The sequence below is a fragment of the Lysinibacillus sp. NPDC096418 genome (assembly GCF_044762775.1).
Classification (GTDB): Bacteria; Bacillota; Bacilli; order Bacillales_A; family Planococcaceae; genus Lysinibacillus.
Window position 1 is genome coordinate 1 of record NZ_JBIWEY010000016.1, and the last position, 57,671, is coordinate 57,671.

At 38.6% G+C, this 57,671-nt stretch carries 49 protein-coding genes (1 of these 49 running past the window's edge); 39 read left to right on the forward strand and 10 right to left on the reverse strand.

Annotated elements, in window-relative coordinates; all coding sequences use genetic code 11:
* Positions 1 to 1,093: 1,093 nt before the first annotated feature.
* Positions 1,094 to 1,231 (forward strand): hypothetical protein, encoded by a 138-nt coding sequence (locus tag ACIQZG_RS13180; RefSeq protein WP_402755677.1) that lies wholly within the window; start codon positions 1,094 to 1,096, stop codon positions 1,229 to 1,231.
* A gap of 266 nt (positions 1,232 to 1,497) precedes the next feature.
* On the opposite strand, the gene ACIQZG_RS13185 is transcribed toward ACIQZG_RS13180, so the two are convergent.
* From ACIQZG_RS13185 to ACIQZG_RS13195, 3 genes are read right to left on the reverse strand one after another with little or no spacing between them, the layout of a single operon-like run.
* Positions 1,498 to 2,328 carry a DUF4097 family beta strand repeat-containing protein gene (locus ACIQZG_RS13185; RefSeq protein WP_402755678.1) on the reverse strand — a complete coding sequence of 277 codons (831 nt, stop codon included), beginning with the start codon at positions 2,326 to 2,328 and terminating at the stop codon, positions 1,498 to 1,500.
* A complete protein-coding gene (locus ACIQZG_RS13190) occupies positions 2,328 to 2,927 on the reverse strand; it encodes a DUF1700 domain-containing protein (protein WP_402755679.1) in 600 nt (199 codons plus the stop codon). Before ACIQZG_RS13190 ends, ACIQZG_RS13185 begins: the two co-directional genes overlap by 1 nt.
* Entirely contained in the window at positions 2,920 to 3,213 is a 294-nt protein-coding gene (locus ACIQZG_RS13195) for a PadR family transcriptional regulator (RefSeq protein WP_483869787.1), read from the reverse strand. Before ACIQZG_RS13195 ends, ACIQZG_RS13190 begins: the two co-directional genes overlap by 8 nt.
* A 400-nt stretch (positions 3,214 to 3,613) precedes the next feature.
* On the opposite strand from ACIQZG_RS13195, the gene panB reads away from it, so the two are divergent.
* The 9 genes from panB to speB all read left to right on the forward strand — a co-directional run bounded on the left by panB (position 3,614) and on the right by speB (position 14,790).
* Entirely contained in the window at positions 3,614 to 4,450 is an 837-nt protein-coding gene (panB, locus tag ACIQZG_RS13200) for a 3-methyl-2-oxobutanoate hydroxymethyltransferase (RefSeq protein ID WP_402755681.1), read from the forward strand.
* Positions 4,451 to 5,305: a pantoate--beta-alanine ligase gene (panC, locus tag ACIQZG_RS13205; RefSeq protein ID WP_402755682.1), complete on the forward strand. Its 855-nt coding sequence runs from the start codon at positions 4,451 to 4,453 to the stop codon at positions 5,303 to 5,305.
* Between the two features lies 1 nt (position 5,306).
* On the forward strand, positions 5,307 to 5,690 hold the full coding sequence (gene panD / locus ACIQZG_RS13210) for an aspartate 1-decarboxylase (protein WP_402755683.1): 384 nt from the start codon (positions 5,307 to 5,309) through the stop codon (positions 5,688 to 5,690).
* A gap of 614 nt (positions 5,691 to 6,304) precedes the next feature.
* On the forward strand, positions 6,305 to 9,079 hold the full coding sequence (gene dinG, locus ACIQZG_RS13215) for an ATP-dependent DNA helicase DinG (RefSeq protein WP_402755684.1): 2,775 nt from the start codon (positions 6,305 to 6,307) through the stop codon (positions 9,077 to 9,079).
* A 904-nt stretch (positions 9,080 to 9,983) separates the two neighbouring features.
* Entirely contained in the window at positions 9,984 to 11,159 is a 1,176-nt protein-coding gene (gene metK, locus ACIQZG_RS13220; protein WP_402755685.1) for a methionine adenosyltransferase, read from the forward strand.
* Complete coding sequence (locus ACIQZG_RS13225; RefSeq protein ID WP_402755686.1) at positions 11,159 to 12,655, forward strand: aminotransferase class I/II-fold pyridoxal phosphate-dependent enzyme; 1,497 nt, start codon at positions 11,159 to 11,161, stop codon at positions 12,653 to 12,655. The genes metK and ACIQZG_RS13225 overlap by 1 nt, the downstream gene beginning before the upstream one ends.
* Entirely contained in the window at positions 12,652 to 13,086 is a 435-nt protein-coding gene (gene speD / locus ACIQZG_RS13230) for an adenosylmethionine decarboxylase (protein ID WP_387082914.1), read from the forward strand. The genes ACIQZG_RS13225 and speD overlap by 4 nt, the downstream gene beginning before the upstream one ends.
* Positions 13,086 to 13,940 (forward strand): polyamine aminopropyltransferase, encoded by an 855-nt coding sequence (gene speE, locus ACIQZG_RS13235; protein ID WP_402755689.1) that lies wholly within the window; start codon positions 13,086 to 13,088, stop codon positions 13,938 to 13,940. Before speD ends, speE begins: the two co-directional genes overlap by 1 nt.
* The gene (speB, locus tag ACIQZG_RS13240) at positions 13,933 to 14,790 is read left to right on the forward strand and encodes an agmatinase (protein WP_402755817.1); all 858 of its coding nucleotides are present in this window, start codon (positions 13,933 to 13,935) and stop codon (positions 14,788 to 14,790) included. Before speE ends, speB begins: the two co-directional genes overlap by 8 nt.
* Positions 14,791 to 15,012: 222 nt before the next feature.
* On the opposite strand, the gene ACIQZG_RS13245 is transcribed toward speB, so the two are convergent.
* Positions 15,013 to 15,339 carry a BRCT domain-containing protein gene (locus tag ACIQZG_RS13245; RefSeq protein WP_402755690.1) on the reverse strand — a complete coding sequence of 109 codons (327 nt, stop codon included), beginning with the start codon at positions 15,337 to 15,339 and terminating at the stop codon, positions 15,013 to 15,015.
* Between the two features lie 203 nt (positions 15,340 to 15,542).
* On the opposite strand from ACIQZG_RS13245, the gene ACIQZG_RS13250 reads away from it, so the two are divergent.
* The 3 genes from ACIQZG_RS13250 (at position 15,543) to ACIQZG_RS13260 (ending at position 17,383) form a co-directional block, all read left to right on the forward strand.
* The gene (locus tag ACIQZG_RS13250) at positions 15,543 to 15,950 is read left to right on the forward strand and encodes a DUF5412 domain-containing protein (RefSeq protein ID WP_402755692.1); all 408 of its coding nucleotides are present in this window, start codon (positions 15,543 to 15,545) and stop codon (positions 15,948 to 15,950) included.
* A 289-nt stretch (positions 15,951 to 16,239) separates the two neighbouring features.
* Complete coding sequence (locus tag ACIQZG_RS13255) at positions 16,240 to 16,833, forward strand: YdeI/OmpD-associated family protein (protein WP_402755694.1); 594 nt, start codon at positions 16,240 to 16,242, stop codon at positions 16,831 to 16,833.
* Between the two features lie 394 nt (positions 16,834 to 17,227).
* Complete coding sequence (locus tag ACIQZG_RS13260) at positions 17,228 to 17,383, forward strand: hypothetical protein (protein WP_402755696.1); 156 nt, start codon at positions 17,228 to 17,230, stop codon at positions 17,381 to 17,383.
* A 141-nt stretch (positions 17,384 to 17,524) separates the two neighbouring features.
* On the opposite strand, the gene ACIQZG_RS13265 is transcribed toward ACIQZG_RS13260, so the two are convergent.
* The 4 genes from ACIQZG_RS13265 to ACIQZG_RS13280 all read right to left on the reverse strand — a co-directional run bounded on the left by ACIQZG_RS13265 (position 17,525) and on the right by ACIQZG_RS13280 (position 23,426).
* Positions 17,525 to 19,045, reverse strand: coding sequence for a CoA-acylating methylmalonate-semialdehyde dehydrogenase (locus ACIQZG_RS13265; RefSeq protein WP_402755697.1), 1,521 nt, complete (start codon positions 19,043 to 19,045; stop codon positions 17,525 to 17,527).
* 32 nt (positions 19,046 to 19,077) lie between these two features.
* Positions 19,078 to 20,439 (reverse strand): aspartate aminotransferase family protein, encoded by a 1,362-nt coding sequence (locus ACIQZG_RS13270; protein ID WP_402755699.1) that lies wholly within the window; start codon positions 20,437 to 20,439, stop codon positions 19,078 to 19,080.
* Between the two features lie 106 nt (positions 20,440 to 20,545).
* Entirely contained in the window at positions 20,546 to 22,105 is a 1,560-nt protein-coding gene (locus tag ACIQZG_RS13275; RefSeq protein ID WP_402755701.1) for a PucR family transcriptional regulator, read from the reverse strand.
* Between the two features lie 151 nt (positions 22,106 to 22,256).
* Positions 22,257 to 23,426 (reverse strand): PucR family transcriptional regulator, encoded by a 1,170-nt coding sequence (locus tag ACIQZG_RS13280; RefSeq protein ID WP_402755703.1) that lies wholly within the window; start codon positions 23,424 to 23,426, stop codon positions 22,257 to 22,259.
* A 154-nt stretch (positions 23,427 to 23,580) separates the two neighbouring features.
* Here ACIQZG_RS13280 and ACIQZG_RS13285 point away from each other — a divergent pair, with 154 nt between their 5' ends.
* From ACIQZG_RS13285 to ACIQZG_RS13390, 22 genes are all read left to right on the forward strand, one after another.
* Positions 23,581 to 24,825, forward strand: a complete 1,245-nt coding sequence (locus ACIQZG_RS13285) for a Zn-dependent hydrolase (protein WP_402755705.1) — start codon at positions 23,581 to 23,583, stop codon at positions 24,823 to 24,825.
* Positions 24,826 to 24,907: 82 nt separating this feature from the next.
* Entirely contained in the window at positions 24,908 to 26,311 is a 1,404-nt protein-coding gene (hydA, locus tag ACIQZG_RS13290; protein ID WP_402755707.1) for a dihydropyrimidinase, read from the forward strand.
* 43 nt (positions 26,312 to 26,354) lie between these two features.
* On the forward strand, positions 26,355 to 27,722 hold the full coding sequence (locus ACIQZG_RS13295; RefSeq protein WP_402755708.1) for an NAD(P)-dependent oxidoreductase: 1,368 nt from the start codon (positions 26,355 to 26,357) through the stop codon (positions 27,720 to 27,722).
* Positions 27,723 to 27,870: 148 nt separating this feature from the next.
* Positions 27,871 to 29,133 carry an NAD-dependent dihydropyrimidine dehydrogenase subunit PreA gene (preA, locus tag ACIQZG_RS13300; protein WP_402755710.1) on the forward strand — a complete coding sequence of 421 codons (1,263 nt, stop codon included), beginning with the start codon at positions 27,871 to 27,873 and terminating at the stop codon, positions 29,131 to 29,133.
* 51 nt (positions 29,134 to 29,184) lie between these two features.
* Positions 29,185 to 30,648, forward strand: a complete 1,464-nt coding sequence (locus ACIQZG_RS13305) for an NCS1 family transporter (RefSeq protein WP_402755712.1) — start codon at positions 29,185 to 29,187, stop codon at positions 30,646 to 30,648.
* A gap of 51 nt (positions 30,649 to 30,699) precedes the next feature.
* A complete protein-coding gene (locus ACIQZG_RS13310; RefSeq protein ID WP_402755714.1) occupies positions 30,700 to 30,909 on the forward strand; it encodes a hypothetical protein in 210 nt (69 codons plus the stop codon).
* A 291-nt stretch (positions 30,910 to 31,200) separates the two neighbouring features.
* Positions 31,201 to 32,850 (forward strand): S-layer homology domain-containing protein, encoded by a 1,650-nt coding sequence (locus ACIQZG_RS13315; RefSeq protein WP_402755716.1) that lies wholly within the window; start codon positions 31,201 to 31,203, stop codon positions 32,848 to 32,850.
* Between the two features lie 191 nt (positions 32,851 to 33,041).
* A complete protein-coding gene (locus tag ACIQZG_RS13320; protein WP_402755718.1) occupies positions 33,042 to 33,677 on the forward strand; it encodes a hypothetical protein in 636 nt (211 codons plus the stop codon).
* Positions 33,678 to 34,453: 776 nt separating this feature from the next.
* Positions 34,454 to 35,827: an amino acid permease gene (locus tag ACIQZG_RS13325; RefSeq protein ID WP_402755720.1), complete on the forward strand. Its 1,374-nt coding sequence runs from the start codon at positions 34,454 to 34,456 to the stop codon at positions 35,825 to 35,827.
* Between the two features lie 427 nt (positions 35,828 to 36,254).
* Positions 36,255 to 36,449 (forward strand): DUF5071 domain-containing protein, encoded by a 195-nt coding sequence (locus ACIQZG_RS13330; RefSeq protein WP_402755722.1) that lies wholly within the window; start codon positions 36,255 to 36,257, stop codon positions 36,447 to 36,449.
* Positions 36,450 to 36,685: 236 nt separating this feature from the next.
* A complete protein-coding gene (locus ACIQZG_RS13335) occupies positions 36,686 to 37,213 on the forward strand; it encodes a thioredoxin domain-containing protein (protein WP_402755724.1) in 528 nt (175 codons plus the stop codon).
* A 230-nt stretch (positions 37,214 to 37,443) separates the two neighbouring features.
* Positions 37,444 to 38,196 carry an amino acid ABC transporter ATP-binding protein gene (locus ACIQZG_RS13340; protein ID WP_402755726.1) on the forward strand — a complete coding sequence of 251 codons (753 nt, stop codon included), beginning with the start codon at positions 37,444 to 37,446 and terminating at the stop codon, positions 38,194 to 38,196.
* Between the two features lie 22 nt (positions 38,197 to 38,218).
* Complete coding sequence (locus ACIQZG_RS13345; RefSeq protein WP_402755728.1) at positions 38,219 to 39,049, forward strand: transporter substrate-binding domain-containing protein; 831 nt, start codon at positions 38,219 to 38,221, stop codon at positions 39,047 to 39,049.
* 39 nt (positions 39,050 to 39,088) lie between these two features.
* The gene (locus tag ACIQZG_RS13350) at positions 39,089 to 39,850 is read left to right on the forward strand and encodes an amino acid ABC transporter permease (RefSeq protein ID WP_402755730.1); all 762 of its coding nucleotides are present in this window, start codon (positions 39,089 to 39,091) and stop codon (positions 39,848 to 39,850) included.
* Between the two features lie 14 nt (positions 39,851 to 39,864).
* A complete protein-coding gene (locus ACIQZG_RS13355) occupies positions 39,865 to 40,560 on the forward strand; it encodes an amino acid ABC transporter permease (RefSeq protein WP_402755732.1) in 696 nt (231 codons plus the stop codon).
* 50 nt (positions 40,561 to 40,610) lie between these two features.
* Positions 40,611 to 41,774: an acyl-CoA dehydrogenase family protein gene (locus tag ACIQZG_RS13360; protein ID WP_402755734.1), complete on the forward strand. Its 1,164-nt coding sequence runs from the start codon at positions 40,611 to 40,613 to the stop codon at positions 41,772 to 41,774.
* A gap of 526 nt (positions 41,775 to 42,300) precedes the next feature.
* On the forward strand, positions 42,301 to 42,801 hold the full coding sequence (locus ACIQZG_RS13365) for a DUF4358 domain-containing protein (protein ID WP_402755736.1): 501 nt from the start codon (positions 42,301 to 42,303) through the stop codon (positions 42,799 to 42,801).
* 6 nt (positions 42,802 to 42,807) lie between these two features.
* On the forward strand, positions 42,808 to 44,193 hold the full coding sequence (locus tag ACIQZG_RS13370) for an MBOAT family O-acyltransferase (protein WP_402755738.1): 1,386 nt from the start codon (positions 42,808 to 42,810) through the stop codon (positions 44,191 to 44,193).
* A gap of 14 nt (positions 44,194 to 44,207) precedes the next feature.
* Complete coding sequence (locus ACIQZG_RS13375; protein ID WP_402755740.1) at positions 44,208 to 45,350, forward strand: DHHW family protein; 1,143 nt, start codon at positions 44,208 to 44,210, stop codon at positions 45,348 to 45,350.
* Between the two features lie 272 nt (positions 45,351 to 45,622).
* Complete coding sequence (locus ACIQZG_RS13380; RefSeq protein ID WP_402755742.1) at positions 45,623 to 47,941, forward strand: YDG domain-containing protein; 2,319 nt, start codon at positions 45,623 to 45,625, stop codon at positions 47,939 to 47,941.
* A 1,068-nt stretch (positions 47,942 to 49,009) separates the two neighbouring features.
* Entirely contained in the window at positions 49,010 to 49,210 is a 201-nt protein-coding gene (locus tag ACIQZG_RS13385) for a hypothetical protein (protein WP_402755744.1), read from the forward strand.
* A 60-nt stretch (positions 49,211 to 49,270) separates the two neighbouring features.
* A complete protein-coding gene (locus ACIQZG_RS13390; RefSeq protein ID WP_402755746.1) occupies positions 49,271 to 50,113 on the forward strand; it encodes a hypothetical protein in 843 nt (280 codons plus the stop codon).
* 775 nt (positions 50,114 to 50,888) lie between these two features.
* Here ACIQZG_RS13390 and pgeF read toward each other — a convergent pair.
* Entirely contained in the window at positions 50,889 to 51,653 is a 765-nt protein-coding gene (gene pgeF, locus ACIQZG_RS13395; protein ID WP_402755748.1) for a peptidoglycan editing factor PgeF, read from the reverse strand.
* A gap of 133 nt (positions 51,654 to 51,786) precedes the next feature.
* Between pgeF and ACIQZG_RS13400 the strand changes: the two genes are divergently transcribed.
* Together ACIQZG_RS13400 and safA are read left to right on the forward strand one after the other, a co-directional pair.
* A complete protein-coding gene (locus ACIQZG_RS13400) occupies positions 51,787 to 52,422 on the forward strand; it encodes a transmembrane-type terpene cyclase (RefSeq protein ID WP_402755750.1) in 636 nt (211 codons plus the stop codon).
* A 234-nt stretch (positions 52,423 to 52,656) separates the two neighbouring features.
* Complete coding sequence (gene safA / locus ACIQZG_RS13405) at positions 52,657 to 53,265, forward strand: SafA/ExsA family spore coat assembly protein (protein WP_402755752.1); 609 nt, start codon at positions 52,657 to 52,659, stop codon at positions 53,263 to 53,265.
* On the opposite strand, the gene ACIQZG_RS13410 is transcribed toward safA, so the two are convergent.
* A complete protein-coding gene (locus ACIQZG_RS13410; RefSeq protein WP_402755818.1) occupies positions 53,252 to 53,482 on the reverse strand; it encodes a LuxR C-terminal-related transcriptional regulator in 231 nt (76 codons plus the stop codon). The genes safA and ACIQZG_RS13410 overlap by 14 nt on opposite strands.
* 94 nt (positions 53,483 to 53,576) lie before the next feature.
* Between ACIQZG_RS13410 and ACIQZG_RS13415 the strand changes: the two genes are divergently transcribed.
* Both ACIQZG_RS13415 and ACIQZG_RS13420 read left to right on the forward strand, forming a co-directional pair.
* Complete coding sequence (locus tag ACIQZG_RS13415; RefSeq protein WP_402755819.1) at positions 53,577 to 53,741, forward strand: S-layer homology domain-containing protein; 165 nt, start codon at positions 53,577 to 53,579, stop codon at positions 53,739 to 53,741.
* A gap of 502 nt (positions 53,742 to 54,243) precedes the next feature.
* On the forward strand, positions 54,244 to 57,671 hold the 5' portion of the coding sequence (locus tag ACIQZG_RS13420) for an S-layer homology domain-containing protein (RefSeq protein ID WP_402755754.1). 7 nt of this gene lie beyond the right edge of the window; the window shows 3,428 of its 3,435 coding nt (coding positions 1–3,428); the start codon lies at positions 54,244 to 54,246; the stop codon falls past the right edge of the window.

Genomic DNA, 57,671 nt, shown 5'->3' on the forward strand with positions numbered 1-57,671 from the left:
TCGCATTAATGGCTGTAAACTTAAGAAAATATGCGGTCCGAGGATAATCCTCCACCGCATATTTTCAAAAACAAACGCAAAAAACGAGATTGCATTATGCAATCTCGTTTTTTCATATGAACTGAAACCTTTTTGTCCCAGCCTCTTTTCATTCTGTTAGAAATTATCTTGACCATAGAAATTACGTGAATTGTTCTCTAGTGATTCTTTATTAATGAGAAGAGGTTGGTCCACAACCCCTAGTGGGAACGTAACAATAGAGAAGCGGCTTTTATTAGCTAACTGTAAGCAAAAAAAGCACTCGTTTTAAGAGTGCTTTCACATAAAGTGTTCGATTAATTAGAATACAAATAATTTTATCATACAGCTTTTTTAATATATCTAATTTACTTATCCTTAAAATACAATTTTATTCCCAAAATAAACATGAACAAACTAAACGTTACCCAACGTAAAGCATTAACTATACCTTCAGTCAAACGAACGTAAACATCGAAGTTATCATACGGATAGATTATATTAGGTAATCCAATTAATATAATCAGACCAACAATAATACATAATACTCCATACATTTGATTTTTCATAACTGTCCCTGTTTCACCACCATAAATTAACTGATTTCTTAAGCAAAAGTCTTTTATACAAAGTAATGTACAAGGTTTTGATCAAAATGCAACTGTTCAAGTTGAAAATGCTCATGGTACAAAAGCAAAAACATTTACTCCATCACCTAAAGTCGTGCTTGACATTTGCTGAAAGAATATATTGATATATAATGTTTGTTACTCTTCTTTCAGCTGATTATCATGTTTCCCACGATATAGTTACCTAAAGTAACATTCCTTTTAGTAAGAACAAAGTTTCGTGTTAATCCGAATAAAGATATTTTCCTATTATCTTAACTACAGTTTGCTATAGCACACTTACCATCGAGTTAATTTAATCCTATCATTCCATTAATCTACATTTCAACCGACAATATTCCTGTCGGTTGAGTGGGGGCTTAATTTATAAAAAAATGTTTACACATCTCCTGTCTTCCGTATTTAGCTAAATTGTAAGCTAGTTTTACTTCATGGATGTATTATAGATGAACAGACATAGCCCGGTTAATTCACTAGAATTAAGATTACGAGAACTACAAGCAGATTTATTACTGCATCAACAAATTAAAGAATCAATTTTTAAAAAATACGGTGCGGAAATAAAAGGAATCCAGAATCGATAATGGATTTTGGAAGGCTATTTTATTTCACCGTCCAAATTGAACAAAACTATAATTTTTATATTTATTTTGGCGTAATAAATTGATTCAACAATTCTATATACTTTTGCAGGTTATAATAAAAAATAAACAAAGGAACCAAATATTCCTTTGTTTCTTTTTATTGGTGCATTCGATTTGCATATGAACTAGAAGGAGCGTCTTAGTTGAACCGCCGTATATGGACGGTGGTATGAGAAGTTGGGCGTTAATCTCTCCCTCCTATTTTCTTATTTAAGTGATAAGTCGAGGTCTCCGTGTGAAAGGGAGACTTGTAGCTGATTATCCCCATTGTGTGATTGAGAAAAATCACCCTCTATTGATTGATCATTAAATGAGATTTCTCCAAAATTCATATTTAAGTCTAAACCGAGTTCACTTTCTTTGTTTAGTAACTGAAGGTCAATATCGCCAAAACTTGAATCGAATGTCGATTTTCCGTTTAATTCACCGTCGATATCGATATCACCATGCTCACTTTCAGCAGTGAAACTCGTACTAGAAAATTGTCGTAACGACACGTCTCCAAAGGATTGCGTAATTTCAGTATGCCCTGCCACAATATCCTTCATTGAAAGATCTCCATGTCTTACAATTAGATTGAGTTGTTGGAAATTTAAGTGCTCCAGGTTTACATCGCCAAAACTTGAGTCTAATGCAATGTTTGAGAGCTTCGTATCTTTTGGTACATAAATTTTAATGCTAGGTGTTTTAAATGATGTAAAACCTAATAGGATCGCATTATTCTTCGTGTATTTAGTAGCTACTGTAAGCGTCCTTCCTTTTACTTCATACGAAACATCTGTAGTTTCAAAAGAGCTTACTTCTATCGAATAGCTATCCGATGGCAGTATTTCTACATCTACATGTTCATTGTCAATGTTAATGCTTGTAAATGCGTCTAGTTCATATGAATTCGTTACAAGAGACTGTTCATTAGGAACGTAAATACCAGTATTATTTACTGCGATAGACCATTTCCCACCAGAGACATAACCGATAATGGCTAATATAATGCCTATCACGATCATACTGCCTGCAATTTGTTTAAGCGAAGTCACTAGATACGCCCCTTTCGTTTACGTGTAATTCTTTGAAATAACCGTGCTAAGCCTTCTACACAAGCAAGACCAATTCTTTTAATTAGACGAATAGTAGGAGAGAAGATTAATACTCCGAATCCTGTAATTGTAAGTCCAACCCCTATAAAGAGTAGCGCAGTCGGCCAATGATCTGTAAGGATAAGAAAACCTGAGACAAGGGCAACGAGTCCACCAAATAAAATACCACCCACAGTGGCAACAATTGCGATAACAAAGCTAAATACGACGGCACCTGCTGAAAAGATGAGTGCGATTGCTGTAGCAAGAAGTGGTAGCGAAAGTGGTGCCGACAGTATCGCAAGAATGATGAGCCAGAAAGCTGACATATTTTTTTTCGTAGATTTTGGTGTCGCGTCTAAATCTTTAATGGCTAAGTCAGCCAGAATCTGTGCAGCTACCTGGGAAGGGGGGCCAAGTTGCTGAATGACTTGTTGTTCGTTTTCTTCTCCGGCCTCATCGAAATATTCTTCATAATAAATAAGCGCAGCGTCGATCTCATGCTCTGGAAGTCGGTGTAATCTGCTTCTTAGACTGTTTAAATAGCCCGCTTTATCCATCTAAATTCCCTCCTATTAGTACACTATCTACTTTCTTTTTATAAATTTGCCATTCGGTAAGAAGCTCTAGTAATCTTAGGCGACCATCTTGAGTAATACGATAGTACCGTCTATTTCTTCCTTGAAATGGCTGGTCATAGGTTGTTAAAAAATCGACCTTTTGCAAACGCCGTAATACAGGATAAAGCGTCGATTCCGAAATATCCATCACAGATTGTACTTGCTGGGTCAATGAATAGCCGTAAGCGTCTTCTTTCTCCAATATCGCAAGTACGCAGGCATCCAACAAAGCCGAGCCAAGTTGAAACGTCAATTTATCCACCTCACATTCATATCCCTATACAAGGTTTTATATTATATGCTGTATAGTATAAGGATAGTATATGGCGTATAACATGGTTTGTCAAATAATGTGAAAATAGTAATTAGAAAATTATTATTATAGAAAATATTGTTTGGATATGAGACAGGGAATCTGTTATAGTATGTGCTGAAGGGCAGTATCCTTTTGTGAACGGCACCTTCAAAACCGTAAGACAACTACAATAAATATCTGCCTTGATCTTCATAGACAGGGACGGAAGAAAACGAAGCGTTCTGATTGAACGAACACACTACCCTTCTGCCCATTTTTAGGTACGGAAGGGTTTTTATTGTTTTCTTCTCTTAAAAAAGGAGGAGTTCAATTGAAAACTACAACAGATTTTTTAAGGATGAAAGCAGTTGGTGAAAAAATCGTAATGCTTACAGCTTATGATCATCCATCAGCAAGGTCTGCAGAGGAAGCTGGCGTCGATATGATTTTAGTAGGAGATTCATTGGGTATGGTCGTACTTGGGTATGATTCGACGATGCCAGTGACGGTTGCAGACATGGTGCATCATGCAAAAGCGGTACGACGCGGTGCGAAGGATACGTTTGTAGTCGTTGATATGCCATTTGGTTCGTATCATGGCGATGTCAACGACACTTTAAAAACTGCCATAGCCATGATGCAAGAAACAGGTGCAGATGCACTAAAGGTAGAAGGTGCGGATGATGTTTTACCTGTTATTGCGAAGTTGACATCTGCAGGGATTCCTGTAGTGGCGCATTTAGGCTTGCTCCCACAATCTGCGGGGGTTTTAGGTGGCTATAAAGTCCAAGGTAAAACAGCAGAACAAGCGAAAAAATTGATAGAAGATGCAAAAAAATGTGAAGCGGCAGGTGCATGTGCAGTTGTGCTAGAATGCATTCCACATCAAGTAGCTGAAATCGTATCTGCGAACTTAATCATTCCAACGATTGGAATCGGGGCCGGAGTGGAAGTAGATGGTCAAGTACTTGTCTACCACGACATGCTTGGCTATGGATCACATCATGTACCGAAATTTGTTGAACAGTTTGGGGATATGGGGACAGTGGCAAGTAAGGGGATTACTGGCTATGTAGAATCAGTGAAGGCTGGGACTTTCCCAGCTCCAAAGCACTTCTTCACGATGAAAGACGAAGCACTGGATCAACTTTATGGGGGCGTAAAGTAGATGAAAGTCGTTACAACTATCGCAGCATTAAAAGTAGAAATTCAAGCAGCAAAAATAAGTGAAAAAACAATCGGCCTTGTACCAACAATGGGCTATTTACATGAAGGACATCTAACACTGGCAAAGGTGGCACGAGCAGAAAATGACCTCGTTGTCATGAGTATTTTTGTCAATCCTACACAATTTGGTCCGAACGAAGATTTTGAAAGCTATCCGCGTGATTTACCACGTGATACAGCGTTAGCTGAATCGGCGGGTGTGGATATTGTTTTCGCACCGAGCGTCGAGGAGATGTATCCACATGACGGAGGTATTCGTATTCACGCGGGCAAGCAAGCTACCGTATTGTGCGGAGCAAGTCGACCTGGACATTTTGATGGTGTCTTACAGGTCGTAGCGAAATTATTCCATTTAACACAGCCAACCCGTGCATACTTTGGTCAAAAGGATGCCCAGCAGGTGGCGATTATTGCCACGATGGTCCGTGACTATAACTTCCCATTAGATATGCGAGTTGTGCCAATTGTACGTGAGGAGGATGGCTTAGCAAAATCTTCACGCAATGTCTATTTAAGTGAAGTAGACCGTCAACAAGCACCAGCGATCAACGAAGCGTTGGAGGTAGCACGCGACAGCTTTTTAGAGAATGGTGATGCGGCGGAGGCACTTGAGAAGGCGAAAGTCCATATTGTGACGCGTACAAACGGCAAGATTGATTATATTGAACTTTTGGCTTATCCGGATTTAGTGCCAGTTACAGAAGATACAGAACAGGTACTACTAGCGGCAGCCGTTTATATTGGCAATACCCGTTTAATTGATAACCGTATTTTTAATGTGAAAGAGGGACTGTAATATGCTACGAATGATGATGAACGGTAAAATTCACCGTGCGACAGTAACAGAAGCGGATTTGAATTATGTGGGATCTATAACAATCGATGAAGATATTTTAGATGCAGTCGGTATGCTACCGAACGAAAAGGTGCATATAGTTAATAACAACAACGGTGCTCGTTTTGAAACATACATTATCGCTGGTGCACGTGGTTCAGGCGTGATTTGCGTCAACGGTGCCGCAGCACGGCTTGTGCAACGTGGGGACATTGTGATTATCATCTCTTACGTATATGTAGATAATGCCGAGGCCAAGGATCATAAGCCTACTGTAGCGATTATGGGTGAAGGTAATACTATTAAAGAAATGATAGCGTATGAGCCGGAAGCAACGGTGCTGTAATTATTGTGAGAAGTGTGTACATTTGTGTATGCTTCTTTTTTTATGAGGTCGCTTAAGTTAGGTTATAAGTCGCTCAGTATGAAGAGGGGTTCGCTCGGGTAAGGCAGAGGTTCGCTCAACATGAGGAGTAGTTCGCTCGGGTAAGGCTGTGGATCGCTCAACATGAGGAGGGATTCACTCAGGTTAGGCAGAGGTTCGCTCAGCATGAAGAGGAGTTAGCTCGGGTAAGGCAGAGGTTCGCTCAACGTGAGGAGGGATGCGCTCAGGTTAGGCAGAGGTTCGCTCAACATTAGGAGTAGTTCGCTCGGGTAAGGCTGTGGATCGCTCAACATGGAGAGGAAGTCGCTCAAGTTAGGCGGAGAGTCGCTCAACATGGAGAGGAAGTCGCTCAAGTTAGGTAGAGGTTCGCTCAATATGGAGGGGAAGTTGCTCAAGTTAGGTAGAAAGTCGCTCAACATGATGTGGAGTCCGCTTGGGTTTGGCAAATTTTTACTCTCTCCGGCCGCGAAACACTCTTCTGATGTAGAAACCTTCGTAAAATGGCAGAAGCATGACCGCTGAGCCTTATTTATGATAAAATTTATCTATACAAAAGTGAACTGTGAGTTGAGATGATGATGGAAAGTCAAAAGTATGCAATTGTTGATTTGGAGACTACCGGTCATTCGCCTGCAAATGGTGACCGGATGATTCAAATTGCGATTGTTATTATGAAGGATTGGGAAATTGAACGTACTTATACGAAATTTATTCATCCGGGGAAAGCGATTCCTTCCTTTATTCAAGATTTAACGCATATTACAGATGAGGACGTCAAGGATGCTTTGCCGTTTGAGGCACATGCGGATTACATATATGAACTAATTGCCGATTGTATTTTCGTCGCGCATAATACGGATTTTGACTTATCCTTTTTACAAGCAGAGTTCAAACGAGCAGGTTTACCGAAGTGGCAGGGCAAAAGCATGGATACAGTCGAGCTTGCGAAAATATTGTATCCGATTTCACTCAGCTTCAAGTTAGGCGATTTAGCTGCTGACCTAAACATCAAGCTAACAAATGCACACCGTGCGGACGAGGATGCACGCGCAACTGCTGAGCTTTTCAAACGTTGCTGGAAGGAATTATTGAACTTACCGCAATTAACACTCGAGCAAATGCATAAACGATCGTTTCGTTTGAAATCCAATTTGTCACAACTCTTTTTCGAGGCACTGCAAATTAAACGCCAACATGTTACTACACATGAAAATGTTTCGTACCACCGAAATTTTGCCATAGGTGATGGCCGAAAAAATCATACAGACAATCATGACTTAGTGCCTTACCCGCAAGCAGCAGCTGACAAGGAAGCTCTCATGGCAAAATCGATGAAAAATTATGAGCAACGCCCGGCGCAATTTGCGATGATGGATGCCATTTGGCAAGCACTAAACAAAAAAGAAGAATGTGTAATCGAGGCATCAACAGGTATCGGAAAAACCGTTGGCTATTTACTGCCAGCCATTATGTATGCACGAGCACATAACAAGAAAATTGCCATTAGCACATACACAGCGCATTTACAGGAGCAACTTGTCGATGATGAGCTACCAAAAGTTGAAAAAATTCTAGGTACAAAGGTCAATATAGCTGTGTTAAAAGGCATGCATCATTACATCGACTTATCACGCTTTGAGCAATGCATCGCATATGGAGAAGAATCTTATGATGAAACGTTTACCATTTTACAGCTACTCGTATGGCTTACAAAAACCGAAACCGGTGTATTAAGTGAACTCAATGTTTCTGGTGGTGGACAGTTATTTTTAGATAAAATCAGAAAAATGCCTGATGAAAAACCAGCAAGAGGTTTTGATTTCTATGAACAAGCATTAAAAAAGAGCGAAACCGCCGACTGCATCGTAACGAATCATTCGATGGTGCTTAGTGATTTAGTGCGTCAAACGCCGATCTTTACACAAATTGATGGCTGGATCATAGATGAAGCCCATCAATTTATCCAAGCAGCTATGCAACAGGACGAAACAGTATTCTCATATACGCAGTGGAAATATGTATTCGGCCAGATTGGTACTATGGAAGAAAGTGCACTGTACCAACAGTTTAGCCAAGCTGCCAAAAAGAAACAACGCGTCTCGATGCAAAACTTACAGCGCTTCGACGAACAATTTATGCGCCTACAACGAATTTTTGATGAAACGGTTCAGCATGTCGTACAAAAAATGCAACAATACTTCAAAGGAAAGCAAACAGTTGGGAGTAAACGTACACTCTTCTTAGAAGAATTACAACTCGCAAAAGAGCCTTTTATCCGTGTCAGCAAACTGTTCCAACAGTGGGTTGACCTTGCAGAAGAAGTGGGACGCTCCTTTGAAAACGACATCGAGCAACTCGATAAAAATGAGAAATTCCTATTATCTGAATGGTACTATTGGGTTCGTGAAATGAAGTTGAAAATTACAGACTGGGAAGAAATATTCCTATCGCCGCAAGAAGACAACTCCGTTTGGCTTGAAATCGATCGACGCAGTGTGCCAGGGAGTTTACATGTCTTTAAAAAGCCAATTAATGTTACGCCGATCATTGAGAAAGTACTCGACCCTCTGCGTATACAAGCAAGCATCGTGTGGACGTCAGGTACGATGACTGTACCAGGCAATGAACGCTTTATCACGCGTCAACTTGGCATTCAAGACAACGTAAATGTCCTGCAACTTCAGGCACCACCAGCGTACTATGCAGGGGCAAAGGCGTATATTGTCACAGATATGCCTGACATCCAGCAAGTGTCACAAGCCGAGTACATCGAAGCGGTCGCGCTCGCTATTACGCGTACCGTACGGATGACAGAAGGGCGTTGCTTTGTGCTCTTTACCGCACAGGATATGCTGCGAAAAACGGTTGAGCTCATTCAAGATAGTGAACTACTTGATGACTATATGCTATTTGCACAAGGAGTCACAGGCGGAAGTCGCATGCGCATTCTAAAATCATTCCAAAAATTTAGCAATGCTGTTCTCTTTGGTACAAATAGTTTCTGGGAGGGGGTAGACGTACCTGGCGATGCACTAGCATCTGTTATTGTCGTACGCTTACCATTCTCGTCACCAGAAGAACCTGTATTTAAGGCACGTGCCAAGCATTTATCCGAGCAAGGCCGCAACTCGTTCAATGAGCTATCGCTTCCAGAAGCCATCATGCGCTTTAAGCAAGGTTTTGGTCGATTGATCCGTTCATCCCAGGACAAAGGCGCCTTTATTGTATTGGATCGCCGCATTTCAACGAAATCGTATGGTAAGGAATTTATCAAAGCATTGCCACCGATTGACGTAAAAAAACTACAACTGCCAGAATTACTGAAAGAATTGAGTAATTGGCAGAAATAAATGAGATCCTCCTAGGTTGGAATTTGCGACTTAGGGGGATTTTTTTTTGAAAAATATATGTGTTTTTGGAGCGGACATGCTGGTGGTTAATGAAGAATAGCAGCATGTTTTAAGCGCTCTAAGCAATTGAAACAGCATCTTTTTTATCAATAGTAATTTAAGTTATCTTTTTTTGTTTCATATAATTTTTATCTAAAGAAAAAAATCCATCATATCGTACAATTTATTTATCATCTACTAATCGCCAGATGGTAATACAAGTTACAAGTTTTTTGAATTTCAACAAGTGTTTAGTACGCCAATTTCAGTAGAATTTCCGAATTAACTGTCTGTAATTAAAAGTCGGAATTTTAGAAATTCAAATACTTTTAATTAATAAATCACTCTAAAGATTCTAAATTCTTCTTAGTTAATCCAAAAATTTTTTGATTACGACTTGTTATTTTGACGCATATTTCTATAAATTTAATAGGAGTTCATTCTATTATAAATAGAAAACCTATGAATGAATTAACATGCGCTATTTATAATAAAAATTAGTTCGGTATAAAATGCCGGACTCAGTGTTTTTTTGCGAAAAAGGGGAAATGAAATAATTTTCATAGCGATTAATCACAAAAAAAATTTCAAAAAATTAATTGACACTCAAATATTTATGACTTAATATGAGTCTCAGCATAATAATATAGCTCTTATTAATAACCGTTGAGACGAGGGGTCGAAGATACGGTGGCCAAACAATTTAGTTCAAGATGAATTAAATCCAGTGGGCCGAACCTGAGCACAAAATTTACTTTTGTGAACAATAAGAGGAACAGCAGCTGATAGTATTCGAAGCTTTCCTTAAATTGGGTGAGCTTTTTTTTATGCCCTAAAACTATAAATTTGTTAGGAGCAGTGAAAATTGTCAGAAAAAGTATTATTCACATCGGAGTCTGTTTCGGAAGGACATCCAGATAAAATTGCAGACCAAATTTCAGATGCAGTATTAGACGCAGCATTATCGCAAGATCCGCTATCACGTGTGGCATGCGAAGTATTCACAACGACAAACACGGTAATTGTTGGTGGAGAGATCACAACAAAAGCTGAACTAGATATCGAAAAAATTGCCCGTGATACCCTAATCGGCATTGGTTATACAGATGATAAGTTCGGTATTGATGGTCATACCTGCGACGTACAAGTTTTAGTACACACACAATCACCTGATATCGCAATGGGGGTTGATTCTTCAAGCGATACAAAAGAAGTTGGTGCAGGTGACCAAGGGATTATGTTCGGTTTTGCGACGAATGAAACTGAAAACTACATGCCTTTAGCCATTGAAATGGCGCATATGCTTGTAAAACGTGCAACTGAACAACGTAAAAATGGTCAATTCAAATGGGCTCGCCCAGATATGAAATCACAAGTAACGATTGATTATACGAATAGTAAGCAACCTAAAATTGATACTGTTTTAATGTCAATTCAACATGATGATGATTTTGACCAAGAAGCTTTTACTGAGTACGTTACAGAAAACGTAATTAAAGCTGTTGCGAAGCAATTTGGACTGAATGAGGACTTCCGTATTTTAATTAATCCGACCGGTCGTTTCGTAGTAGGGGGACCACACGGAGATGCTGGTTTAACAGGACGTAAGATTATTGTTGATACTTATGGCGGCGCAGCTCGTCATGGTGGTGGCGCATTTTCTGGTAAAGACTGCACAAAAGTTGACCGCTCAGCGGCTTACGCAGCGCGTTACGTTGCGAAAAATATTGTTGCAGCAGGCTTAGCAGATAAATGTGAAATCCAATTATCATATGCAATTGGTGTAAGTGAACCAATTAGTATTGCTTTAGAAACATTTGGTACAGAAAAAGTAGCGAAAGAAGAAATTCTAGAAGCGATTCGTCAATTATTCGACTTAACGCCAACTGGCATTATCAACATGTTAGATCTACGTAAACCACAATATCAACAAGTTGCGGCTTATGGTCATTTTGGACGTAGTGATGTAAACGTATCTTGGGAAAAAACAGATAAAGTCTCGGAATTAGAGCAACTTTTAGCAGTTGCTATAGGGCAATGATGCAATGCGTGCAAGATCGAGTGGCTACAGAGGAATTTTTAGCCACTCAAGATCGCATGCCATTATTTGAAGCTTTGGTCAACTATGCTAAACAAGACGTTACGCCGTTTGATGTACCTGGACATAAAATGGGGCTAGAAACAAACCCATTAAAATGGGCGCTTGGAGAAATGACGTTAAGAATGGACGTCAATTCGATGAAGGAACTTGATTTATTAAGTCATCCGGAATCGGTTATAAAAGAAGCTCAGGAATTAGCTGCGCAAGCATTTAATGTAGACTACGCTTACTTTTTAGTAAATGGAACTTCTGTTGGTATTCTTGCGATGATTTTAGCGACATGTAAACCAGGAGATACATTAATCGTACCTCGTAACTGCCATAAATCAGTGATGAACGGCATTATATTAAGTGGTGCAAAACCCGTATTTATTCAACCGGAAGTTGATCAACATTTTGGTATTGCACACGGCATTTCAGTTGAAAATGTAAAATTGGCACTTGCAGAAAATCCACAAGCGAAAACTTTACTTGTGACGTATCCAACATATTTTGGTTCAATGAATAAACTGCAAGAAATTTGTAAGCTCGCACATGAACAAAACGTAACAGTACTTGTAGATAGTGCCCACGGAGCACATTTAACATTTTTACCTGATGCAAATGATGCGATACGTGCTGGTGCAGATGCAGTTACGATTAGTATGCATAAAACGGGTGGTTCCTTAACGCAAAGTTCGCTTCTTTTACTACAAGAGCAACGAATCGATTCGAAGCATTTGCAAAAAGTTTTAAATATGCTTCAAACGACGAGTGCTAATTATTTATTAATGAGTTCTTTAGATGTAGCAAGACGTGATTTAGCGTTGTTCGGACAGCAACGTTATAGCAAGTTAAAGCCAATTGTTGATGCGGCAATTGATGAAATTGAAAAAAATTCAAGCTATGAAGTGCTAAAAGCTGAATACGTACAACAAAATTTTAGTCAGTCATATGATTGGACGAAACTTGTGATTCGTGTGAACGATATTGGTTTAACTGGTTTTGAAGTTTACACAATATTGAAACAACAGCATGGCATTCAATTAGAACTTGCTGAAGGATATGTCATAATGGCAGTCATAAGTCATGTTGATACGAATGAAACAATCGGTAAATTAGTACAGGCATTAAAACAAATAGAACGTAAACACGCAAAAAAAGATGCCATTCAGTCACCTCATGTGACAGCGAATCAAATAAATAGTTTAGCTATGACACCACAACAGGCGTGTAATGCAGAAACAGAAACAATTTCAATTTATAATGCGGTAGGTCGAATCAGTGCAGATTCATTAATGATATATCCACCAGGAATACCACTAATAATCCCCGGAGAAGTTATTTCAGAGGACGTAGTAGAATTATATGACTTCTATTTTCTTAATCTTGGGAATGTTCTGATCGAAACGAAAGAAAAAAATCACATCACTGTCGTAAGGGAGACAAATAAATGAGCATTGAATTATCAACATTAGGTAGACACGTATTAATAGAATTTTATGGTTGTCCAAGTGAAATTATTGAGCAAAATGCTTTAATCGAGCAGTTTATGAATGAAGCGGCAGATTATTCTGGGGCAACAATTGTAGAATCGTGCTTCCACCATTTCAACCCTTATGGAGTTTCGGGTGCAGTCATTATTGCTGAATCACATCTAACGATTCACACTTGGCCAGAATACGGATTTGCTTCAGTAGATGTTTACACTTGTGGTGACTCAGTAAGCCCTTGGAAAGCAGCAGAATATTTAGAGCAAAAACTACAAGCGAAAAAGACAGAATCATTTGAAGTGCCTCGTGGAATGGCAGATAAAATCCGCCAATTTGCAGAACAAGAAATTGATACGATTTTAGTGAAACAAGAAGTATTAGAGGGCGTGATTTAATGAAATGGTATACAGAGCAATGGAGCGATCACTGTAAATTTTCAATCGGATATAACGAAGAAATTCATAGTGAACAATCTCCGTTTCAAAAAATAGATTTCTATAAAGGTGAAGAGTTTGGTACGTTCTTCACTTTAGACGGGTTGATGATGGTCAATGAAAAAGATGAATTCGTTTATCATGATATGATCACGCACCCAGCATTCGCTACCAACCCAGCTATTAAAAAAGTATTGATTATAGGCGGGGGTGATGGTGGTACCGCTCGTGAAGTACTACGATACAAATCAGTAGAAAAAGTAGTAATGGTTGAAATTGATGAGTTAGTATTCCGTTTAAGTCAAAAATATCTACCAATTACAGCAGCAGGTGTTGAAGAAGATCCACGTATGGAATTGATTTTTGATGATGGGCTAGCATACGTACAAAACGCAGCTGATCAATCATTTGATTTAATATTAGTAGATTCAACTGATCCGATTTCAGTTGGTGAAGGTTTATTTACAACAGCTTTCTACAAAGAATGTTACCGTGTATTAAATGAAAAAGGAATTCTAATTAATCAACACGAATCACCATACTTCGCTGAGTATGCAGAAAACATGCGTAAAGCACATAAAAAAATTAAAGGGATTTTCCCAATCGCAAGCGTATATCAATTCCATATGCCAACATATCCATCAGGGCACTGGTTATTCGGTTTTGCTTCTAAGGCATTACATCCAATTAAAGATATTGATGTAGATACTTGGGACAATTTTGGTCTGAAAACGAAATATTACAATACAGATTTACACGTTGGTGCATTTGCACTTCCTACATTTGTGAAGGAGGCGCTTGAACGTGATGAATAAACCTTTAAACGTTAGTACTTTTATCGGTTGTGAAAGTGACTATTCTAATTCAGAAATCGTATTATTCGGTATTCCTTTCGACGGAACAACTAGTTTTCGTCCTGGAACTCGCTTTGCAATGCAGGCAATTCGTCCGGATTCATACGGATTAGAAACTTACTCTCCGTATTTAAAGAAAGATCTTGAAAAATGTGCAATTTATGATGGCGGCGATTTAGAAATGCCATTAGGAAATACGCAAAAATCGATGGATACGATTTTAGAATATACACGTAGCGTAGTTCAAGATAATAAAAAATTCTTAATGGTTGGTGGTGAGCACTTAGTAAGTTTCCCAACAATCCAAGCGGCATATGAAAAATACCCAGATCTACACGTAATTCATATCGATGCCCATACAGATTTACGTGATGAATTTTTAGGTGAAAAACTATCACACGCAGCAGTTATTCGTCGTTGTCATGATTTCTTAGGAGACGGACGTATTTTCCAATTTGGTATTCGTTCAGGTACTGAACAAGAATTTGAATGGGCAAAAGAACATACGTACTTAGAGCCATTTTATTTAAATACTTTAAAAGATATCGTTGAAAAACTTCGGGATGTACCAGTATACATTACCATTGATTTAGACGTATTAGATCCGAGTGTTTTACCAGGTACAGGTACTCCTGAGCCAGGCGGCATTACGTACCGAGAATTATTAGAAGCAATCGGGCACTTTCAAACATTAAATAATATTGTTGCAGCGGATGTGGTAGAGTTATCTCCCCAATACGATCCGTCTGGCGCATCAACAGCAGTAGCATGTAAAACAATTCGTGAAATGCTGCTGACTTTAGCGAAATAAGAAGCAAAGCATTCAAAGTGAAAAGACTTTGAATGCTTGTTTTTTTGTCTATTAGTCTGCTACTACTTTTTTATAAAAAAGTAATAGCATCATCCATACGACTGACCCCTGTATATGCGGCAGAGGTCAAAAAGCAATTACCCAACCAGTTGTCGGTATTTTACCGACGATTGATTGGGTAGTTTCGCTTGTACCGTACTGGTACTCCAATAGCTAATGAGGTTAATCTTTTTGTATAGAAATAAGCCAAAGAAAATCATCCTCAGGAATAATTTGAATGTCAAAACCAAGGCTGATTAATTGCTGAGCTTTTGCTTGTTTTGTACTTATCCCACGACGTTTCTCCCCAAGAATTAAGAAATCAGTATCCTTTGTAACAGCCCCTTGCATAATACCTCCACAAGCTCGCACTTTTTTCGCTGCTTCGGATCGTGTCATTGTGGAAAGGGCGCCTGTGAAGACGATTTGTTTATTAGTAAATGGATGCATAAACCGTTCAAATGGGTCAGATAGGATGATATCTTCTTTGGTGTTGATATTATTGTTCATGTTGCTTCTCCTTAATTGAATGGAAAGATGGCTATTTATTATTATAGGCTAGATTGATTGAAATGTAAGGATTTAAAACAATATCACTCGATAACAAGCGGAAACGTAATGTGTGCATAGGTAAATTTTGGTTAAAAAAGGAACCTGTATTTCCGGGAAGTCGTTTTTAACTATATGGAGTTTACTCAAAAAGGGGATAGCCCATGGAAATTAAAGAAATGAATGTTAAATATGAGGAAAAGCTATTTATAAAAAAGTTATTAAATAGAATGTTAATAGCGAGTTTAATAGTTATAGGATTGGTCGGTTATGGCGTTTATTGGGCATTTTTTGATCTGGAGAGGTTACCAACAGGAGAGTATCTTACAGAGGAAACATCACCTGATGGGAAATATACCGTTAAAGCATATGTCACGAATGGAGGGGCAACAACTGCTAATTCTGTTCGTGGTGAATTGACATTGAATGATAGCCGTGCTAAAACCCAAAATATTTATTGGAATTACCGTGAAGATAGCGCAACTATTATTTGGATAGACAATAATACGGTAGTTATAAATGGACATACGTTAGATGTGCCGGGTGATAAATTTGATTTTAGAAATCAATAATCATGCATCTCTTCATACTATAACAGTAATTGTTTAATTAGAGAAAATGCTTCTTTAGCAAAATCCTGCCGATACGTTTCACTCGCGCTTTCATCGGAAAATGTCCCACAGGAGTCTACGCGGATTTTTACCTGTATATCAAAAAATAGCTTCACTCAGGTAGCCTGTGACTTTTGTAAGCATGCTGGACACGGCGCCGATGAATGTCTTATTATAAATCAATTGGCCAGAATGAAATCAATCATTCTTGACTAGAACTGATCTTAAATTTGAAAAGGGGAATTCCTTAATGACAAATAGTAGAAAAAATCCGGAAGTCGATGAATTTTTAAATAGAGCTAAAAAGTGGAAGGCGGAATTTGAACAGTTGAGAAGTATTGTTCTTGACTTTGAATTGACCGAAGAAATTAAGTGGAAGCATCCTTGCTATATGTTTGAGAACAAAAACATCGTATTAATCCATGGTTTTAAAGAATATTGTGCGCTTCTGTTTCACAAAGGTGCCTTGCTAAAGGATGTTCACGGAAAGCTCATCCAACAAACTGAAAATGTACAGGCAGCCCGCCAGATTCGCTTTACTAATGTTCAAGAAATCGTGGAAATGGAAACAATTTTGAAAGAATATATTAATGAGGCCATTGAAGTAGAAAAAGCCGGTTTGGAAGTGGCGTATAAAAAGAAAACTGAAATTACCATTCCTGAAGAACTTCAAAATAAATTCACTGAAATGCCAGACTTGAAAACAGCTTTTGAAGCATTGACGCCAGGACGACAAAGAGCATACATTCTTTATTTTTTACAAGCCAAACAACCCAAAACTCGAGAATCAAGGATTGAAAAATATACGCAACAAATTCTTGACGGGAAGGGACTTAAAGATTAGTTAGTTCGTGAAAAAATAAATGCCTTGAGAAATCTATTCAGAAATAATAATGTACAGAAATCATAGAGAACAGGATGTTGCTTCTTTTTAGTGATTATTTTGAAGAGTCGTTAATCGTTCTCGATTCTGCCAGAGAACAAGGGTTGACTCCTCAACAACGTATTTTCACTACACCATTTGTTTATGGAGTGGATGTCCATCCTAAATATCATTTTTTATATTTGGTGATAGATATTTACATACCGTTATCACCATGTGAGTTTATATTAATTTAGTAGCCTACTCTAAAAGTAAATGAAATTAATGGAAATGTGGTAAAATAAAGAGGCAACTTTATATTGTGAGGGTGGTTGGTTGTCACACTTCTTTCTGAGTAAGAAGGGAGGTGATAATTATGGAAACATTTCTTGAATTCTTTCGTGAGATTTTGAAAGGCATTATGCGAGAAATCGTTGCATTTTTCTTTCGGAAGAATGTTTTAGAACACAAGAAAACCACTCCTCGCCACGTAAAGCACCAGAGTGGTTCTCGCAAGAAAGATAAAATATAGACAACCACCACCTTTACGGTAGAGTTGCATTTGAGAAGTGTTAGGCGACACTTCTCTTTTTTTATTCTATGACTATTATACATAAATTAATCATTAAAATAAACTCTTGGCTAAGCTTATGCAAGAATAAAGGCGATCTAGTTAGTCATTATTACTCGGAAAAGCAAATGTTGAAGCGGACTCACTATTTTCTTCAAACCATTTCTCAGAAATTGTTTTTGATTTTGTGAAGAAGCGGACTTGGTCTGGTCCAAACATATGTCCTTCACCGAATCTTGAGCGTTTCCAGCCGGCAAAGTTATGATAGCCGACAGGGATTGGGATTGGCACGTTTACACCTACCATGCCAACTTCGATTTCGGTTGTGAATTTACGAGCGGCTGCACCATTATTTGTGAAGATCGTGACACCATTACCTAGCTCATGAGCATTGATTAATTCGATGGCTTCCTCTAATGAGTCAACACGGACTACATTACGAACTGGTCCAAATACTTCTTGTTCATAAATCTCCATACCAGGTTTGACGTTGTCTAGTAGTGTAGGGCCTAAGAAAAAACCAGTTGGATTTTCCGCGATGTCGGGGTTTCGGCCATCGCATACAAGTGTTGCACCTTCTTCTAGGCTACGGTCGATAAAGCCAATGATTGTTTCTTTTGATTGTTTGGTAATAACAGGTCCAAAATCAACTTCTGGATCTGTGTATGGACCAACTTTTAATTTGGAGATTTTATCAGCGAGTACTTTTACAAGGTTATCCGCTGTTTCTTCGCCGACTGGTATGATTGTTGATATGGCCATACAACGTTGGGAAGCTGCTCCGTACGCAGCGCCTAAAAATGCGTTTGCGACTTGTTCTAAGTCGGCATCTGGCATAACGACCATATTATTTTTACCGCCACCCAATGCTGTGACACGCTTACCATGTTTAGCACCTGTAGCATAGATGTAATCGGCTACAGGTGTTGAGCCAACAAACGAAATGGCTTCTACAGTTGGATTTTCGAGTAATTCATTGACAGTATCCTTGTCGCCATTGATAACTGTCCAAACGCCATCTGGTAACCCAGCTTCTTTCCACAATTCCGATAAAAATAGTGCTGAGCAAGGTACACGCTCAGATGGCTTTAGAATAACGGAATTGCCGACAGCTACTGCCATACTCGTAATAGCAAGTGGCACCATCACAGGGAAATTGAAAGGGGAAATCGCTGCAACAACGCCGAGTGGTGCTTTTGTTGAATAAGCATTGATATATCCACCAACATTTACTGAATACTCGCCTTTTAGGAGGTGGGGAGCATTGATGGCCAAGTCAACAGATTCTATTCCCCGTGTTATTTCACCCTTAGCGTCTTCGATTGTTTTACCACTTTCTGTACAAATCATATCAATTAATTCATCCATATTTTCCGTCATCAATTGACGGAACTTCATAACAATTTCTACGCGTTTGCCAACGGACAATGCACGCCATGCTGGAAATGCGGCTTTAGCTATTGCAATTGCTTCTTGCACTTCTTCTTTAGTGGCGATAGGGACACGCGCAATAACTGAACCTGAACTTGGGTTGAAGACATCTGAGAATTGGCCACTTTTACCGGGAACAATCTCCCCATTAATGAAATGCCCCAATTCTGTTACTTCTATATTAGTTACCATATAATAAATTTCCCCCTTAGTTTTTAGATGGTTTATGGCTGGTGTAAAAGTTCATTTAAAGCGTTGGTGAATTTTTCTACGATGAAGTCCTTTTCTTCCAGTGAAATAATAAGTGGTGGTGACAGTGTGAGAACATTGTTAAAGCCTGCAACGGTTACCCCATTTTTTCCGATGATAAGGCCTTGGTCTTTGCATAGCCCGATCACTTTATTGACTGCAGCTACATCGAGTGGGACTTTGGTATTTTTGTCGCTCACAAGTTCAATGCCAAGTAGTAGTCCTTTTCCTCGGATATTACCGACATTTGGGTGATCTTTTAAACGCTCTTGTAACTCTGCGAGAATGATTGCGCCCATTTCTTCTGAGCGAGCAAATAGATTTTCATTTTCCATGATTTCAATATTTTTAAGGGCTACAGCACAAGCTGCTGGAGAACCACCGAATGTGTTGACATGGCGGAAGAAGTCGTACTCCTCACTACCTGCAAATGCCTCATAAATTTCACGGCGCACAGCTGTTGCAGATAGTGGCATATAAGCGCTCGTTAAACCTTTTGCCATTGTCACAATATCCGGCTGGATGCCATAGTTTTGGAAGCCAAATGCTTTGCCTGTACGTCCAAAGCCACAAATTACTTCGTCAACGATAAGTAAGGCACCGTGTTTTTCGCAAACAGATTTAACCCCACGTAAATAATTATCATGTGGCATTATAGCGCCACCGCCGGTAATGATAGGCTCTAGAATCACGCCAGCAATTGTGTCAGATAATTCCCACGTCATGACATTATCGATTGCTTGAACGGAAGGTAGTGCTGTTGGGTCAGTTATATGGTCTTCATTTGCACGATAAGCGTCTGGTGGTGCGACATGAATAAAGCCTGCTGCTAACGGTTCGTATTTATATTTACGCTGTGCTTGCCCAGTCGCAGCTAACGCACCCATCGTATTGCCATGGTAGGCACGATAACGAGAGATGAATTTCGTACGTCCAGTATTTCCTTTTTGTTGATGGTATTGGCGAGCGATTTTAAATGCTGTTTCATTTGCTTCCGAACCGCTATTCGAGAAAAATACAACATAATCATCGCCTAATAACTCGCTAATTTTTTCACTCAATTGAATGGCTGGGATGTGACCAACTGATAGTGGTGTATAGGTATTTTCAAGTAATTGATCGTAAGCTACTTTGGCGATTTCTTCTCGTCCATAACCAACGTTGACACACCATAAACCAGCCATGGCGTCTAAGTAACGCTTCCCGTCGATGTCAGTAATCCATGCACCTTTGGATTTTTCTACGATCATCGTTGCACTTGGGTTGTATGGTTTCATCGAATGCCACACATACTGTTGATCTTTGACTTGCCAATTTTGACCTGTTAAATTCGTCATTGAACATCACTCCTTTGCTATAAATCTATTATTCAATTATTAGGAGAAATAAGCATTGTACAAAATGTAAAACAATTGGTATGACATTTTTCACATTTAGGTAAGCTTAAGGAGCGTAAGACCATTCAGTTGCGACTAACATCAATTCTAGCGCTAGTCGCTTTTCTGGTTTCATAAAATCATGACCAAGCAGTTGTTCGATTTTTTCTAAACGATGATATAGTGTTTGTCTGACGATAAAAAGGCGTTCGGATGTTTCTTTTTTTAGCCCATTTGTTTGCAAGTACACTTTTAATGTTTCGACTAAATTGCTGTTATGTTTTTGGTCATATTCGATGAGTGGATTGATATATTCTGCCACCATTTCCATAATGGCAGGGTTTTTTTGTAATTGAAAAATTAAATGATGAAGGTGCAAATCTTCATAAAAATACGAAATATCCTGTGATTTCCACCGAATTTGTAAGGTGTCTTTTGCTGAAGTGTAGCTATTTTTGACATCGTGTAAGTTGGTAACGTATTTGCCAACTGCGAGTGAAATTTTTAACTTCGCATATTTTTTATTATGATCGTGTATTTGTTCAAAGGCTTGTTCTATGCGGTACTTATATGTTTCTCGCTCACGTAGATTCGCTAAAATAAAGATTACTTGGTGATTTATTTCTATTATGAACGGATAAAAACCAAAGTTCTCAAATACATTGCGCGCAAATAACTTATAATACGTTAAATCACTATTTTTGCTTTTCTGGATTTGATGGATCATGACAATCCAGTGATGCGAAGTAGTTATTGCATGATGTTCTTGCATGAAATGTGTTAACTCCTCGGTATTTGGTACCCCATTTAGCCATTTATCTAAAATTTCACGATCCTCTAATCCTTTTTTCTCTTCTATATATAAATCCCGCAATAAATATTGTGATAATGCTATAACAGTACGATCCAAAATAAGCACATCGTATTCATTGATGACACGCAGTGGAGAAAACAAACAAACCTCACCGTAGCGTTGATTTAGTATATTGACATCACAATGGATTAAATGGTTTTCTTTATATTCTATTTTCGATTGCTGTTGCATCATTTCATACTTGTCCTGATGTATATTGGGAATGAAAATCGGTTTTTGTCCGTTGAACGTAAAGATGACCTGCAAGCCAAGATGTTTATATAAATGCATTAAAATTTGCTCATAGTTATTGGCAGTAAGCGTATATTTATTAATTTGTTGCGCATATTCTTCAAGGTTTTTCACCATGCCATATTGTTGATTGATGAGAATGCTGTGCAGTTCTTGAGTAATTTCGACAAAAGCAACTTCCTCATGAAAAATGATAAGAGGAAATTGATATTCGGTTGCAAGTTGTTGAATGGTATCTGGGATGTTTTGTATGGAACTACCTAGTTCAATGCAAAGTCCTGCAGCTTTTGAGGCGATTAATTGATCAATAAATTGTTTGAAGCTATCAACATTGTTTTTAAGATGAATACCCGTCGTCAATATTAACTCATTACCTTTTAACAGTTTTGTAGCATCCATATTTTCGACGATATGTACCCATTTGATGATGTTCTGTTGTCCATTTACACCTGCGATGAGCTTTGCGTTAGTGAATAGTTCTTTTGTTAATACATCAGCTACCGTGAGTGAAAAAACATTCATAATCTCATCCTCCTAAAACGAGCAGCACTTCTAAAACAAAGCTATCTACGACAAATTTAGTAATAGATAGGTTGTTGTTTTATATGATTCTGTAATGTTTTTTAGAATAACTATATTATTTATCGAATTTTCAGATTTATTTTTTGTGTGATTATTGATGCGCCAATACATCTTCTATTAAGAAAGCCATGTAAAGATTAGTTTTTGTAAATGGATTGCTTAGATCCATATCTAATAGCATTTCTATTTTTTTGATTTTATAAAGGACCGTATTGCGGTGGATAAATTGTCGTTCGCTAATTTTACTCGTACTGCCGTTCTCTTCAAGATAACAACGTAAAAAAGATAAATAATCTGTGTTATGCAAATCATCATATTGATGGAGTTGTCCAAGAATATCCTGGCTGAATAATTCAATCAATGTCCGATTTTCCACACCCATAATAAGTTTATAGGCACCAATTTCTTTGTATTTATATAGGAATCGGTTGTTATGGAGTTTTGCTAATTGAATGACTATAAGTGATTCATCATAACTTTTTCGGATGTTTTCATAGTCTTTATGAAAATTACCTTTGCCGATGATGACGTTTAAGGTGTTATTTTTCTGTGTGATTTTGTCGTAAATTTCTTCAACTGTCTTTGAGAAAGGGATATTTGGTGTGTTTAATTGTGCCCGGTCGATTAGGAAGATGAGGTGATTTTTATGCTTTAGTTTTAAAAAATGTTTATATCTATTTTGGAATGCGAATTGAATCATAACTTCATAGCGGTCAATCCGGCTTTGTATGTCAGTGGTTGTGCAGGTGATGATGGCAAATTCTGAGTTTGGTGGGAATCCGAGTTGGGTTAAGGTTTGTTTGATAGATTTGGCGTGTTGCTTGTAGTGAAACAGTGAGTTGAAAAGGACTTTGTCTTCAGTTGATTGTTCTTGCTGGTGATGGGTGATAAATTGAAATGTTGTTTTTAAAAGATCGGCGACACGACGATCCCAAGGCATTTGAAAAATGGGGAAATCATGCTCATTGGCAAAAGTGATGACTGCTTCAGGAATGTCAGGAATATAAGGTCCTATATTGACGATAAAACCTGCTACCTTTTTAGAGTATGCTAGTTTAACTAATTGTTCTAAGGAAGAATTTTGGTGTGCAATATTAATGCCTGTTGTCACGACTAATTCATTTGGTCGGCAAAACATGATTAAATCAATATTCTCAACAACGTTAATGCCAGTAACTTTTCGATACGTGCCACTTTGTCCAGCTACTAATGTCAGCATAGGGAATAGAGCCCCCTCTACGATTTTTTGAATCGTCCCCATAACAACCCTCCCTCATTATGCAAATAATTTACCATAAATGATGTGCGGTTGCACATTTTTTTTTAGTTTCCCCTACATATCTTACAAATCTTTTCTATTTTAGAATTTTAATAATAAACACCTTTTTAGTAAATGTGAAAGAGAGGACTTGCATATGTATAAATGTAATAGTAGTCGTTTGCAAGAGTCGATTGAACAATTTAGTCAGTTTGGTGCAACGAAAAATGGTGGCGTAACTCGTTTGGCTCTTTCGAAAGAAGATGTGTTAGCGAGAGACTATTTTTGTGAAGTATGTGAAGAGTTAGGCATGGAAATCAAGGTAGACGACATGGGAAATATTTATGCAATTTTACCAGGAAAAAAAGAGTGCCCACCAATTGCCATGGGTTCACATTTAGATTCAGTAGAAAAAGGCGGAAAGTTTGATGGAGTCTTAGGTGTTTTAACAGCAATAGAGGCTGTTAAAACGATTAAGGAAAATGACATTGAACTAGACATCCCGTTAATGATTGTAAACTTTACGAATGAAGAAGGCGCTCGTTTTGACCCTGCGATGATGAGTTCTGGAGTGATTGCATCTAAATTTAGTAAAGAAAAAATGGAACAGTCTGCTGATAAAAATGGCATAAATTTTATAGCAGCTCTACAAGCGAGTGGTTATGAGGGGGAGAAGGAAAACCGTTTATCAAAAGCTCTCGCATATATTGAATTGCATATTGAACAAGGTCCGGTATTAGAAGCGGAACAACAAGAAATTGGTGTTGTCGAGGGCGTTTTAGGAATGGTTTGTTATGAAATTACAGTTACAGGAGAATCGGATCATGCTGGTACGACACCAATGTCGATGCGTAAAGATCCGATGATTGTAGCGTCTCGTGTCATTTCGTATTTACATGCGCAGCTTGGAAAAATTGATGAACAGCTTGTCTACACATTTGGACGTATGAACGTCTCACCTAATATTCATACAGTTATTCCAAACAAAGTAGCGTTTACGATTGATTCGCGTCATCAAAATCCAGAAGTAATTCGGAAAGTAGAAGAAATTCTTAATGGCTTACCGTCAGAGGAAAATGGTTGCCACGTCCATCCAGTGAAGCTTTGGGGACGTGATACTGTGTTTTTTGATGCATCTATTTGCAATGAAGTAGAAAGATCATGTCAGAACTTTGGCTACTCAAGCCACCGAATGTTTAGCGGGGCAGGACATGATGCGCAGTATATCGCAAGTATTATTCCTTCAGCGATGATTTTCGTGCCGAGCATTAAAGGTAAAAGTCATTGCGAGGAAGAAGAGACGACGTTTGAAGACTGTGCGAAAGGTGCAGATGTGCTACTTGAAACTGTGCTGACGCTACAAACAAAGTTCGTAATGGGAGAGACGTATACGTTGCATTAATACATTTGAAAAATTGAAGACTTCTATCAACGACTCAATTAAGCATTGTTATTAAATTTAATAAACGAAGGGTGAGGGTTTCGTGAAAAAAATTATTACAGGTGGACTAGTTGCGACAGCTTCAGATGTTTATGAGGCAGATGTTTTAATAGAAAATGGAAAAATTGTTCAAATTGGCAAAGATTTATCCATTGATGGAGCAGAAATTATTGATGCAACGGGCAAATATGTGATGCCAGGAGGAATTGATCCCCATACGCATTTAGATATGCCATTTAATAACACGGTGACAGACGATGATTGGAAGTCTGGTACGATTGCGGCTGCATTCGGTGGCACGACGACGATTTTAGACTTTTGTTTATCTGCAGGTGAAAAAAAACTTTCGACGGCAGTGGAAAAGTGGCATAAAAAAGCAAAGGGCAACTCGGCCATTGATTATGGTTTCCATTTAATGATTAGTGATTTAACACCTGAGACAGAGGCGGAATTACCGTTATTACTAGAGCAAGAAGGTATCACGTCCGTGAAGGTATTTATGGCTTACGCGAAAGAATTCCAAGCGACAGACCGTACGCTATTCAAAGCATTTAAAACTGCGAAAGACTTGGGTGCTGTCGTGATGGTGCACTGTGAAAATGGCTCAGTTATCGATGAACTAGTAGAGGAAGCGAAGCGTGCTGGTCATACAGAGCCAATTTATCATGCACTGACTCGCCCAGCAGAATTAGAAGGTGAAGCGACGAAGCGAGCTATTGAATTAGCACATATCGCAGGTGCCAAACTTTACGTTGTACATGTTACTTGCAAAGAGGCAGTAGATGAAATTATTGCTGCTCGTGAAAAAGGATATGACGTCTACGGAGAAACTTGCCCTCCATATTTAACGCTCGATCAATCAGCTTTAGCACAGCCAGGCTTTGAAGGGGCTAAATATGTTTGGTCTCCACCACTTCGTCCTAAGTACCATCAAGAGCATTTATGGAATGCTTTAAAGGCGAAGCAACTGCAAACAATTGGCTCAGATCAATGTTCATTTAGCTTTAATGGGAAGAAGCAATTAGGTTTAAATGATTTCTCTAAAATTCCAAACGGCGGGCCATTTATTGAAGATCGTTTTGGAATTTTATATTCAGAAGGTGTAGTGAAAGGGAGAATCTCTATCAATGAATTTGTTGATATGATTTCTACAAGCGCTGCAAAGATTTTCGGTTTATACCCACAAAAAGGAACGATTGCAATCGGTTCTGATGCAGATATCGTAATTTTTGATCCTTCAGTAAAACGAAAAATTTCAGCAAGTACACATCATATGAATGTCGATTATAACGCGTATGAAGGGTGGGAAGTGACAGGTGAGCCAGTCAGCGTATTGCTGCGCGGCGAGTATGTCATTAAGAATAAAGAGTTCGTAGGCGTATTAGGCAGTGGACAATACATCAAACGTAAACTACAACCGACTGCTGTGCAAACGATTAAGGTGTAAAGGATTGTCAAACAACGATTGAACACATGAGGGGGATGTGAGAATGGTTCCGATTCAAGAAAATGCAATGACTGCACAACTAAAACGAAATTTTGTTGAAATGAATATCAGAATGACGAAAAACGAAGCACTAGAAGAGGCTAATCGCTGTCTCTATTGCTATGACGCACCTTGTATTAAAGCTTGTCCGACAAGTATTCCAATCCCAAATTTCATCAAAAAAATTGCTTCAGGAAATATAAAAGGATCGGCTATGACGATTATGGAGGCGAATCCAATTGGTGCGAGCTGTGCGAGAGTTTGCCCGACCGAGGAGTTATGTGAAGGGGCTTGTGTTTTAAATGCTTCCACAAAACCTATTAAAATTGGACACTTGCAACGTTATGCAACAGATTGGGCAATGGACTCAGACGTCGAGTTATTTAAGCAAGGACAATCGAATGGTCTAAAGATAGCGATTGTTGGCTCTGGTCCGGCTGGTTTATCTGCTGCGCGTGAACTTAGTCGGTTCGGCTATAGTGTCACAATTTTTGAAGCGGAAGCCAAAGCAGGTGGTTTGGGGAACTACGGCATTGTGTCCTTCCGATTACCGAATAATGTAGTGGATTGGGAAATTGAGCAAGTTATAAAACTCGGTGTTGACATTAAAACAAATACAAGAGTTGGCGTGGATATTTCTGCGGATGATATTTTAGCGCGATATGACAGTGTTATTTTAGCGGTTGGTATGGGTTCTGTACCTAAATTGGGTATTGAAGGTGAGGATTTAGCTGGCGTTCATGATGCCATTGAGTTTGTAAAGCAAACGAAAATTGGTTCACTTACTGAGGAAATCGTTGGTAAACGTGTTGCTGTCATTGGTGCAGGAAATACGGCAATTGATGGTGCAACATGTGCGGTTCGCTTAGGAGCTGAACAAGTAGAAATTCTTTACAGAAGAACAGAAAAAGAAATGACAGCCTACAAATTTGAATATGAATTTGCCAAACAAGATGGTGTTGGATTTAAGTGGCTGACAGCTCCGAAGAGAGTTATCGGTGATGAGACAGGGAAAGTGGTTGGACTTGAATGTGTAAAAATGCAACTTGGTGAGCCGGGTGTAGATGGCAGACAAAGACCTGAAGAGGTTAAAGGTTCTGAGTTTGTCATGGAATTGGATGCCATCATTAAAGCAATTGGGCAAACACGCTTCATACAGCTTATTGAAGCATTTGGGTTACAGCATACGAATGGTGTAGTTGATATTGATGAAACGACAATGCAAACATCGAATAAGAAAGTGTTTGCATGTGGAGATGTCGTATTCGGCAACGGCCAAGGGGAAGCGATGGTTGTAACAGCGGCACAGCAAGGTAAGGACGCAGCGTACATTATTCATGAGCGTTTAAGAAAACCAAGTGAGATTGCGTAATTGCATTCAGCGGTAATATTCATCTGCTTCGGTGGTACGAGGAATGTGGTATTGAGCAGTGTTTATATAAACGAGTACTGAATGAAGTTACAGCCTCTGGCGGATGTCACAGATTTGCTGGGGCGAATTTGATTGAGGGGGACAGGGCATGGCAGAATTACGAATTGACTTAGCAGGCATTAAATCACCAAATCCATTTTGGTTAGCATCAGCACCACCGACCAACTCAGGCTATCAAGTACAACGTGCATTTGAAGCTGGTTGGGGAGGTGCCGTTTGGAAAACATTGGGTGACCCTATTTTGAATGTTTCTTCACGCTTTGCGGCAGTAAGTTATAATGGGCAGCGAGTAGCAGGCTTTAATAACATTGAACTCATTACAGATCGTCCGTTAGAGGTCAATTTAAAAGAAATTTATGAAACGAAAAAACGCTTCCCTAATCATGCGATTATTGCCTCTTTGATGGTTGAGCCAAAACAAGAAAAGTGGCATGAAATTGTAAAACGAGTAGAAGATGTGGGGGTTGATGGTTTTGAGCTTAATTTTGGTTGTCCACATGGGATGGCAGAACGAGGAATGGGCTCTGCCTCTGGGCAAGTACCTGAATTGGTGGAAAAACAAACGTACTGGGCAAAAGAAGTAGCACGCACTCCAGTCATCGTCAAGTTAACACCGAATATCACGGATATTACCGTGACGGCGGAAGCCGCAGCTCGTGGTGGAGCGGATGCCATCAGTATGATCAATACGATTAATAGTTTAGCTGGTGTTGATTTAAATACGTGGAATACAGTACCGCATGTTGCTGGCAAAGGTGCGCACGGTGGTTATTGTGGGCCCGCTGTAAAACCAATTGCGCTCAATATGGTGGCAGAGTGTGCCCGTAACCCTGCACTCACTATACCGATTTCAGGCATCGGAGGCATTTCAAATTGGCAGGATGCTGCGGAATTTATGTTGATGGGTGCAACAGGTGTGCAAGTGTGTACAGCCGCTATGCACCATGGATTTAGTATTGTGGAAGATATGATTGATGGTCTCAATAACTATTTAGATGATAAAGGCATTGCATCTGTTATGGATTTAGTCGGTAAGTCCGTACTACGTTATGCGAACTGGGGCGACTTAGACTTAAATTACAAAATCGTCGCTGAAATTAATAATGATGTATGTATTAACTGTAATAAGTGTCATATCGCCTGTGAGGATACGTCGCATCAATGCATAGATTTGTATACAGAGAGTGGTCGTCCGTTGCTGAAGGTACGTGAAGAAGATTGTGTAGGCTGTAATTTATGTTCGATTGTGTGCCCTGTAGATGGTGCCATCACGATGGTCGAAAGAAAATCCAATATTGCACCAATGACTTGGAATGAACGCCAATCCCTTATCAGTAATTTTGCTCGATAAGATGCGCTGATTTTTTGTGAACTGGAAATCTAACATAAAGGAGAGACATGAATGGCAAGTGGTGGGAATTATTTAAAATCACCAGATTTACTTCCAGTGACACATCAACAAAGAAGTATCGGGACATTTGGTTTTGCAGTGATTTGGATAGGGATGGCCATTGTATTAGCCGCCTTTGCAATTGGTGGGGCAGGAATAATAAGTTTGCCATTGCCGATGGTTATTTTAGCGACAATAATCGGTTCCGTTTTAATCGGCGTATTTATGACGTTAATCGGTGATATTGGTATTGAACATGGTTTGTCTTTCCCAGTTTATATGCGTGCTCCGTTTGGAACAATCGGTACGCACTTACCGTCGCTCGTCCGCGGTGTGACAGCGGCATGTTGGTTTGGGATTAACACCTATTTTGGTGCATTGGCGATTAATGGTATTTTGAATTTGTTATTTGGTTTTAATAATTGGTTTATATGTTTCCTCGTTTTTGCAGCATTGCAGTTATTTAATACATCGCTTGGCATAAAATCTATTGAGCGCTTCGCGGATTTAGCTGCACCAATTATTATTTTAATTTCGTGCTGGATGTACATTACTTTAGCAGATAATGCAACGTCTCAGGGAAAAGATGTATGGAGCTGGGTGGAATCACCAACGACAGGGATGGCAGCCTTTACAGCATTCATGGTCGTGATCATGGCAAATATGGGGTTTTGGGCAACATTAGCAGCCGACATGCCGTCACTATCGCGATTCTTTAAAGCGCCAAAAAATGAACGCAACTGGTTCAAACGCAATAAAACGCAGTTAGTAGGATCCTTAATCGTGATGCCTATTACAAATACATTTATCGTAGCCATTGGTGCGGTTTGCTATATGGCGGTGGCATCAGCTGATCCAATAAACGCGTTACAACAAAGTGCAAGTGGTTTCATTTTAGGGATTTTATTGCTCATGATTGTGTTAGCGCAATGGTCTACGAATACGTCCGCAAACGTCATTCCAGCAGCTACGATTTTCTCCAACATCGGTGGACCAAAAGTGCCATTTTGGGTAGGGGTTATCATTGCAGGAATAATTGGGATTTTGGCACAGCCTTGGAGCTTATTTGATGTCTTAGTTAATGCATTATTAATAATTGGTGGTATTTTAACTGCAATCGTTGGTATATTATTTGCCGATTATTATTTAATTCGAAAACGTCGAGTGAATGTGAAGGAGCTTTATGAGTTAGACGGCCAATATAAGTATATGAATGGCTTTAACTTAGCAGGCTTAATCGCATGGATCATTGGTGGTATTATAGCAAACATGTTCCTAGCCTATTCGTCATTAGTCGGCTTCTTCGTCGGAGCGCTCATTTACTATATACTAGCAAAATATTGGTGGTTCAAGAAGTATCCACAAGCGGAACTAGACGACCCAAGTGATGCAAAGTATCTTGGTATTACAGTTGGTAATGATTGGGATGATATACTCGTGCAAGAAACAAACCCTACATTTGTGCGTGTGAAGTGAACTCAATACTCTAAGTTAAGGTACAGAATAATAGAGTGAGGTGTTGTTGGCATGTCGGATCATTTATTAAGTTTGGATGAAATGAAAAAAATAGATGGATTTTTAGACACAGGCTATAAAGTCCACTATGTTTATGAAAACTTAAGCGGTATGTTTATCGAATTTGAACGGCAGGAAGAAGAAGTTTGTTTGCAAATTCTAACGGCAGAAGCGCGCAAATATTTTGCCGCAAAGCTCCAAGAGCAAACACAGCTGGAGTAAGTCAATTTAATATGCAATGGTGGAAACTCTATTCTATTTAAATAATAGAATAGAGTTTAATTCTAATTCAAGAACACTCGGCTGATTGTAAATGAAAAATAAATGGTTGGAGCCATCATTATTGAAGTATTTACTTTCTGGTCTCCATACAGAAAATATAAAAACCGATAAATTATATTATTTATAAAATACTAGCACGGAAGAATTATAGTATTTTTCTGCAATAATGTATTGTGTTGAAAATATATATAACTTATTATTAATAAAAAAGGTTATTAATGGTGTGAATTAATGAAAAAATTATTAGGATTTTTATTTCTTTTTCTTCTTATCCCTCTAACAAACGTGCAGGCGAATACTTTTGTGGAAGTAGACAGGAAGGTACCAGTTTGGAATGGGGAAGTACTTTCAGGGGAGATACATTCAGAGAACTATATTTACCGTTTCGTTGTGGAGGAAGCAGCTACCTATACTTTCACGATGAAGGACCCAGAAAACGGATATACAAAAGTAATTTTATACGACGAACAAGGTAATATTTTCCATGGTGTAGATTCTTCTGAATATGATGGTGATGATGAAAAGTCTGTTGTAGCAGTTCAGCTGAAGAAAGGTACATATTATGCCGAGATTCGAGGCGCGTGGTTTGGTGGTGCTGTACCCTATGAAGTTCGATATACAATAAGTCCGCTTACTTCTTTTGATATTGAGCCGAACTTCAAGAAAGATTTAGCTAATCAGATACCAATTGGTAAAACTGTTTATGGGACGCTAAGTGGTGTAGGGCTTGAAACAGATGATTACTATACGTTTACGTTAAATGAATTTAGTAAAGTAACATTAGACGTGTCTTCTCTAAAGGATATTGGTAAAAATAGACAAACTGTAGTAATCCAAATTACAAACGAGAACGGTGGACAAGTTTTAGACGCGCTTGTTAATTCTACAAAAGCTGACAGCGGTAAAGAGTATTTGCAAGCAGGTACGTATAGCGTGAGAGTTATTAACCAGTCGTATAGTGTGCTTGAAGTACCGTATGCATTTAAACTTACTCATGAACCGGCTGATGAAACTATTACAGAGGTGGGCGTATGGGATAATTTCTTGGAAAATAATAAGCGGGTAAATGGATTTATTTACAATAATTCAAAGACTCGTGATGAATTTTATTTTGAACTTGATGAACCATCAACTATTTCGGTTTTAGTAGAATCATCTGCTACAAATATGGCTATCATTTTTAGTCGATGGGATGAGAAATACGATGAGTACTTGCAGTACTACCCAGAAGGCAGTGTAGGGGGATGGTCACCTACATTAACGGCGACTGTTCCAGCAGGTAAATATGAAGTTTCGCTAGGCACAAGGTACACGTTTGATGAAGAGGCTCCTTATACTATTCGATTACAAAGACAGCGATTTACTGATGTACCCTCTCATTACTTGTACTATGAACAAATTGAATCACTTTCTTCACAAGGTATTATAACTGGCTATAAGGATGGTAGTTTTAAGCCCAAGAATACTATTTTACGACAGCATGTGTTTGCCATGTTGTCACGTATAGAGTCGCTTGAATTAAACAAAATACGAGAGATCAAACCATTTACAGATTTAAATGATCAACATCCATACTATAAAGAAATTAAAGCGTTTTATGAGGCGGGCATTATAGATGGTAGTGGTACAAGCATGCATGCGGATAGAAATCTTACTCGTGCACAGCTTACAAAAATTTTAGTTAATACATTCAATTTACAAATGACTGGCCAAGAGAAAACATTTAAGGATGTTAAACAATCAGATAGTTTTTATAGCTATATTCAAATTTTAGCAAGTCATGGTATCACGACAGGCTCAAATGGCAACTTTATGCCGAATCAACCGGTAACGCGTGAACATTTTTCTGTATTTTTACAACGTACATTGAAAGCGATTTAATGTAAAGATAGAGTAGAAGGAATTTTTCATATTTCCTTTTGCTCTATTTTTGGTTTGCGAAAAAATAGAACGAATGACGAGTGGTTCCAAATATTCTCTTAAAATGAGTTAAATTTTTATTTTAAATATAATATGGGTTATAATGGTATGTGTGTATTTATCAAAATCTAACCGAGCTGGGAGATTAAGTAATGGCAGAGTTGAAAAAATTAACGATTCACCGAGCTTTAACGGAACTGAAAATGTTGAATCATCGTATTGAAGCGGCTACGAATGAAGTAAGTGTTGTTTTACCTAATCGTAAGAGCAATGAAAAAATAAACGGAATTGATATTAAAGAATATGAAAAACAGATGCAGGCTTCTTATGATAAAGTAACGAGCTTAATCCAATATCGAAACCGCATTAAAGCACTCGTTGTCGAGTCAAATGCAACAACAAAAATCATCATAGGTCTAGATGAAATGACTGTTGCAGAAGCAATCGAGCGAAAACAGTCTATTGGTTATGAAAAACAGTTATTAGAACGCATGCAGCAACAGTATCGTACAGCTATTAAGACAGTTGCAAAAGAAAATGATGCACTGCCAGCAAAACTCGAGACATACCTAGTGAATATTCTTGGAAACAAGGAAAAGCAATCCGCTGAAGAAGTAAAATTACATACAGAAACATTCATGAAACGCAATGAATATGAATTTATTGATCCGATGAATGTCAAAAAAATGATTGAAATATTAAGTAGTCGTATTGAGGAGTTCGAATCAGAGGTAGATGCTGTGTTATCCGAATCTAATGCTACTACGTTTATAGAAGTACAAGCATAATATGAATAGAATTGCATGGCCTAGCGAAAACAGAAAACGTACAAGTCGCTCGTGCTTAGAGGGATGTGTGCGAGTTAAAACATCTAAACACACCTCACACAAATGGTTTTTAACCAACTCAACTTGACTTGAAAGTTCAAAGGGTAAAGCTAAAAGTACAAAGTTTACGTTTCAAAGTTCTTTAAACTTTAAAGCTAAAACCTAAAAGTTAAAGGTTCTTATAAATCCTGGATTCCTGGTTGAGGTATCGACTTTTCAGGACCGTCTGTCATCCACCAGGCAGCTTGTGCTGTGCAAAACTATTAATTAACGATGAGAGATTAAGATAAATGATTACTCGAGATAAGTACAAAGAATGTTCTTGTGCTCTCAAAATTTAAAGGTAACTTTCAGTAGTTTGAACTGAGGGTTACTTTTTTTATGGCCTTTTTTTCATAAAGAAATCGACTAGAGAATAAGAAAAAATGATTTATATTTGTATATTGACGAAACCTAATTGGTATTGCCTTTTTAGATGTGTTCTAAGATAGATTAGATGATTCTGAAAAAAAATTCATTTATCGGTAATACTAATTTTATCTGTTTTTATATCGGTAAATAAGTATTTTTGATGTTTTTCTACAAAATACAATTGTATTTGCTGAAGAAATTTATTATTATAATAAAATAAAATTCAGTACGAAAGATAGCGAAGTTAAGATGGGAAGTTTCTTAGTTGAGTGCATTCGTACCTTGCCTAAAATCATGGCTAGAATAGTGTTAGAGGAGTGAATCTAATGGCAAACAAAGAATTACAGAGAGGCTTAGAAGCACGTCATATTCAAATGATCGCTTTGGGAGGCACAATTGGTGTTGGCTTATTTATGGGTTCAGCTAGCACAATTCAGTGGACAGGACCATCAGTGATGCTTGCTTATGCAATATCTGGTGTTTTTGTGTTTTTTATTATGCGTGCAATGGGTGAGATGCTCTATGTAGAGCCGAATACAGGTTCTTTTGCAACGTTTGGTTATAAGTATATACATCCGTTAGCGGGTTATTTAACTGTATGGAGTAACTGGTTTCAATGGGTAATTGTTGGGATGTCAGAAATTATAGCCGTCGGGGCATATATGCAATATTGGTTCCCTGATTTACCTGCTTGGATACCAGGCTTAATTGCCATGGTGATTCTTGGTGCAGCGAATCTAATGTCCGTTAAATCTTTCGGAGAATTAGAATTTTGGTTTGCGATGATTAAAATTGTGACAATTGTCTTGATGATTGTTGCCGGCTTCGGTCTTATTTTCTTTGGTATTGGTAATGGTGGAATAGCTGTTGGATTATCGAACCTTTGGGCACATGGTGGTTTCTTTACTGGGGGCTGGTCAGGCTTCTTCTTTGCACTATCATTGGTCGTAGCGGCTTATCAAGGGGTTGAACTAATTGGGATTACAGCCGGTGAAGCAAAAGATCCGCAAAAAACGATTACGAAAGCTGTAAATAGTATTATATGGCGTATTTTAATCTTCTATATTGGTGCGATTTTTGTCATTGTCACAGTATATCCTTGGGATGAGCTATCTACTCTAGGCAGTCCATTCGTTGCAACATTTGCGAAAGTCGGTATTACAGCAGCAGCTGGGTTCATTAATTTTGTTGTGATTACAGCAGCAATGTCTGGTTGTAATAGCGGAATTTATAGTGCGGGGCGTATGCTGTATACATTGGGCATGAATGGACAAGCACCAAAATTCTTTACGAAGTTAACAAGCAATGGTGTACCTTTAGTTGGTACATTGGGTGTATTAATTGGTTTGGTAATTGGTGTTGTATTAAGCTATATTGCCCCAGAGAATTTATTTGTTTATGTATATAGTGCAAGTGTTCTTCCTGGTATGGTGCCATGGTTTATCATTTTAATTAGTCAAATTCGTTTCAGAAAAGAAAAGGGGAAAGAAATGGCCAACCATCCATTCAAGATGCCTTTTGCCCCTGTAACAAGCTACTTAACGATTGCATTTTTAATCATGGTATTAATCGGCATGTGGATTAATGATGAAACACGTGTTTCGCTAATTGTTGGGATTGTTTTCCTTGCACTTGTTACGTTGAGTTTTTACGTATTTGGTATTGGCAAACGTCGTCCAGTAGATGCGGATACTAAATGATTATTCACTAAAGTTAAGGGCACATTAACTTCTTACCTTTATTAAAAGTTAAAATAATACACTTAATACAATGTGCAACACTATAACAATTATTTTTAAGCTGAACTAATTTTTTTGTTAGTTCAGCTTTTATTTGTATTTAAAGATATAATGGCGAAATGTTTTCGAAATGAAAGTATGGTATAAGTGTGAATTGAATTATCAGGTGTGTTGATTAACCAATTTTATTCTATCCTAATCATGAAAAAGATAATTTCTGCTACGGGCTACTCGCTTTCCCACGGGAGTCGAGTAGCCCTCCGCTACAATCTACAAAATTGGTATTATTCATACAGTAATTATTATGGGAAGGCTGTGGAATAGAGATGAAATCATTCAATAATTCTTTAAACAACACTCCTGTTAAATTATATATTCTTTAATTCTCATGAGGCAATCTGCTTTATCTTCAGATAGTGATAACTGGAAGTGGTTTATCCTACACTCTTTGGTCATTAAATTGCCAGTAGAGACAATAGTTCACTTTAAAGAATATTTAACAAGAGTGGCCGAACCCCCCACAAAAAATGAACTCGCAGAAGAACTTGATGAAATCTCAAAAGAAATTATAGGAACAATCTAAATTGAAATACTCCAACTTATAGAAGTGGGAGTATTTTTTAGGGAAATAATAAAAAATCGCTGCGTAACAAATACTTTCCACTAGCTATTTATAAAGAAGTGGATAATCAACAGGCTTGTAATGTTACATCATAGGGAGTCACGTATCGTTTTGACAGAATGTTCTATATCTTTATATTTACAATTCCTATAAAAATAGTATATATTAATTTTAATAAGTTTGAAGGGAGATTTAATATGACAACGATTAAAAATGATTATTTGAAATTTGGCAGTGCGGATGCACCTTTGAAGTTAGAGGCGTTTATTAATGTGGCATGCCGAGGTACTGCGACCATTTATCGTTTAGCAAAGGAAGTATTGCCGCCATATATTGAAAATGGTCAAATTGAGGTAATTGTAAAGTTATACGATAAACCGCGCGAAGAATTGCTGCACGGGGCATTGATTCACTGGACATTAGACAATGAGAAGCCAAATGAAGCGTTAGATGTGATTGGAAAACTGCTAGAAACACAGGCAGAATGGCATGAGTTGTCGAATAAAGAGTTAAAAAGATTGCTTGTCGATACATACAACTTGCAAGAAGAAGAGCGCCTTGAAAACGTGGATATCAGCTTGGCGATTACTGCAGAAGCGATTGAAAGGGAAGTGAAAATTGTGCCGACCTTATTCTTCAATGGAGAAAAATTATTAGGTTTTACATATGAGCTAGAGCCATCTGATTTAAAACAAGCAATCGAAACGTCTTTAGCAAAACTATAATAAGATGAGAGTTCTTCATATTGTTTCACTAAAACAAGATCTCCAACAAGAGGTCTTGTTTTTTGTTGAATCCACCGTTTATTGATTTAATAATCAGATATTTAATCGAAATATCTTTACAATCCCTATAAGTTTAGTTATATTTGAATCGGATTTGAATATTCTAAAAAACAAGTTAAATAGAGTGTGAATTTTGGTCACATCGGTTAGGCCAGGAAGGAGGAGTAATTGTGTTAGCTATCAGAGACTTGCATTTATCTTTTAATGGGACTGAAATTCTTAAGGGTATAGATTTAACCGTCAATAAAGGGGATGTCGTCACATTAATTGGGCCGAGTGGGACTGGAAAGACTACGTTACTACGCTGCATTAATTGTCTTGAGCATCCATCTAAAGGGGACATCACGCTTTCAGATCTACAATTAAATTATGAAGCGATTAGCAAAAAGGAGATCTTACAACTTAGACGAAAAACGGCTATGGTGTTTCAACAGTTTAATCTTTTTAAAAATAAAACCGTGTTAGAAAATGTGATGGAAGCTCAAATGGTTGTACAGGGAAAGAAGAAAGAGGTAGCTTACAAAAAAAGTCTAGAAGAATTAGAGAAGGTGGGCTTATTAGATAAGCTGGGTTCCTACCCTTCCGAATTGTCGGGTGGGCAACAGCAACGCGTGAGTATTGCACGTGCATTAGCTTTAGAGCCTGAGGTTATTTTATTTGATGAACCGACCTCTGCCCTAGATCCAGAATTGGTGGGTGAAGTGTTACGAGTGATCGAAAATGTAGCGCGTGCAGGAATGACGATTGTGTTAGTTACGCATGAGATGTCATTTGCGCAGAGTATTTCGACAAAAGTAGTCTTTATGGATAAAGGGGTCATCGTAGAGGAGGGTACGCCGCAGTGTATCTTCGAAAATTCCGAAAACGAACGGACGAAAGCTTTTTTAAATCATTTCAAATCAAAACAAATCGTTAGTGTTTAATTACAGACAGGGGGATTTATGTATGTTTAAAAAAAGACATTTACTAGTACCAATTGCTTCACTGGCATTCGTTTTAACTGGATGCAACGGTGGTGAAGGAGAAAAGAAGGCAACGGATGAAGCTTCGGGAAGAACCGTCACAGTAGCCGTACCACCTGCCGCAAAGCCACTTAGCTATACCGATGAAAATGGCAAACTAACTGGCTACGAAGTAGAAATCTTAAAATTGGTGGATGAAAAATTAGAAGATTATTCATTTGATATCGTTGGAGTTGCAGATAGTGCTGCAGAAATTGGCCTCGATACAGGGAAATATGACTTGATTGCGCAAGGTTTGTTTAGAAGTGAAGCGCGGGAGGAAAAATACTTAATTCCTGAAGAAAGCAACGGAGCAAGTTTAATGCGTGTCTACAGTAACAAAGACAATAAAGATATCGATTCTTTCGCTGATTTGGTAGGCAAGAAGATTTACCCATCATCACCAAGTGGTGGGGTGTTCAACTTATTAACAGAATATAATAAGGAAAATCCGGATAAGCCAATCGAATTTGCTACGACCGATCAAGGGTTTGCTGTTGTAGATCGCTTAAGAGAAGTAGATTCAGGCAAATACGATGCACTTGTGTTGCCTTCAAACTTAGTACAAAAAGAAGTGATAGAATCGCAAAATTTAGACATTAATATTTCAGAGCCACTTAAAGTATTCCCGACTTATTTCTTAATTCATAATTCTGAAGAGAATAAAGCTTTAACAGAAGGTGTGAGTAAGGCCATTAAAGAATTGAAAGATGAAGGCGCACTTTCGAAATTATCTCTAAAGTATTACGACGAAGATGTGTTCATTTATGAATAGATTCATAGACTAATCTATTCTTCATCAGGAGGTGGCCCAATGGATATCGGGTATATGATCGAAGTTTTCCCAAAATTAATTAGTACGTTGCCCATCACTTTAGTCATCATACTAGCATCAGGCATATTAGGGTTACTGCTTAGTATTGTCATAACCGGGCTAAGAATAAAAAGAATTAAGTTTTTATCACCCATTTTGGAAGCTTACATTTCTTTCATGCGGAGTATTCCAATTCTATTGCTGCTATTTTTAGTGTATTACGGCTTACCTGTATTCTTTTCTCTTTTAAATCTGAATTTAAATGATTTTGGGGCAATCGTGTCAGCCATTATCACACTCATTATCTTTAATGGGGCATATCTATCAGAAATTCTAAGGCCTGCGTATTTATCTGTAGAGAAGGGACAACATGAAGCTGCGGATAGTTTAGGCTATACACCTTTCGCAAAATTTCGGAAGATTATTGTGCCACAGATGACGCCAATAGCATTGCCGGGGCTCGGAAATGCCGTAATCTATCTCATTCATGATACTTCCTTAGTGTTTACAATTGGGATTGTCGATATTATGGGAAAAGCCAATTTAATACTGGCTAATTCGTACGGTGAAAACAAGGTGGAAGTTTACTTAACGATTGCGATTATTTATTGGTTAGTGTGCTTAGCGTCAGACAGATTCATTAAATTATGCGAGAATCGTACATATTTAGGGAAAATCGAAAAGAAAAGAGCTTTAAAGTCAGAAGGTTTTCAGCTATTCCATAAGTTCGGAAAAAGAAATATTAAATCTAATGTAGATTAAAGGAGGGATATTTTTTGTTTGATTTTAAGGTTCTGCTAGAAAGCATCATAGAAATAGCTACCGTTGTTCCTAAAACACTTGTTTTAGCAATTTTTATCCTTCTCTTATCCCTACTTATGGGGGCTGTGATCGCTTTAATCCAACAATATAAAGTACCTTTACTGTCTCTGATTGTAAAGGTGCTACAATCTTTTTTAAGAGGAACACCAAATGTTGTTTTATTATATTTAATGTATTATGCGCTACCAGAAATTTTTACTTTTTTTGCAGGTATTTTAGGGATTGCATTTGATGCGAATACCTTGAATCCTATTGTAACGGTCATTATCACGTTTTCTATTAGCTATTCGGTATTCCAATCGGAAATACTCCGAGGATCTATTTTATCGATAGAAAAAGGACAAATCGAGGCTGCCCAATCATTAGGATTTAGCTTTTGGCAGACTTTTAGAAGAGTGATTGTACCACAAGCATTAGTTGAAGCTTTTCCCGATATTTTGAATTCTTTACTGGTCATCATTAAAGCACTTTCACTTGCTTATTTGATCACAGTTGTCGATATTCTTGGACAAGCGAAAATGGTGGGGGCTTTAAGTTACAGATACCTCGAAGCTTTTGTGGGAGCTGCATTGATCTATTGGATGCTCGGTGCCTTACTTACGTTTATAGCCAACAGATTCGAGTTGAAACTCAGACAGGGTTTTCATTGATAATGCCAATGTATCGTGTTCATAAATCAATCGATTAAGGAAGTGTTACTGTGTCGAAAACATTATTTATTAAAACAAAAACGCAGCGTGAATGGTTAGAAAAGCTGTTGCCACTGGAAGAGTCCTTTAAAAGTCATTCAAGAGAAATTGATGAAGAGGCCAAGTTTCCAAGTGAAAATATTCAAGCACTAGTGAACATCGGCTACACAAAACTGACATTGCCTAAGTCATATGGTGGTGAAGGAATTAGCGTGACAGAAATGATCTTCCTACAAGAAACCATTGCTAGTTTCGATGGTACGACAGGCTTATCCATTGGCTGGCACCAAGGCGTTGTCGCTGAATTGTACGAGAAAAAACTTTGGGACGAAACGACGCTAAGTATGTTTGCCGAAGAAGTGTTGAATGGTGCTTTAGTGAATAGGGTTGCGAGTGAAATTCAAACGGGTAGTCCCACACGAGGCGGTCGTCCGGGTACATCTGCGGTGAAAAAAGATGGTAAATGGGTAATTTCTGGAACAAAAAGCTATGCAACCATGTCCCCAGCCTTAACGCATATCCTCATCACTGCTTGGGTAGAGGAAAAAGAAAGCATCGGCGTATTCCTAATCGATAAAAATGCGTCTGGCGTCTCTATTCAAGAAAACTGGGACGTAATCGCTATGAGGGGCACAGCCAGCCATGATCTTGTCTTAGAAAATGTCGAAGTAACCGAAGAAAACTTAGTAGAGCTCAATGCCGGCCCACGCGGTGACAGTATAAATGGCTGGATTCTTCACATTCCGGCTTGTTATTTAGGCATTGCGCAAGCAGCTCGTGACTATGCCGTGCAGTTTGCTACACAGCATTCTCCAAATAGTTTAAATGGGCCTATCAGTCAATTGCCAAATGTCCAACGATTAATCGGAGAAATTGACATCGAATTACTGAAAGCGAGACACTTTTTATATAGTGTCGCAGAAGCTTATGATGATGAGTCACGTCGACCACTATTGACGAACGAACTTGGTGTAGCAAAACATATTGTCACAAATTCTGCTATCAAAATTGTTGATAAAGCTATGCGATTAGTTGGTGCAAAAAGTCTTCAATTATCCAATCCATTGCAAAGATATTATCGTGATGTAAGAGCTGGTCTTCACAATCCACCAATGGACGATATGACCATTTCAAAATTAGCGCAAACGGCTATCGCTGAATTCAACAATGATTAATAGGATGTAAAGAAGGGTCCTCTTACCTGAGAAATCAAAAAATTGGTTTTTAAATTTACAGTTCCTCAGATTGCTTTAATGCAAAAAAATTATTCCGTATTCTTTTCACTGTATTTGGTATGTCTGTTGTTATGACGCTTAATGGTGATATTTTAAGAATTAATTTTAGCACAGATATTTTTAGTAACTTCTTTTCGGATTAGCCAAGAAACTTTTAATGGTCTTAATTGCTGAAAGTTTAGTAATTCAGCCAATTGCGCGTTTTACGATGGTCAAAATACATGTTGCATAAGATAAAAAGAATCATAATGATGTAAGTATCGAGAGCTCTTAGACAAATCAATGTGTCTGAGAGCTTTTCTCAATTTTTAGATCGATCCAAGTATGCTAAATCGCAGATGATGCATACTATTTCCACACGCCAAAAAAATTAAGTATTAAAAATATTTTATTTTACGTAACGTTTGTAGACTGCTTACGTCTAATCACTTTGTAATCAAAAAAATAGTAAAAAGGAGATTTTAATATGAAAAAAATGATAGTAATCGTGCTAACGATGGTGTTGGCGATGGTAGTTTCGGCATGTTCTGGAGGTAAGACTTCCACAGATGATAAGACCACGAACATTGAAGCAAGTAAATCTGCAAAAGAAATGGCTGAGCAAATGGTGACAGAAGTCGAGCAGCCATCTCTAATGGAATTATCGCCAGAGGAAATGGAGGGTATGTACAATATCGATCCTGCAAAGCTTGAAGATTTCTCGGTTCGCATACCAATGATGAACACAAAATCAAATGAAATTGCAATTTTTAAAGTGAAGGATGCAAATGATGTCGCTGACGTTGAAGCAGCTGTAAAAGTAAGAGTAGAAAATGTCATGAAGCCATTCGAGCATTATCTTCCAGATCAATACGAAAATGCAAAAAATCATAAAATAATTGTAAAAGGTAATTATGTGTTATTAGTTATTTCCGAAAGTGCAGATGAGCTTGTAAAAGTTTACGATAGTTTCTTCGAAAAAAAATAGACGGCTATGGTATTTAGTAGCCTTCTTTTCCTATTCTTGTTCTTGCCGGCAGTTTTAACGCTTTATTATTGTTCGCCAAGAAGTATTAGAAATCTTATTTTATTTATCATGAGTCTTATCTTTTATGCGTGGGGCGAGCCGGTTTACATTGTTATTATGTTAGTGTCTACACTGACGGATTATTGTTTCGGATTACTTCTCGATAAACCGAATATGACTTCGGTAAAACGTAAGGGCATTGTAGCATGTTCAATTATCGTGAACCTCATGCTGTTATCTTATTTTAAATATGCTGATTTTCTAATTCAGAATGTAAATGCGCTAATCGGGACGAATATTCCTTTGACCGAACTTCCATTGCCTATCGGAATATCCTTTTACACGTTCCAATCAATGTCTTATATTATTGACGTCTATAGAGGAACAGCGAAAGCACAGCGCAATTGGATTGACTTCGGCACATATATCGCCTTGTTTCCACAATTAGTGGCAGGGCCGATTGTGAAATATAGCTCGATTGCAGACCAGCTAAAACACCGATCTGAAAATATAAAGATGTTCGCAGAAGGGGTTCGTAGGTTTACAATTGGACTCGCTAAGAAGGTGCTACTTGCCAATAATATCGGCTTGCTATGGGATACAATTTCAAGTACGAGTCCTGATTCGATGTCTGTGTTAACGGCCTGGCTTGGCATCATTGCATTTGCTTTCCAAATCTATTTTGATTTTAGTGGTTATTCTGATATGGCTATTGGTCTTGGACTCATGTTTGGCTTTAGGTTTAATGAGAATTTCAATAAGCCATATATTGCGCAGAGCATTACTGACTTTTGGAGGAGGTGGCATATCTCACTTAGCAGCTGGTTTCGTGAATATGTTTACATTCCACTTGGTGGTAATCGCAGAGGTCTAGCCATTCAAACTCGAAATATTTTGATTGTTTGGATGCTGACAGGATTTTGGCATGGTGCTAACTGGAACTTTATATTATGGGGATTGTATTTTGGTGTCATTCTTATTTTTGAAAAATGGTGGGGGTTAGCATTACTACAACGTGCACCACGCTGGATCAGACATCTTTATGCAATCATCCTCATTCTTATTGGATGGGTGCTATTTGCTTTTGACGAGCCTTCATTAATTGTTGGTTATTTGGGTGCCATGTGGGGATTCAATGGTCAAGCGCTTTGGGACAACGAAACAATGTACTTCTTTTATACAAACGCAGTTTTACTGTTAGTATTGATCATAGCTTCTGTACCTATAAAAAAGTGGTCAAAATCGAGTGAATTAACGATTGCTCATTTTGCTTGGTATGGCTTTCTCTATTTACTTTCTGTTGCCTATTTAGTAGATGCCACATTTAATCCATTTTTATATTTTCGTTTTTAGGGAGGTAGAACTTTATGAAGCACATATCAGAGCGATTAATAGCAGTTGGATTTGTCTGTACAACGTTTCTAATCGCTATACTCTTTTTCATTTTGCCTCATCAACGTTTCTCCGAACTAGAGAACAGGTATTTACAAGCAGCGCCACAACTAACTTGGGATAACTTGATGTCCAAGAAATTTGCCGAAGAGGCTGAGAGTTTCATCACAGATCACTTTCCGTTTCGAGACAAGTGGCTTTGGGTCAAATCAACGTCAGAACAAGCCCGTTTGCAACAAGAAAATAACGGAATCTATCACGGCAAAGATGGCTATTTATTTGAAAAGTTTTTAGAGCCTGACTATACCAAGGTTCAGCTATATACAGATTCGGTAAACCGATTTGCAAGCAAGTTTCCAACTGTCAAAATGACATTCATGCTTGCACCCACATCAATTGGTATCTATCCAGAACGATTACCTTGGTTGGCACCGTCGTATCCTCAAAGAGATGTTAATCGTTTTATCGGTCATCAAATAGATGATGGAATCACCTTCATTGATGGCTTAGATGTTCTCTCACCCCATGCATCGGAATCGATTTATTATCGCACCGACCATCATTGGACGACATACGGCGCCTATCTGGCCTATGTTGCTTATGCAGAACAGCGAGGATGGCAGCCACTTTCACAGAAAGATTTTTCGATTAAAACTGTTAGCGAGTCATTTCTAGGGAGCTATCATACAAGAAGTCAGTTTACGGGTTTAACGCCGGATACGATTGAAACCTACATACCTCGTAATCCGCCACCTACAGAAATGTACATCGCTGATTCGGATCAAACTGTGTCAGGTATGTATGATGAAAGTTTTTTGGCGAAGAAGGATCAGTATTCATACTTTCTAGGTGGGGTTCATGCACTTATGAAACTAACAACTGCGCTTGACCCGGATCAAATTGAACAAGATAAGCTACTAGTCATTAAAGACTCGTATGCACATAGTCTACTGCCGTTCCTCACAAAACATGTATCAGAAATTCATGTAATTGATCTTCGTTACTATAATGGCAGCATTACTGATTATATGAATGAGAATGGCATTAAAGATGTACTGTTTCTATTCAATACAGCAACTCTAGTGGAAGATGCGTCGCTTTTGAAACTAAATAAGTAAAGAGTAGATGCATACGAAAAAGAAAGCTTTACAGATGATAGGATGTTAACTAGAGGAATATTGATTGTATTTTTAAAGGGTATTCGTAGCAAGAGGCTATGAATACCCTATTTTATTATTATTGATTACTACATAATTTTCCTAAATTGTGTAGTAACAAAAAAATAAAAAAGTTTTAATTTTTTAACCTAATTTTAACCTTTGTGGTCTATAGTGGATTAGTTATCTGAATATTCCGTTATTGAAAAATTAAGAGAAAAGGAGAATCGAAAATGAGCATCAAAAATAAATTTGTAAAAGCAACAGTAGGTGTCACATTAGCGGTCAGTTCTGTTCCTATTTTTGCACCTATAGACGCACAGGCAACTACCTTTCCAGATGTCCCCAAATCCGCCTATTACTATGACGCAGTGCATGTATTAGCTGAACGAGGCATTGTGACGGGGTATGTAGATCAAACCTTTAAGCCTAATGTAGCGGTTACACGTGGACAACTAGCAAAAATTTTGGCTGGTATATTAGGGTTGGATACACAGAATGTAGTGGATCCAGGATTTACCGATGTGTTGCCCAGCAATCCCTATTTTGGGGCGATTGCTGCCTTAGTACAAGCGGGCATTATTAATGGCTATGAGGATCATACATTCCGCACGAATGAGCCACTTCAGCGCAATCATCTAGCGAAAATCCTGGTGAAAGCATTTGATTTACAAGCACCAGAAGGCGCAACGATGCCGTTGAAGGATGTGCATCAAGAATATAGGGATTATATTTTTGCACTTTATACAAATGGGATTACAACAGGGAGAACAGCGACCCAATTTGATGGCACATCGTATGTGACACGTGGGCAACTGGCGGTCTTTGTCGTGCGAACAGAGGCAGCCATCCAACCAACGGCAAACGAGAAAGAGCAAGGAAAAGAGAAAGAACAAGAGAAACCGAAGACAGACCCGAACCCACCAATAGAAACACAGCCAAAACCAGCACCTTCACCCAATTTAACATTTACAATGTCAATAGAAGGGTTAGCGGAAATTTTTTCAACCGATAAGGAAGTTGAACTTGTGACATCGGCTGTGATTGCGAGGATGTATATGGATGGGGATGCTGTCAAAATCACCTTTGTTTCAGAAGAAGCCATTCCAAAAGAGTCGTTTAAAGTAAAGATTCGCAATGTCGAATATGAATTTAAATTTAATAAGAACGAAAATAAATGGGTTGCGGCAAAATTTAAGGAAGCTATTTCATCAGATTCAGAGTATAGACCAACACCTGATCCAGCACCATCTTCGCCGAGTGCGATTTCAGTAACAGGCATCACACTGAATACTACAACGGCAACAATCATTCAAGGGGAAACGGCACAATTGACGGCATCAATCTTACCAGTAACTGCAACAAATAAAAATGTGACATGGACTTCCTCAGATAAGAATGTAGCAACGGTAGATAACCAAGGGAAAGTGACAGCGATTGGTGTAGGGAACGCAACCATCACAGTAAAAACAGTAGATGGAGCAAAATTAGCTACGGCAACGATTGAGGTAGTCATTCCAGTGACAGGTATTACATTGGATGAGACGAGTGGAATTCTCCATGTGGGTGATTCAAAGACACTAACTGCAACCGTAACCCCAACTAATGCGACGAATAAAAATGTGGCATGGACTTCCTCAGATAAGAACGTAGCAACGGTAGATAGCCAAGGGAAAGTGACAGCGATTGGTGTAGGGAACGCGACGATAACTGCGACAACAGCAGATGGATCGAAAACAGCCACTGCAACTTACACGGTTACACAAAAAGTTTTAAGTGTAACAGTACCAACAGTAGCAAGCAAAATATATGATGGCACAACAGAAGCAACAGTAACACCTGGAACAGTAACAGGTATCGCTTCTGGTGATGATGTAGTAGTTAGTGCGGGAGGAACATTTGATAATGCAAAAGCTGGAACTGGTAAAACCGTAGAAGTAACATATTCGTTATCTGGAACAGATGCATCAAAATATACAGCCCCTGCATCAACTACAGGTACCGCTGACATTACACCAAAAACTTTAAGTGTAACAACACCAACAGTAGTCAAAAAAGAATATGATGGAACTACAGCAGCAACAGTAACTCATGGATTATTAAGCGGAGTAGCGGCTGGAGATGATGTAACGGTATCAGCGGTAGCGACATACGACGATGCGAATGTAGGAACAAATAAAACAATTACTGTAGTGTACACACTAGGTGGAGCAGATGCATCCAACTACACAGCCCCTGTAAATACAGTAGTAACTACTGGAGAGATTACAGCAATACCAGTAACAGCAATTGGTACTATTAAAGGCATACCACAAGTAGGACAAACGTTAACAGCAGGTGCAATAACACCAGCAGGAGCAACAGTAACTTATCAATGGCAAATCGCAAATACGACAACTGGCGCATACACAGATATTACTGGAGAAACAAGCGACACGTATACTCCAGTAGCAGCTGATACAGGTAAATTCATCCAAGTCGTAGCGACAGGGACAGGTAATTACTCAGGACCAGCTATAAGCGTTCCAACAATAGCGGTTACTCCTCAATAAAATTAAACGAAACGTTACTTTATAAACTAGTTTACTAGTGAAATAAGTGGGAAATATACCTTAAATCTAACTGTATATAGTTGGGCTCTACGGGATGTTTTCTAACTATCGTGCTTGTAATCATCAGTGAAATGCTGATGCGTGGGAAACAGTTCCGTTAACTCACGAGCCTAATCCTCCTGCATCCAGTGAGAGTCTATTAACTCAAAGGGGTGAAGTCAGGTGAAGTCGTACTCGGGTTGTGCCGAGGCGGGGCTCTTTAAAAAATGACTATGGCTAGGATGACGAATCCATGTAGGCTGTATGTATCAAAGAACGGTGCGAAATAGCTAGGAGTTCACCGTTGTTTCTATGATGTGCAATCATCATACGAGCATCCGAACAATTAGGAACTGTTAAACGGATGATGTGCATACTGTATAGTGGAAGCCTAAGGTCGTTAAAATAAGGGAACAGCATGATGGAACGTTTGAAGTCTAGTAGGTGGAGGTTGATAGAACCCATGATACCTATTAGATGGCAGCGGGTTCGTAGTAGTGACGATCGCTAGCCGTTTGGACTTGCATGGTAACATGTGAGAAGGAGAAAACTAGCGGGAGCGAAGGAACCCAGTCAGTGATGGATATTCTTATAAAGGCTTATTTCCCAAAAATTTAAGCTTAAAATTTCATAGGGTCAATCATTTAATAGTGATTGGTTTTTATTTTTTTAAACCTAATTTTAATCTTCATATTTTACACTACCAGTAGGGAAATAACCTTTGAAGATCTATCGCTGACGGATCGCCGTGTGCGGTGAAAGCCGCCTGCCCGGTGAAGGCTCGTGATAAAACCTAGAGAGATAGAAAAGGGATAAGACGAGAATAGCGCATTATTAGCTGCAACAAATGTACAAGGAACATCTGCGGACAAAGATATTAATTATACGGGAGGTGTTGAAAATCAAATCACTTGGACAGACAGCCTTTCAAGTGGCACGATTACGTATACAATAAAACGCAATACAACAAATACGCTCACTGGCGCAACTACACTACAATCAAATATACAACCTGGTGTAGTAAAGTATGTGGATAAATCAGTAACAGCAAACACAATGTATTACTACTTTATCGAGGCAACAAGAGGTACAGAAACAGTTGTAACACCTGGATTTCCATTAACTAGCACTACTGATAGTTGGAAATTCTCAGCAAACAAAAGCTACCAAAACCAGCAATTTGCGAGTCTTATTTTTAATCCAGCAACAGGCTCATTTGAGCGTGCATAAAAATTAAAAGAGCAGCTTAGTCCATTCTGATTAGGCTGCTTTATTTAGAGGTGAAGCGAATTGGCATTAATGAATCTTACGGCAACCAATTATTTTCTATTTCAGGCTTTCCTAAACCCTAATCATTTTGACCGATTGCAATCGATGGATCCAACTTTATGGGGCATTGGCCTGATTGAGCACGAACTACCAGTAGGCATTCTATTAGCAGATGTAGATTATGCATTCAAAACAGCTACCATTACACAAGTAGTCGCTAATGATGCGCATGTTGTGGAAAAACTCTTCGATCATGCAGAAAGTCACTTTCATGCAGAGGGGATCTCCATCACAAAAATCACTATTACGATGAAGGGTGAAGGTGATCAGATTGTCCATCTATTCTCAAATAAAGGTTGGCGTAAAAATCCACAAATCCTCAATAAATATATAGTGGATCTCAAAAAAATGAAACAAAGCGATTGGGTACATACCTTAAAAAAACCTGACAACTTATCCATTGTACCTTGGAATAGTCGTGTTAATGAAATTTTCCAAAACGCGGTGCGGCAAACTAAGCATTTGGATGAATCTGTTTTACCATTTGTCAGAAATTTAGGTGTCATCGCGGAAGATTATAGTTTTGCTTTATTTGATGAAGAGGAACTAATGGGTTGGTGTTTATGTGAGCAAGTTGCACAAAACATGCTCCTTTCGCCACATAGCTATGTGAAACGAACAGCTACCACACGTCCTGGAGGTATGTTGCTTTACGCAGAATTAGTAAAAAAAGCTATAAAGGATAATATGTATGTTACTTTTTTTGCAAATGTAGATAATCATTCAATGCAAAATGTGATAAATAGAAGATTTAAAGAAAGTGTTATTCAAAAAAATACAATGATTGAATTTGTAAGAACATAATAAGCTACTCGTTATCATTTCTCGAAACTCATCGACATCTACTGGCACAACATTTCACACATCTTGAAGTAGAACTCTTCTGTCGGATGATAATAGAATTGGTGAGAATTCCATATTCAATAAAACATTTCTTCAACAATCTAGTTAATTGACTAGCAACAATCTTTTTGCAAGGCTGCTTTCTCAAAGATTTTTGCTATTACAGCTTTGAATATAGTATTTCGTAAATCGAATTTTTATCAAAATAACTCTACATAGAAATTTCCCTATTACTATTTCGCCTTTCAAAAAATTGTTTATAGATAGGTGTAATTTCTAACTCCTTTATCTACGCCACTGGCAGTGTGTATGGTTCTATTAATGAAGGAGGATTGGTCGGAGTTTTGTTGGAAGCATAACTAGCAGCTATTATGACCGTGATACAACAGGACAAAATGATACTGGAAAAGGAATCCTACGATTTGGAATATTGGAACGTCTACGGATTATCAAGCATTGAAGCAGTGATGGAATGGAGATCACGCTTATCCATGTGAGTAGACACTATGGTACAGGAAGAAATGAGTGCAAGAATGGCTCATTTCTTTGTGCGCATACTCTATATAATAAATACTAGCACAGGAGAATCTGTTTCTCGCACTCAAACGAGTGGAATGAAATAAAGGGAGCTATGGCGTAGATAAAATGCCTGTAAAATTTCTACGATTGTCGTTCCAAGCAAAAAGCACATCAACTGTAGTCGTTGATGTGCTTTTCGCTTATAAAACCAAATTGGTTAATCTTCTTTCCTCATAATAAAACTCAAATGTCGACCACTTTGTTTATCTTCACGGAAAGAGAAGCAGTTCGGGCTTACAAACGTACATGTTGTGTCTACCGAAATTTGCTGAGATGGAATACCTGCTAACTCACATTGTTTTTTCACCGTAAGCTGATTGTCAATGTGGTACTTCCCAGTTTCTTCATTAACATACATAAAATCATCGGCGTAGCCCAGATCTTTAAATTTCATATACACATCTGCATCGACTTCGAATTTCTCCTGACTTAGTGCCATACCAATCTGAACGTGAAAATCACGAGGATTACATTGTTCCACTTCTACTAAGTGCTTAAATAATTTCAAAGTGATTTCTTTGACGGTACCTTGCCAGCCAGAATGAACGACGCCGATAAGACCATTCGCTTCATTATAAAAAATAACTGGTACACAATCTGCTGTAAAGCTGCATAATAACAAATTTGGTTCATACGTGTAGAGAGCGTCGGTATCCATAATAGCAGTATCCGGACTGTCGGCACCTCGACCTTTGTCATCAAGTGTTACCTTATGAAAATTCGCGCTATGCGTTTGCTGAGTACAGACAAAATGATCTACATCACAGTGCAAGGCAGCAGCTAATTTCTGACGGTTCTCTAGAACATTGTCGGTGCTCTCGCATATGTGGAGCGCCATGTTGTTGTTTTCAAATTCTGTTTCATCTTTGAGGGTAGTCCCTGCGATGAATTTCTCGTTGTCTACATAAATTTTTGTTTTCATCTCATCACCTTCCCTTAATATATAGTAAATATTTGCATATGTATAGGCTGACCTAAATGAATAGAGGACACCTATCTGCTCATATAGTAACAGAAGCGAGTAGGGGTTTTCATTAATCAAAAGGATGGTGTATTTGACAAGTCATATTAATTGGTTTTTTGTGTTGCAATTAGGGATGGCTCTATTTTGGATTGTGACTTACATACTCATTATATTTCGGGGATTTCGAGATAAAGCGTATGGCATGCCGATGGTCGCGATTTGTGCAAATATTTCATGGGAATTCATTTTTGCCTTCATTCATCCACAAAATGATTTACAACAGAAAATCACGATGATTTGGTTTGCCTTGGATATTATTATACTTATGCAATATTTAATATATGGTCGAAAAGACTTTAAAAAGTACCTTTCTAATAAGCTATTTTATGCAAGTTTTTTCATAACACTAGGTGTTAGCTTTCTTATAATACTGACGATCACACAGGATTTTAATGATATTGAAGGGAAATATACAGCTTTTGCACAAAACCTAATGATGTCAGGTCTGTTTATCTCTTTGTTGCTTTATCGAGGGAATTTGAAAGGCCAGTCGCTAGCCATCGCAATCTTTAAAATGCTAGGGACATTATGCGCTTCGATTGCTTTTTATCTTTATTTCAAAACAAACCTGATTACGATAATTAGTGTAGCTATTTTATTATATGATTGGATTTATATTGGCTTAGTTTACAAGTTATATAGAAAAAATATCACTCTCTTTCGTTGAGGGTGATATTTTTTTATTTAATAAACCAGAAAATATAATAGTAATATATTCCTATTACAACTATATTTCAAGCTTGTTACTAAAGGAAATTGCAAGAATACCTCTACCGCGGTAATCTTCAACCTTAGTGTTTCCAGCGTAATAAAACTGTAAAAATCCTACCAAATATTTAGGGATGAATTATTATAGAAAACTATTTACTATGGTTGTAGACAAGTCGAAAGGAATGGTTAGATGTTTAAAAATATTAAAAAAGTGGCGATGGCCTCAGTTTTATCTTTATCTTTAGTAGTACCAATGACTGCGATGGCAGCAGGTTCATATACAGTAGCTTCAGGAGATACACTTTGGAAAATTGCCGTTAAGACGCAAACAGGTGTACAGGAGTTAATCGATTTAAATCCACAGCTTTCAAATCCAAATTTGATCTACCCAGGTCAAACTATTAATGTTCCTACAAATGAACAAGTAAGTGTAGAACAAGAGGTCATTAAACTTGTCAATGTTGAAAGAGCAAAAGCAGGTCTACCAGCATTGAAAGAAGATTGGGAGCTTTCAAGAGTCGCGAAGTACAAATCTCAGGATATGCGTGACAAAAACTATTTCAACCATACGAGTCCGACATACGGTTCACCATTTACAATGATGAAGAACTTTGGTATTTCATATAAATCAGCTGGTGAAAACATTGCAAAAGGTCAAAAAACAGCAGCTGAAGTTATGAAAGCATGGATGAACAGTGAAGGGCATAAAGCCAACATCATGAGCAAAAACTTTACGCATATTGGTGTAGGTTATGTAGCAAATGGTAACTATTGGACACAAATGTTTATTTCAAAATAATTAAGAAAATGGCTGTTCCAACTAATAGGGAACAGCCATTTTTTATTGCTTCTTTAAGAAGAATTGCTTTTACTCGTGTATTGCCACCAAGCTTACTATAAATAGTTGATAAGTATACGCGCACGGTGCCTTCTGAAAGATCCAGTTGTTCTGCGATTTCACTATTCGTAATCCCTTTGGCTAAAAGATCATATATTTCATTTCCTTGCAGTGTCAGTAATTTGGTAGGTACCTTGCTTGTCGTACAACTTTTTTGGAGACAGTTGAAATAATTCTCTAGGAGTCAAACGTAAATCGCTCCATTTGGAGACATCGACAAGTCCGATGAAGAAACAAAAGAAGCAATTTTCATGTTGCATGAGCTTGGCGTCGCTGACGGTTCGGAAGGAAACTTCGTGCCAGGTAAGCCTATCACACGAGCACAGGCAGCGAAAATACTCGTCAACACTACAAAGATATTGGATCAATTAATATAGTAATAAATAATAGGGCATCTAGAAGCTGAAATATCAGTTTCTAGATGCCTGTTTCTTTCTATTAAATCTTGAACATAGCAATTATTTTGAGGAGTAGTCCTTTTTTCTCATTTTTAAAAATATAATTTTTTTTAACCTAAATTTAACCTTTGCTTTTTATGCTAAAAAAGAATGATGCAAATGAGTGTCTTACTTTGGGAAGTTACTTATTTTTTGAAAATAAATATGCGTACCATTAACATTCGTCAGTATTGCATAATCAGTTCCCAAACTAAAGTGGAGTTGGGGCGCTTAGAAAAGATAAGTATCTAAATATACAAGGAAGGGGCTTTCAAAAAGGCGACTCTAGATTTTGTTAGAGGTGTTGATAGAATACAAACTTAGATGTTAAGTAGGAACTTACTCACTAGATGCTGTTAGTTGAAGTAGCAGGAAATGCTGTACGCAGGATACTAGAGTTGTTGAATGGATATTAATAGCAACCTTCAAGGAGGGCTAATGAATGAAGAAAAATAAATGTGCAGGATTAGTGGTTATAATTCTATTATTATCTGTTATAGTACCTGATTTTGCACCACAGGCTGCAGGAGGTACAGTAACAAAAACCTATACAGCCACCGCGGATACGATGGAATTAAATGGCCAAGCGGAATATAACGGTATTTATGATAATTACGGTGGTGGTTATCTTTATGTCGGCATGAGCAATAATGACGGCTTCGTCAATGTTCGGAACAGAACGGGCGTATCTTTCAATCTAGGGGCGCCAGAGGGGACTATTGTGTCAGCAGAGCTGGTTCTGACGGTTGCTACTGTTCTCAGAGTTCCTAACCATACTTTGTATATGGAACTTAGGGGCTCTGTTGCGAATTCATTGGACCATAGTTTCACTGGTACTTTCCCCTCTGTAGATACGAATAGCCCCTATGCAGATAAATTCACTGCGAAGAGCACTGCTGAGGTGCCGATGGGTACTTATCTTCAGGATCAGACAATTACGCTTAATGTGAAGAGTGCTGTCGATGCCTTTACAGATGGTTCTGATTGCATGATAACCTTTACACTTAACGGGAATGAAGCTGATGCGGATAGTGGGAGATTTTTATTGTACTCCCTAGAAGCTTCGAATGCTGCATTTCGTCCGAAACTGGTCGTTACTTATGCGACTGGACCTGTCAATAATCCTCCTACGGGTTCTTTCACGATTGCTGAAGGAGCAGCTACAAGCAACAGCATAGTCAATCTATCCGTAACGGGCTCAGATCCTGACGCAGGTGATAGTGTTACCCATATGAGATTTGCGGATAGCGCTGCTAATTTATCGATGGCATCTTGGTTGCCTTTCAGTAATACAGCAACATTCAGTCTAAGTGGAGGAGATGGATCGAAGACCATCTATATGCAGTTAAGGGATTCCAATAATGGGATCTCAGCTAATTCTTCTCAAACCATTCTATTGGATCAGACAGCTCCAACAGGTACACTGACTATTAATGATGGTGCCATATGGACGAATTCGGGTTTAGTCACATTGAAGGGAACCTATTCGGATGGAAGCGGCTCAGGAGTTGAGCAGGCACGCCTATCCAATACCAACGGCACTTGGCAGACCAGTTGGTTCAACATCGCTGACTTGAACGGGAGATCATGGGTCCTTCCGGCTGGCGAGGGAGCAAAGACCGTATATGTACAATATAGAGATAAAGTCGGTAATTCGAGCAGTTCAACTATTAGCAGTACGATTACATTAGATAGCACAGCTCCTGTTATTACGAATGTATTGAATAACAAAGAATATAACAGTACAGTTACACCTCAATTTAACGAAGGCAGCGGATTGCTCAATGGCAATCCTTATACTAGTGGTACAACTATTACACAAGATGGATCGTATACGCTGATCGTCACTGATCCAGCAGGCAATAGTTCGACGGTGAGCTTCAAGATTGATACGGTGTCACCTAGCGTGTCGGGAGTAACGAACGGTGGAATATACAACACGAACAAAACGATTACCTTTAACGAAGGAACAGCGACCTTAAACGGAGCTGCTTTTAGTAGTGGTGCACAGGTTACTCTAGATGGTGTGTTTACTCTGGTCGTAACCGATGCAGCCGGAAATATAACAACGGTTAATTTCGAAATCGATAAGGTAGCCCCTACAGTGACAGGGGTTGTGAACAATGGGTATTACAAGGAAGCTGTTACGATCACTTTTAACGAAGGAACAGCAACGTTGAATGGAGCGGCCTTTACTAGCGGTACAGTCGTTACACAAGATGGCATCTATACGCTCGTTGTAACTAATCAGGCAGGCAATGTAACGACGGTAAACTTCATGATTGATAAGACAGCACCAAGTGTAACAGGAGTGTCTGATGGTGGGGTTTACAAGAACAAGGTAACTGTCGGATTCAATGAAGGAACGGCGACGTTGAATGGAACAACTTTTTACAGTGGAACGGAAATTGACCAGGATGGAAGCTACATGTTGGTCGTAATCGATATGGCAGGTAATAGTACGACAGTTAGTTTTGAAGTTGACACAAAAGCCCCAATTATTACTGGAGTATCTGCTGGAAAGGTATACAAAGCGAAGGTAACGCCTATCTTCAACGAAGGAACAGCGACGTTGAATGGGGCAACTTTTATCAGTGGTACGGAGATTGACCAGGATGGAGACTATGAGCTTGTCGTTACAGATGCGGTAGGTAATGTAACGACGGTAAACTTCATGATTGATCAGACAGCCCCAAGTGTAACAGGAGTGTCTGATGGCGGAGTTCACAAGAACAAGGTAACTGTCGGATTCAATAAAGGAACGGCGACGTTAAATGGAAAAACTTTTGTCAGCGGAACGGAAATTGACCAGGATGGAAGCTACACATTGGTCGTAACGGATGCGGCAGGCAATGTAACAAAAATTCAATTCATAATTGATAGAACTCCCCCCACAGGAACGATTGTCATTAATAGTGGTTCGGCTACTACAAATAGCAAATCTGTGACACTTAATCTGACTTCATCTGACGGCGGGGGAAGCGGAGTCACTGAAATGCGGTTTTCTACAGATGAGCTAACTTGGTCAGCGTGGGAGGAAGTAGCGCTCACAAAAAAATGGGATTTAGTAGGGAATGCTGGGCCAAAGAAGATCTATGTGCAATATCGTGATGCTGCGGGAAATTCAAGCATTTCAAACGTGGCATCAATTGAGTATAAGACGAGCAACGGTTCAGATAATGGTGGCGGTGGCTATGTTCCGACACCGGAGCCAAGCCCAACACCAGTAGCACCAAAGCCAGAACTACCAGCACCAATAGAACCAACACCAATACCAATAGAACCAACACCAATACCAATAGAGCCAACAAAGCCAGCACCAATGCCAGAAGAGCCTGAAAAAACAGAAGAACCAACGCCAAGCTATCGATTCAGCGATATCTCAACGAACTGGGCAAAGGACATGATTGAAGATATCGCGGAACGTGGCATTATTACTGGCTACCCAGACGGCACATTTCGACCAAATGATCTAATCAAACGCGAACACGTTACGGTGATGTTTGCCCGTGCTTTCGAGTTAACACCAAAACGCGATGCCGTATCGTTTAGTGATGTGCCAACGAGTCATCCATACTATGAGGCAATTACAAGATTACAGCAAGCAGGCGTTATAGACGGTTCAACCGGTGCATTCAATCCAAGTGATTCACTAACGCGAGCACAACTAGCGAAAATACTTGTCCTCGCATTTGGACTCACACCAGGTGGCACAAGTACTTTCCAAGACGTTCCGAAAACGCATTGGAGCTATGACTATATTGCCGCACTCGCAGATGTCGGCATTGCACTTGGTGACAACGGTAATTTCAGACCAAATGAGCCAGTGACACGCGCGCAATTCGTGGCGTTTATGTACAGAGCTCTCAA

Bases quoted from the DNA above. Each gene is read 5' to 3' on its own strand.
- ACIQZG_RS13180 (WP_402755677.1), top strand. From the start codon at position 1,094: ATGAACAGACATAGCCCGGTTAATTCACTAGAATTAAGATTACGAGAA.
- ACIQZG_RS13190 (WP_402755679.1), bottom strand. From the start codon at position 2,927: ATGGATAAAGCGGGCTATTTAAACAGTCTAAGAAGCAGATTACACCGA.
- panC (WP_402755682.1), top strand. From the start codon at position 4,451: ATGAAAGTCGTTACAACTATCGCAGCATTAAAAGTAGAAATTCAAGCA.
- panD (WP_402755683.1), top strand. From the start codon at position 5,307: ATGCTACGAATGATGATGAACGGTAAAATTCACCGTGCGACAGTAACA.
- dinG (WP_402755684.1), top strand. From the start codon at position 6,305: ATGATGGAAAGTCAAAAGTATGCAATTGTTGATTTGGAGACTACCGGT.
- ACIQZG_RS13225 (WP_402755686.1), top strand. From the start codon at position 11,159: ATGCAATGCGTGCAAGATCGAGTGGCTACAGAGGAATTTTTAGCCACT.
- speD (WP_387082914.1), top strand. From the start codon at position 12,652: ATGAGCATTGAATTATCAACATTAGGTAGACACGTATTAATAGAATTT.
- speE (WP_402755689.1), top strand. From the start codon at position 13,086: ATGAAATGGTATACAGAGCAATGGAGCGATCACTGTAAATTTTCAATC.
- speB (WP_402755817.1), top strand. From the start codon at position 13,933: ATGAATAAACCTTTAAACGTTAGTACTTTTATCGGTTGTGAAAGTGAC.
- ACIQZG_RS13245 (WP_402755690.1), bottom strand. From the start codon at position 15,339: ATGAACAATAATATCAACACCAAAGAAGATATCATCCTATCTGACCCA.
- ACIQZG_RS13250 (WP_402755692.1), top strand. From the start codon at position 15,543: ATGGAAATTAAAGAAATGAATGTTAAATATGAGGAAAAGCTATTTATA.
- ACIQZG_RS13255 (WP_402755694.1), top strand. From the start codon at position 16,240: ATGACAAATAGTAGAAAAAATCCGGAAGTCGATGAATTTTTAAATAGA.
- ACIQZG_RS13260 (WP_402755696.1), top strand. From the start codon at position 17,228: ATGGAAACATTTCTTGAATTCTTTCGTGAGATTTTGAAAGGCATTATG.
- ACIQZG_RS13265 (WP_402755697.1), bottom strand. From the start codon at position 19,045: ATGGTAACTAATATAGAAGTAACAGAATTGGGGCATTTCATTAATGGG.
- ACIQZG_RS13270 (WP_402755699.1), bottom strand. From the start codon at position 20,439: ATGACGAATTTAACAGGTCAAAATTGGCAAGTCAAAGATCAACAGTAT.
- ACIQZG_RS13275 (WP_402755701.1), bottom strand. From the start codon at position 22,105: ATGAATGTTTTTTCACTCACGGTAGCTGATGTATTAACAAAAGAACTA.
- ACIQZG_RS13280 (WP_402755703.1), bottom strand. From the start codon at position 23,426: ATGGGGACGATTCAAAAAATCGTAGAGGGGGCTCTATTCCCTATGCTG.
- ACIQZG_RS13285 (WP_402755705.1), top strand. From the start codon at position 23,581: ATGTATAAATGTAATAGTAGTCGTTTGCAAGAGTCGATTGAACAATTT.
- ACIQZG_RS13295 (WP_402755708.1), top strand. From the start codon at position 26,355: ATGGTTCCGATTCAAGAAAATGCAATGACTGCACAACTAAAACGAAAT.
- preA (WP_402755710.1), top strand. From the start codon at position 27,871: ATGGCAGAATTACGAATTGACTTAGCAGGCATTAAATCACCAAATCCA.
- ACIQZG_RS13305 (WP_402755712.1), top strand. From the start codon at position 29,185: ATGGCAAGTGGTGGGAATTATTTAAAATCACCAGATTTACTTCCAGTG.
- ACIQZG_RS13310 (WP_402755714.1), top strand. From the start codon at position 30,700: ATGTCGGATCATTTATTAAGTTTGGATGAAATGAAAAAAATAGATGGA.
- ACIQZG_RS13315 (WP_402755716.1), top strand. From the start codon at position 31,201: ATGAAAAAATTATTAGGATTTTTATTTCTTTTTCTTCTTATCCCTCTA.
- ACIQZG_RS13320 (WP_402755718.1), top strand. From the start codon at position 33,042: ATGGCAGAGTTGAAAAAATTAACGATTCACCGAGCTTTAACGGAACTG.
- ACIQZG_RS13325 (WP_402755720.1), top strand. From the start codon at position 34,454: ATGGCAAACAAAGAATTACAGAGAGGCTTAGAAGCACGTCATATTCAA.
- ACIQZG_RS13330 (WP_402755722.1), top strand. From the start codon at position 36,255: ATGAGGCAATCTGCTTTATCTTCAGATAGTGATAACTGGAAGTGGTTT.
- ACIQZG_RS13335 (WP_402755724.1), top strand. From the start codon at position 36,686: ATGACAACGATTAAAAATGATTATTTGAAATTTGGCAGTGCGGATGCA.
- ACIQZG_RS13345 (WP_402755728.1), top strand. From the start codon at position 38,219: ATGTTTAAAAAAAGACATTTACTAGTACCAATTGCTTCACTGGCATTC.
- ACIQZG_RS13350 (WP_402755730.1), top strand. From the start codon at position 39,089: ATGGATATCGGGTATATGATCGAAGTTTTCCCAAAATTAATTAGTACG.
- ACIQZG_RS13365 (WP_402755736.1), top strand. From the start codon at position 42,301: ATGAAAAAAATGATAGTAATCGTGCTAACGATGGTGTTGGCGATGGTA.
- ACIQZG_RS13370 (WP_402755738.1), top strand. From the start codon at position 42,808: ATGGTATTTAGTAGCCTTCTTTTCCTATTCTTGTTCTTGCCGGCAGTT.
- ACIQZG_RS13375 (WP_402755740.1), top strand. From the start codon at position 44,208: ATGAAGCACATATCAGAGCGATTAATAGCAGTTGGATTTGTCTGTACA.
- ACIQZG_RS13380 (WP_402755742.1), top strand. From the start codon at position 45,623: ATGAGCATCAAAAATAAATTTGTAAAAGCAACAGTAGGTGTCACATTA.
- pgeF (WP_402755748.1), bottom strand. From the start codon at position 51,653: ATGAAAACAAAAATTTATGTAGACAACGAGAAATTCATCGCAGGGACT.
- safA (WP_402755752.1), top strand. From the start codon at position 52,657: ATGTTTAAAAATATTAAAAAAGTGGCGATGGCCTCAGTTTTATCTTTA.